General features: G+C 71.0%; 49 protein-coding genes and 1 pseudogene (1 of these 50 running past the window's edge). 33 read left to right on the forward strand and 17 right to left on the reverse strand.

Going from position 1 to position 56941, the window contains the following annotated elements:
- Positions 1–55 precede the first annotated feature (55 nt).
- The 7 genes from asnB to MD221_RS12740 all read right to left on the reverse strand — a co-directional run bounded on the left by asnB (position 56) and on the right by MD221_RS12740 (position 7684).
- A complete protein-coding gene (gene asnB / locus MD221_RS12710; protein ID WP_242112169.1) occupies positions 56–1777 on the reverse strand; it encodes an asparagine synthase B in 1722 nt (573 codons plus the stop codon).
- 571 nt (positions 1778–2348) lie between these two features.
- Positions 2349–3209 carry a pirin family protein gene (locus tag MD221_RS12715; protein WP_242112171.1) on the reverse strand — a complete coding sequence of 287 codons (861 nt, stop codon included), beginning with the start codon at positions 3207–3209 and terminating at the stop codon, positions 2349–2351.
- 81 nt (positions 3210–3290) lie between these two features.
- The gene (locus MD221_RS12720; protein WP_242112172.1) at positions 3291–3941 is read right to left on the reverse strand and encodes a class I SAM-dependent methyltransferase; all 651 of its coding nucleotides are present in this window, start codon (positions 3939–3941) and stop codon (positions 3291–3293) included.
- A gap of 140 nt (positions 3942–4081) precedes the next feature.
- Positions 4082–6280, reverse strand: a complete 2199-nt coding sequence (gene rlmKL, locus MD221_RS12725; RefSeq protein ID WP_242112173.1) for a bifunctional 23S rRNA (guanine(2069)-N(7))-methyltransferase RlmK/23S rRNA (guanine(2445)-N(2))-methyltransferase RlmL — start codon at positions 6278–6280, stop codon at positions 4082–4084.
- Positions 6277–6588 carry a hypothetical protein gene (locus MD221_RS12730; protein WP_242112174.1) on the reverse strand — a complete coding sequence of 104 codons (312 nt, stop codon included), beginning with the start codon at positions 6586–6588 and terminating at the stop codon, positions 6277–6279. The genes rlmKL and MD221_RS12730 overlap by 4 nt, the downstream gene beginning before the upstream one ends.
- A gap of 38 nt (positions 6589–6626) precedes the next feature.
- On the reverse strand, positions 6627–7181 hold the full coding sequence (locus MD221_RS12735) for an alpha/beta hydrolase (protein WP_242112176.1): 555 nt from the start codon (positions 7179–7181) through the stop codon (positions 6627–6629).
- Between the two features lie 2 nt (positions 7182–7183).
- Positions 7184–7684, reverse strand: coding sequence for an MOSC domain-containing protein (locus MD221_RS12740; protein WP_242112178.1), 501 nt, complete (start codon positions 7682–7684; stop codon positions 7184–7186).
- Positions 7685–7707: 23 nt separating this feature from the next.
- Between MD221_RS12740 and MD221_RS12745 the strand changes: the two genes are divergently transcribed.
- The 3 genes from MD221_RS12745 (at position 7708) to MD221_RS12755 (ending at position 10048) form a co-directional block, all read left to right on the forward strand.
- Positions 7708–8268 (forward strand): N-acetylmuramoyl-L-alanine amidase, encoded by a 561-nt coding sequence (locus MD221_RS12745; protein ID WP_242112180.1) that lies wholly within the window; start codon positions 7708–7710, stop codon positions 8266–8268.
- 66 nt (positions 8269–8334) lie between these two features.
- Complete coding sequence (gene tesB / locus MD221_RS12750) at positions 8335–9231, forward strand: acyl-CoA thioesterase II (RefSeq protein ID WP_242112182.1); 897 nt, start codon at positions 8335–8337, stop codon at positions 9229–9231.
- A gap of 1 nt (position 9232) precedes the next feature.
- The gene (locus MD221_RS12755) at positions 9233–10048 is read left to right on the forward strand and encodes a hypothetical protein (protein ID WP_242112183.1); all 816 of its coding nucleotides are present in this window, start codon (positions 9233–9235) and stop codon (positions 10046–10048) included.
- Between the two features lie 51 nt (positions 10049–10099).
- On the opposite strand, the gene MD221_RS12760 is transcribed toward MD221_RS12755, so the two are convergent.
- Positions 10100–10654, reverse strand: a complete 555-nt coding sequence (locus MD221_RS12760) for an EF-hand domain-containing protein (RefSeq protein ID WP_242112184.1) — start codon at positions 10652–10654, stop codon at positions 10100–10102.
- A gap of 148 nt (positions 10655–10802) precedes the next feature.
- Between MD221_RS12760 and MD221_RS12765 the strand changes: the two genes are divergently transcribed.
- The 3 genes from MD221_RS12765 (at position 10803) to MD221_RS12775 (ending at position 13132) form a co-directional block, all read left to right on the forward strand.
- Positions 10803–11387, forward strand: a complete 585-nt coding sequence (locus MD221_RS12765) for a hypothetical protein (protein ID WP_242112185.1) — start codon at positions 10803–10805, stop codon at positions 11385–11387.
- Positions 11388–11397: 10 nt separating this feature from the next.
- Positions 11398–12108: an arginyltransferase gene (locus tag MD221_RS12770; protein WP_242112186.1), complete on the forward strand. Its 711-nt coding sequence runs from the start codon at positions 11398–11400 to the stop codon at positions 12106–12108.
- Positions 12109–12559: 451 nt separating this feature from the next.
- Positions 12560–13132: a TlpA family protein disulfide reductase gene (locus MD221_RS12775; RefSeq protein ID WP_242112187.1), complete on the forward strand. Its 573-nt coding sequence runs from the start codon at positions 12560–12562 to the stop codon at positions 13130–13132.
- Positions 13133–13192: 60 nt separating this feature from the next.
- Here the strand turns inward: MD221_RS12775 and MD221_RS12780 are convergent, their stop codons facing one another.
- A complete protein-coding gene (locus MD221_RS12780) occupies positions 13193–14287 on the reverse strand; it encodes an AraC family transcriptional regulator (protein WP_242112188.1) in 1095 nt (364 codons plus the stop codon).
- A gap of 186 nt (positions 14288–14473) precedes the next feature.
- On the opposite strand from MD221_RS12780, the gene MD221_RS12785 reads away from it, so the two are divergent.
- The 5 genes from MD221_RS12785 to MD221_RS12805 all read left to right on the forward strand — a co-directional run bounded on the left by MD221_RS12785 (position 14474) and on the right by MD221_RS12805 (position 23755).
- A complete protein-coding gene (locus MD221_RS12785) occupies positions 14474–15724 on the forward strand; it encodes a CaiB/BaiF CoA transferase family protein (RefSeq protein WP_242112189.1) in 1251 nt (416 codons plus the stop codon).
- Between the two features lie 212 nt (positions 15725–15936).
- The gene (locus MD221_RS12790) at positions 15937–17085 is read left to right on the forward strand and encodes an acyl-CoA dehydrogenase family protein (protein WP_242112190.1); all 1149 of its coding nucleotides are present in this window, start codon (positions 15937–15939) and stop codon (positions 17083–17085) included.
- A 65-nt stretch (positions 17086–17150) separates the two neighbouring features.
- Positions 17151–20654 (forward strand): peroxisomal multifunctional enzyme type 2, encoded by a 3504-nt coding sequence (locus tag MD221_RS12795; RefSeq protein ID WP_242112191.1) that lies wholly within the window; start codon positions 17151–17153, stop codon positions 20652–20654.
- A 212-nt stretch (positions 20655–20866) separates the two neighbouring features.
- Entirely contained in the window at positions 20867–22048 is a 1182-nt protein-coding gene (locus MD221_RS12800; protein ID WP_242112192.1) for a lipid-transfer protein, read from the forward strand.
- 18 nt (positions 22049–22066) lie between these two features.
- The gene (locus tag MD221_RS12805; protein ID WP_242112193.1) at positions 22067–23755 is read left to right on the forward strand and encodes an AMP-binding protein; all 1689 of its coding nucleotides are present in this window, start codon (positions 22067–22069) and stop codon (positions 23753–23755) included.
- A gap of 49 nt (positions 23756–23804) precedes the next feature.
- Here MD221_RS12805 and MD221_RS12810 read toward each other — a convergent pair whose 3' ends face one another.
- Both MD221_RS12810 and purT read right to left on the reverse strand, forming a co-directional pair.
- Positions 23805–24158, reverse strand: a complete 354-nt coding sequence (locus tag MD221_RS12810) for a hypothetical protein (RefSeq protein WP_242112194.1) — start codon at positions 24156–24158, stop codon at positions 23805–23807.
- A gap of 34 nt (positions 24159–24192) precedes the next feature.
- A complete protein-coding gene (purT, locus tag MD221_RS12815; RefSeq protein WP_242112195.1) occupies positions 24193–25416 on the reverse strand; it encodes a formate-dependent phosphoribosylglycinamide formyltransferase in 1224 nt (407 codons plus the stop codon).
- Between the two features lie 163 nt (positions 25417–25579).
- Here purT and MD221_RS12820 point away from each other — a divergent pair, with 163 nt between their 5' ends.
- From MD221_RS12820 to MD221_RS12840, 5 genes are all read left to right on the forward strand, one after another.
- Positions 25580–26512 (forward strand): hypothetical protein, encoded by a 933-nt coding sequence (locus MD221_RS12820; protein ID WP_242112196.1) that lies wholly within the window; start codon positions 25580–25582, stop codon positions 26510–26512.
- A gap of 133 nt (positions 26513–26645) precedes the next feature.
- Positions 26646–27506, forward strand: coding sequence for an SPFH domain-containing protein (locus MD221_RS12825; RefSeq protein WP_242112197.1), 861 nt, complete (start codon positions 26646–26648; stop codon positions 27504–27506).
- 18 nt (positions 27507–27524) lie between these two features.
- Entirely contained in the window at positions 27525–27713 is a 189-nt protein-coding gene (locus MD221_RS12830; protein WP_242112199.1) for a type II toxin-antitoxin system antitoxin, read from the forward strand.
- Positions 27714–27861: 148 nt separating this feature from the next.
- A complete protein-coding gene (locus MD221_RS12835) occupies positions 27862–28416 on the forward strand; it encodes a PH domain-containing protein (protein WP_242112200.1) in 555 nt (184 codons plus the stop codon).
- A gap of 81 nt (positions 28417–28497) precedes the next feature.
- Positions 28498–29301, forward strand: coding sequence for a M15 family metallopeptidase (locus tag MD221_RS12840; protein WP_242112202.1), 804 nt, complete (start codon positions 28498–28500; stop codon positions 29299–29301).
- Positions 29302–29360: 59 nt separating this feature from the next.
- Here MD221_RS12840 and MD221_RS12845 read toward each other — a convergent pair whose 3' ends face one another.
- From MD221_RS12845 to MD221_RS12860, 4 genes are all read right to left on the reverse strand, one after another.
- A complete protein-coding gene (locus MD221_RS12845) occupies positions 29361–30056 on the reverse strand; it encodes an AIM24 family protein (protein ID WP_242112203.1) in 696 nt (231 codons plus the stop codon).
- A gap of 104 nt (positions 30057–30160) precedes the next feature.
- Positions 30161–33022: a TonB-dependent receptor gene (locus tag MD221_RS12850; protein WP_242112204.1), complete on the reverse strand. Its 2862-nt coding sequence runs from the start codon at positions 33020–33022 to the stop codon at positions 30161–30163.
- A gap of 182 nt (positions 33023–33204) precedes the next feature.
- On the reverse strand, positions 33205–34203 hold the full coding sequence (locus MD221_RS12855) for a FecR family protein (protein ID WP_242112206.1): 999 nt from the start codon (positions 34201–34203) through the stop codon (positions 33205–33207).
- Positions 34200–34814, reverse strand: coding sequence for an RNA polymerase sigma factor (locus MD221_RS12860; RefSeq protein WP_242112207.1), 615 nt, complete (start codon positions 34812–34814; stop codon positions 34200–34202). Before MD221_RS12860 ends, MD221_RS12855 begins: the two co-directional genes overlap by 4 nt.
- 321 nt (positions 34815–35135) lie before the next feature.
- On the opposite strand from MD221_RS12860, the gene pyrH reads away from it, so the two are divergent.
- From pyrH to MD221_RS12945, 17 genes are all read left to right on the forward strand, one after another.
- A complete protein-coding gene (gene pyrH / locus MD221_RS12865) occupies positions 35136–35858 on the forward strand; it encodes a UMP kinase (protein WP_242112208.1) in 723 nt (240 codons plus the stop codon).
- 115 nt (positions 35859–35973) lie between these two features.
- Positions 35974–36903 (forward strand): cation diffusion facilitator family transporter, encoded by a 930-nt coding sequence (locus tag MD221_RS12870; protein ID WP_242112209.1) that lies wholly within the window; start codon positions 35974–35976, stop codon positions 36901–36903.
- A gap of 113 nt (positions 36904–37016) precedes the next feature.
- On the forward strand, positions 37017–37577 hold the full coding sequence (frr, locus tag MD221_RS12875; RefSeq protein WP_242112210.1) for a ribosome recycling factor: 561 nt from the start codon (positions 37017–37019) through the stop codon (positions 37575–37577).
- Between the two features lie 12 nt (positions 37578–37589).
- On the forward strand, positions 37590–38354 hold the full coding sequence (uppS, locus tag MD221_RS12880) for a polyprenyl diphosphate synthase (RefSeq protein ID WP_242112211.1): 765 nt from the start codon (positions 37590–37592) through the stop codon (positions 38352–38354).
- Between the two features lie 82 nt (positions 38355–38436).
- On the forward strand, positions 38437–39261 hold the full coding sequence (locus tag MD221_RS12885) for a phosphatidate cytidylyltransferase (protein WP_242112212.1): 825 nt from the start codon (positions 38437–38439) through the stop codon (positions 39259–39261).
- Positions 39258–40487, forward strand: coding sequence for a 1-deoxy-D-xylulose-5-phosphate reductoisomerase (gene dxr / locus MD221_RS12890; RefSeq protein WP_242112213.1), 1230 nt, complete (start codon positions 39258–39260; stop codon positions 40485–40487). Before MD221_RS12885 ends, dxr begins: the two co-directional genes overlap by 4 nt.
- An 11-nt stretch (positions 40488–40498) precedes the next feature.
- On the forward strand, positions 40499–41863 hold the full coding sequence (gene rseP / locus MD221_RS12895; protein ID WP_242112214.1) for an RIP metalloprotease RseP: 1365 nt from the start codon (positions 40499–40501) through the stop codon (positions 41861–41863).
- Between the two features lie 69 nt (positions 41864–41932).
- Positions 41933–44503, forward strand: a complete 2571-nt coding sequence (gene bamA, locus MD221_RS12900; RefSeq protein WP_242112215.1) for an outer membrane protein assembly factor BamA — start codon at positions 41933–41935, stop codon at positions 44501–44503.
- Between the two features lie 106 nt (positions 44504–44609).
- A complete protein-coding gene (gene lpxD, locus MD221_RS12905) occupies positions 44610–45638 on the forward strand; it encodes a UDP-3-O-(3-hydroxymyristoyl)glucosamine N-acyltransferase (RefSeq protein WP_242112216.1) in 1029 nt (342 codons plus the stop codon).
- The gene (gene fabZ / locus MD221_RS12910) at positions 45638–46093 is read left to right on the forward strand and encodes a 3-hydroxyacyl-ACP dehydratase FabZ (protein ID WP_242112218.1); all 456 of its coding nucleotides are present in this window, start codon (positions 45638–45640) and stop codon (positions 46091–46093) included. The genes lpxD and fabZ overlap by 1 nt, the downstream gene beginning before the upstream one ends.
- Before the next feature lies 1 nt (position 46094).
- Positions 46095–46880: an acyl-ACP--UDP-N-acetylglucosamine O-acyltransferase gene (gene lpxA, locus MD221_RS12915; RefSeq protein ID WP_242112219.1), complete on the forward strand. Its 786-nt coding sequence runs from the start codon at positions 46095–46097 to the stop codon at positions 46878–46880.
- Positions 46881–46888: 8 nt separating this feature from the next.
- Positions 46889–47374, forward strand: a complete 486-nt coding sequence (locus MD221_RS12920; RefSeq protein ID WP_242112220.1) for a hypothetical protein — start codon at positions 46889–46891, stop codon at positions 47372–47374.
- Complete coding sequence (gene lpxB, locus MD221_RS12925) at positions 47371–48564, forward strand: lipid-A-disaccharide synthase (protein WP_242112221.1); 1194 nt, start codon at positions 47371–47373, stop codon at positions 48562–48564. Before MD221_RS12920 ends, lpxB begins: the two co-directional genes overlap by 4 nt.
- Entirely contained in the window at positions 48557–49162 is a 606-nt protein-coding gene (locus MD221_RS12930; protein WP_242112223.1) for a ribonuclease HII, read from the forward strand. Before lpxB ends, MD221_RS12930 begins: the two co-directional genes overlap by 8 nt.
- Before the next feature lie 226 nt (positions 49163–49388).
- A complete protein-coding gene (dnaE, locus tag MD221_RS12935; protein WP_242112224.1) occupies positions 49389–52943 on the forward strand; it encodes a DNA polymerase III subunit alpha in 3555 nt (1184 codons plus the stop codon).
- Positions 52944–53782: 839 nt separating this feature from the next.
- A complete protein-coding gene (locus tag MD221_RS12940; protein WP_242112225.1) occupies positions 53783–54742 on the forward strand; it encodes an acetyl-CoA carboxylase carboxyltransferase subunit alpha in 960 nt (319 codons plus the stop codon).
- Between the two features lie 46 nt (positions 54743–54788).
- Positions 54789–55529 carry a tetratricopeptide repeat protein gene (locus tag MD221_RS12945; protein WP_242112226.1) on the forward strand — a complete coding sequence of 247 codons (741 nt, stop codon included), beginning with the start codon at positions 54789–54791 and terminating at the stop codon, positions 55527–55529.
- A 33-nt stretch (positions 55530–55562) separates the two neighbouring features.
- Here MD221_RS12945 and lepB read toward each other — a convergent pair whose 3' ends face one another.
- Positions 55563–56243 (reverse strand): signal peptidase I, encoded by a 681-nt coding sequence (lepB, locus tag MD221_RS12950; protein ID WP_242112227.1) that lies wholly within the window; start codon positions 56241–56243, stop codon positions 55563–55565.
- 89 nt (positions 56244–56332) lie between these two features.
- Positions 56333–56941: pseudogene (locus tag MD221_RS12955) on the reverse strand (NADH:flavin oxidoreductase/NADH oxidase) (it continues 452 nt past the right edge of the window).

A 56941-nucleotide genomic window follows, 5' to 3' on the forward strand; every position in this document is an offset into this window, starting at 1 on the left:
CGGCGCGCGCGAAAGCCCGCGCGCGGCGCTTTGTGACGCCCGTCGCGCCCGGCCGTCAGCCGGCGAGCGCGGCCGCGTGCACGCCCGCCACCGCCCTGCCCGAGGGATCCGCGGCCCCCGCGAAGGCCGGATCCCAGGCGAGCGCGGCCGGCGAGGAGCAGGCGATCGACTTGCCGCCGGGCACCGTCTCGGCCGCGGCCGGCGACGGGAAGGCCTGCTCGAACAGGCTGCGGTAGTGATAAGCCTCCTTGGTCAGCGGCGGGTTGACCGGGAAGCGCTTGTCGGCGGCGGCAAGTTCGCGATCGCTGACCTGCTTCTCCGCGTGCGCCTTCAGCCCGTCGATCCAGCCGTAGCCGACGCCGTCGCTGAACTGCTCCTTCTGCCGCCAGAGGATTTCCCTGGGCAGGTAGCCGTCGAAGGCCTCGCGCAGCACCGCCTTCTCGATGCGCCCGCGCTCCTTCTCGACCATCTTGGCCTGCGCGTCCATCTTCATGGCCACGTCGAGGAACTCGACGTCGAGGAAGGGCACGCGCGGCTCCACGCCCCAGGCCATCATCGACTTGTTGGCGCGCAGGCAGTCGTAGTTGTGAAGCGCGTCGATCTTGCGCACCAGTTCCTCGTGGAACTCGCGCGCGTTGGGCGCCTTGTGGAAGTACAGGTAGCCGCCGAAGATCTCGTCGCTGCCCTCGCCCGAGAGCACCATCTTCACGCCCATGGCCTTGATGCGGCGCGCCAGCAGGTACATCGGCGTGGAGGCGCGGATCGTGGTGACGTCGTAGGTCTCGATGTGGCGGATCACTTCCGGCAGCGCGTCCAGTCCTTCCTCGAAGGTGTACTTGAAGCCGTGGTGCACGGTGCCGAGCGCATCGGCGGCGATCTGCGCGGCCGCCAGGTCGGGCGAGCCTTCCAGGCCGATGGCGAAGGAATGCAGGCGCGGCCACCAGGCCTCGGAGACGTCGTCGTCCTCGACGCGCTTGCGCGCGAAGCGTGCCGCGCAGGCGGCCACCAGCGAGGAATCCAGCCCGCCGGAGAGCAGCACGCCGTAGGGCACGTCGGTCATCAGCTGGCGGTGCACGGCGCGTTCGAAGGCCTCGCGCAGCTCCTGCGGCGAGACGCGCACGTCGCGGGTGGCGGCATAGTCGCGCCACGGCTTGTCATAATACCGGTGCAGCGTGCCGGCGCCGCCTGCGCCGGCGGCGAAGGAGACGCTGTAGTAGTGGCCGGGCGGGAACTGCGCCACGTCCGCGCACAGCCCGGCGATCGCCTTCATCTCCGAGGCCACGCACAGCCGGCCGGCGCGGTCGTGGCCCCAGTACAGCGGGCACACGCCGATGGGATCGCGCGCGATCAGCACGCGCTGGCGTTCGCGGTCCCACAGGGCGAAGGCGAAGATGCCGTTGAGGCGGTTGAGGAAGCCGTCGGGTTCGCCGCCCTCGGCCAGGCTTTCGCGGTACAGCGCGTTGACGACCTCGCAATCGGAGCCGGTCTGGAAGTCGTAGTCCCGGTGCAGCTCCTTCTTCAGCTCGCGATGGTTGTAGATCTCGCCGTTGACGGCCAGCACCAGTTGCCCGTCGGCGGACTTCAGCGGCTGCGAGCCGCCGGCCGGATCGACGATGGCCAGGCGCTCGTGCACCAGGATCGCGCCCTCGTCCACGTGCACCCCGCTCCAGTCCGGGCCGCGGTGGCGCTGGCGTTGCGAGAGGTCCAGCGCCTGCCGCCGCAGCGCGACGAGGTTGTCGCCGCCCTGCAGGCCGAACATTCCGAGGATCGAGCACATCGCGTTTTTCTCCGAGAGAGGGGGCGGGTTGGAAAATCCGGGGATTGAAGATCGAGATTCGAGAAACCGTGCTTGGGAATCGTGTTTGGGAAATCGTGCTTGGAAAATCGGGGGCCGAAAAACAAGAAACCCGCGCCAGGCGCGGGTTTCGGGATATCGGATGCTCGCTCGCACCTAATCGCCGACCCGCCTTTTGGGCGCGCGGTTATTGGAACGGTTATTGATGACGTTCCGCGGGGCGTTGGCGATGGCGGCGGTCGAGCGCATGGGTCAGACGCTAACCGGTCGGGGTGGGGTTTGGCAAGCGGTCCGGGGGCGGGCGAAGAGCGCCCTCATCCGCCCTTCGGGCACCTTCTCCCGCGAGCGGGAGAAGGGATGGCGGGGTCTTTCGACTCCGACCCGCGTTTCACTTCGGGCCCCTTCTCCCGCGAGCGGTAGAAGGGACGGCGGGGGCTTTCGACTCCGCCCCGCGTTTCAGCCCCGCTTCCGCGTGCGGGAACCGGGCCGCCCGTCGGGCGGCGAAGGCCGGGAGGAGGGGCATTTTTCGCAACGCCCCATGCCCGGCGAGTCGCTAGAACTTGCCTTCCTGGAAATCGACGAAGGCCTGCATCACTTCCTGCTTGGTGTTCATCACGAACGGGCCGTAGCGCGCCACCGGCTCGCGCAGCGGATGGCCGCCGACCAGGATCAGCCGGGCGCCCGCCTCGCCGGCGCGCAGCTTGAGCAGGTCGCCGCCGCCGAGGATCCCGAGCTCGTGGGTGGCGAGCGCGCGCACGTCCTCGCCCTCGCCCAGCTGCGCCTCGCCCTCGAACACGTAGGCGAACGCGTTGTGCCCCTCGGGCAGCGCATATTCCCAGCCCGCGCCGGCCTCGAGCGCGATGTCGAGATAGACCGGGTCGGTGGCCGGCTGCGCGATCGGCCCGCGCACCTCGCCCACGGCGCCGGCGATCACCTTCACCGTGACGCCGGCCGCGGGCGTCGCCACCGGGATGCGCTCGGCGGCGAATTCCTGGTAGCGCGGCGCGGTCATCTTGTCCTTCGCCGGCAGGTTGACCCAGAGCTGGAAGCCGCGCATGCGGCCGGCCTGCTGCTCGGGCATCTCCGAATGCACCAGGCCGCGCCCGGCGGTCATCCACTGCACGCTGCCGGGGCCCAGCAGGCCCTCGTTGCCGTGGTTGTCGCGGTGGCGCATGCGGCCGTCGAGCATGTAGGTGACGGTCTCGAAGCCGCGGTGCGGATGCTCGGGGAAGCCGGCCAGGTAGTCCTCGGGACGGTCGGTGCCGAATTCGTCCAGCAGCAGGAACGGGTCGAGGTCGGGCAGCTCGGCGCCGCCGATCACGCGGGTCAGCTTGACGCCGGCGCCGTCGGACGCGGCGGTGCCGCGAATCTTGCGCGTCACGCGGGCGGCATGGAATCGGGTGGTGGCGTTCATGGCGATGGCTCGTGGTGGGTGAATATCCCAACTGTGCGGCCAGGCTCGCGCCGCCAACAGGGCGGCCCGTGGAACGGAAGGTTACATCGGCACCGAAGTGGCGCCGGCGCCCTGGTTCCCGGCGGGCTGCCCGTCGTCGGCCCGCCGGTAGACGTACACCGTCGCCGGCGGGATGTTGCGCAGCACAAACGCCCCGCGCGCGGCTTCCAGGCCCAGATCCGCGGCGACCTCGTCGGCCAGCGGCGCCTGCGGCCCGTAGGTGAACTGCACCAGCCGTCCGCCCTCGCGCAGGCAGGCGAACGCCGCGGCATAGATGTCGTGCTGCAGGCGCCTGGGCATGGCCAGCACGCCCAGGCCGGAGATCACCGCGTCGGCTTTGGCGCCGTCCGCGAAGCCCTGTGCGGCGGCGATCGCGGCCAGGTCGCGGGCGTCGCCGCGCACGAGGCGTACCTGCGGAAATCTGCGTTGCAGGCGCCCGAACATGGCCTCGTTCAACTCCACCGAGAGCAGATCGCGCGGCGCGATGCCGTGCGCCAGCAGGCGTTCGGTGAACACGCCGGTGCCGGCGCCGAGCTCGATCACGCGCCGCGCGCCCGGCGGCAGTTCGGCCAGCATCGCCTCGGCCAGCTCCGGCCCGGACGGCATGATGGCGGCGGTGCGGCGGGGGTGTCGCAGCCATTGCCGCAGCATCAGCATCCAGTGCGGCATGGCGTTGTCGAGCGCGTTGGTCATGGCCGCATGATGGCGGCGCGGGGGTTCCGACTTCGTTAAAGCGGTCTCGCCGCCGGCATGCCCGCCGGTGGTCCATCGCCGTCCACGGCGCGATACCGGAAGCCCGGGCGCGTCCGGGCCTGCTCCGCGGCCGGCAGCGGCTATGCGCGGCGCAGCGCCCAGGTGCGGTGGATGCGCGGATTGCGGGCGAAATCCTGCGCGATGGTCTGCGCGCTGATGTCCTCGCACGCGGCGAATCCGGCGACCGCCTCGGCGTCGAGGCGGAAGCGGCGGAAGTTGTTGGAGAAATACAGCACGCCCTGCGGCGCCAGCCGCGCCACCGCCGCGCGCAGCAGGCGCACGTGCTCGCGCTGCACGTCGAAGTCGTCGGCGCGCGCCGAGTTGGAGAAGGTCGGCGGGTCGCAGAAGATCAGGTCGTAGCGCTCGCGGTCGGCCTCCAGCCAGGCCAGGGCGTCGGCCTGCACCAGACGATGGCCGGCGCCGCCGATGGCGTTCTCGCGCAGGTTCTCGGCCAGCCATTCCAGGTACGTCGCCGACAGGTCGACGCTGGTGGTGGACGCGGCGCCGCCGGCCGCGGCCTGTACCGTCGCCGCGCCGGTGTAGCAGAACAGGTTGAGGAAGCGCTTGCCGCGCGCCTGCTCGAACAGGCGGCGGCGCAGCGGCCGGTGATCGAGGAACAGGCCGGTGTCGAGATAGTCGAACAGGTTCACGCGCAGCCGCGCCGCGCCCTCGCGCACCGTGAGCAGCTCGCCGCGCCGGTCGAGATTGCCGTACTTGCTGCCGCCCTTGCCGCGGGCGCGGGTCTTGGTGGCGATGCGCTCGCGCGGCAGCTCGAACACCTCGCGCGCGGCCGCCAGCACCTCGCCGAAGCGGCGGCGCGTGTCGGCTTCCGGGATCGTGGCCGGCGCGGCGTATTCCTGCACGTGCAGCCAGCGCGCCTGCGGATCGTCGGCCTCGGTATAGACGTCGATGGCCGCCGCGTACTCGGGCAGGTCGGCGTCGTAGACGCGGAAGCAGTCGATCCCCTCGCGCGCGCGCCACGCCTTGAGCGCGCGCAGGTTCTTGCGCAGGCGGTTGGCGAGCATCTGCGCGCCGTCCGAGAGCGGGCGCGGCGCGGCGGCGGCGCGCGGCGCCGGCCTGACCGGGTCGCAGACGATCAGGCTGCACTCGAGCGCGCCGTTGAACAGCTGGTATTTCTTCTGCGCGTACAGGCCGGTGGCGCGGGCGAGATTCTCGTCGCCGCACAGCAGGCTGGCGCGCCAGCCCAGCACGGCCTGCTTCAGGCCCTCGCCGAGCGCGCGGTACAGGGCGGGATCGGCCTGCAGGCGCGCGTCGTAGGGCGGATTGCAGACCACCAGTCCGCGCGGCGTCGACTGCACCGGCCACACGGCCGCGTCGCGCACGTCGAAGCGGATGGCATCGCGCAGTCCCGCCGCGGTGGCGTTGGCGCGCGCCGCGGCGATGGCGTGCGGGTCCAGGTCGCCGCCGTCGAAGACGTCGCGCAGGGCGCCGCGTCCGGCGCGCTCGCGCTCCTGCGCCTGTTCGACCAGCCGCTTCCAGGCGGCGAGATCGAAGCCCAGCCAGCGGGTCGGCGGATGGGAAAGTCCGTACAGGGACGTGCGGGCCTGCGCGAAAGGATCCGCGTGCGAATCCGCATGCCGATCCATGTACCGCAGCAGGCCAGGCGCGACGTCGGCCGCCATCAGCGCCCCCTCGATCAGCAGCGTGCCGCTGCCGCACATCGGATCGAGCAGCGCGCCGCCCTCGGCGTACAGCCGCGGCCAGCCGCCGCGCAGCAGCACCGCGGCGGCGAGGTTTTCCTTCAGCGGCGCCTCGCCCTGCGTGCGGCGCCAGCCGCGCCGGTGCAGCGGGCCGCCGCCCAGGTCGACCGAGACGATCGCCCTGCCCTTGCGCACGACCAGGTTAAGGCGCAGGTCGGGCGCGTCCACGTCCACGCTCGGGCGCTCGCCGCCGTGCGCGCGCAGCGCGTCGACCACGCCGTCCTTGACCCGCTGCGCAGCGTAGCGCGCATGCGTGATCGTCTCGCCGGAGACATGCGCGTCCACCGCCAGCGTCATCATCGCGTCCAGATGCTCGTGCCAGGGCAGCGCGGCCACGCCCTGGTACAGCGCCTGTTCGTCGGGACAGTCGAATTCGGCCAGCGGCCACAGCACGCGGCTGGCCAGGCGCGACCACAGCACCGCGCGCTGCGCGTCGGCCGCCTCGCCCTCGGCGTTGGCGCCGGCGGTGGTCGCGGTTGCCCGCGCGCAGCCGAGCGCCAGCAGCTCGTCGACGAGCAGGTATTCCAGGCCCTTGGCGCAGGAAACGAAGAACTTCACGGCATGCGCCGCGGGTTGAGCCCGAGGAATTCGCCGATCCGGCGTTTCCAGCCGGCTCCGCGCGAGGCCGCGTCGCCGACGTAGCGCGGCTCGCCGGCGAACAGGGCCTTCAGCGCGGCGACGGCATCGTCCACGGGCAACGCCGCCCTCTCCCGCGCCGCGGCCAGGTGCAGGGCGCAGACATAGAGTTCGCCGTGGTCGGCGCCGAGCACGGGATGTTCCGCGTCCGGCGCCTGCGCCAGCGGCCGATAGTCGGCGAAACGCACCCAGGCGCCGCCTTCTCCGGCCGCGTCCGTGCGCGTGGGCATCCGGCCGCATACCGGGCAGACCGGCGGGATCGCCATGCTCAGGCCCGCGCCAGCGCGTCGGCCGGGACGGCGATGCGCTGCAGCAGTTCCGCGAACGCCTCCGCCGAGGCGGCCACGTGCGCGGAGAGGCGATGGCTGTCGTCGACCATCAGCACCCGCGCGCGGCGCGGATGGGCCCAGTCGATCACCTGCTGGGCCGGAATCAATTCGTCGTCCCAGCCATGGATGAGCGAGATCGGGACGCGCGCGGCATCCAGCTTCGGCGCCGGCCCCATGGCCACCGGCGGCGCCATCAGGAACAGCGCCACCGTCGGCACCTGCAGCGAGACCTGACCGGAGATCCAGGCGCCCAGGCTCGATCCGGCCAGCACCAGCGGGCCGCGCGCCGCGGCGTCGCGCGCCAGGCCGAGCAGGCGCTGCAGGCGCGCCGGCACGTCGCCGAGCTCGCTGACCTCGCGCCTGGCGTCGAGATCGGAATAGTCGGGGCGCTCGTGGGTCCAGCCCAGCCGCTCGGCCACGTCCGCCAGCGCGGTGACCTTGGTGGCGTCGGGGCCGCTCTCGAAGCCGTGCGAGAGGATGCAATGGCCGCGCATGCTCACGCCTCCACCCAGTGCACGGCGTCGCCGATGCGCAGGGTGCCGCCTTCGAGGATGCGCGCGCACAGGCCGCCGTGCCCGCGCATCGCGTTGTAGCCGCCCGCGCCGAGCGCGGTCTCCATGCGCGAGCACGGATCGCAGCTGTCGGTGCCTTCCAGCAGCAGCTCGCCGACGCGGAAACGGCGATCGCGCAGCGCGGCCAGCGGGATGCCCGAGACCACCAGATTGCGGCGCAGCAGCGCCGGCGGCACCGCGGCATGGCCGCTGAGCGCGGCGATGGCCGGCAGGTGCTCGGCCTGGATCAGGGTGATGCCGCGCTTGCCGCTGCCGCCGGCATAGCGGTCGCCGGCCAGCCCGCCGCCGGCCGAGGCCTGCACGGAGGCGACCTCGCGCATCGGCACGTCGCGCGCCGGGCGCAGGCCGATCCACTCGACGCGGCCGCCGCGCGGGAATCGCGACATCAAACGAAACAGTTCGGAATCGGGGGACGGGAGGGCCATGTACGAATGCTAGCATCGCCGTCATGGCTGCCGTCCGTTTCGACCCCCTGCCCTACGTCGACAAGCTCGCCGCCCGGCCGCTCTCGCAGATCGATCTGGTGGTGATCCACTGCACCGAGCTCCCGGACCTGGCGATCGCGCGCGAGTACGGCGAGCGCGTGCTGTATCCGGCCAGCGGCACCGGCAACAGCGGCCACTGGTACCTCGACCGCGACGGTGCCGCCGTGCAGTACGTGCCGCACGAGCGCGTCGCCCACCACGTGCGCGGCCACAACCCGCGCTCGGTCGGCATCGAGCTGGTCAACCGCGGCCGCTATCCGCACTGGCTGGACTCGCGCCGCCAGGCCATGGACGAGCCCTACCCGCCGGCGCAGATCGAAGCGCTGTCGCGGCTGCTGGCGCAGCTGCGCGAGACGCTGCCGGCGCTGGCCTGGATCGCCGGCCACGAGGACCTCGACACCGGCACCGAGGCCGCCAGCGACGACCCGGCCGCGCGCGTGCGGCGCAAGCTCGACCCCGGCCCGCTGTTCCCGTGGCCGCAGGTGCTGGCGGCCACGCCACTGCAACGGCTGGCGGCGCCCTAGGGCCGCCCGGCGCGGGGCGTCGGCGCGCCCGCCTATAATTCCCGCTTCCCCGGCCGCGGCCCCGCCATGACCTCTCCCGTCTCCGAACTGATCGAACTGCTCTCGCTGGAACGGCTGGAGGACAACCTGTTCCGCGGCCAGAGCCGCGACATCGGCACCAAGTACGTGTTCGGCGGCCAGGTGCTGGGACAGGCGCTGTCGGCGGCGCAGGCGACGCTGACCGAGCCGCGCGACGCGCACTCACTGCACGCCTACTTCCTGCGCGCCGGCGACATCGAGCACCCGATCGTCTACGACGTGGACCGCACCCGCGACGGCGGCTCGTTCTCGGTGCGGCGCGTGACCGCGATCCAGCACGGCAAGGTGATCTTCTTCTGCGCGGCCTCCTTCCAGGCGCACGAGCAGGGCGTGGAGCACCAGCTGTCGATGCCGGAAGTGCCCAAGCCCGAGGACATCGATCCCGCGCACGCGGTGCCGCCGGAAGTGCTGGCCAAGCTGCCGATCAAGATCCAGCGCTGGCTCGACCGCACCGGCCCGTTCGAATTCCGCCACGTCTACCCGCGCGACGAGCTCAAGCCGCCCAAGCGCCCGCCGTTCCAGCAGGTCTGGTTCCGCCTCAACCGCCCGGTCGGCGACGCGGTGGAGCTGCATCGCGCCCTGCTCGCCTACGCCTCCGACTTCCAGCTGCTCGGCACCGCCACCTTCCCGCACGGCATCAGCTACTACCAGCCGAACGTGCAGATGGCCTCGCTCGATCACGCGCTGTGGTTCCACCGCCCGTTCCGCGCCGACCAGTGGCTGCTGTATTCGATCGACAGCCCCAGCGCGCAGGGCGCGCGCGGACTGGCGCGCGGCCAGATCTTCGACTACGACGGCCACCTGGTGGCCAGCACCGCGCAGGAAGGCATGATCCGCGTCACCGACGCGGCCGACGCGACCGCGCACGTGCCGGCGAAGAACTGACATGCGGCAGGTCTTCGCCAGCCCGCGCCTGGAGAACGTCGAAGCGGTGTCCAGGCTGCTCGAGGACGCCGGCATCGAGACGCGCGTGACCAACGGACGCTCCTACAAGAGCGCCATCCGCGGCAACTTCAGCTATCGCGACGACGGCAAGCAGCAGCTGCCGGCGGTGTGGATCGTCAAGTCCGAGGACCAGCCGCGCGCGCGGCAGATGCTGCGCGAGGCCGGGCTGATGGACTCCACGCGCAACGCCGCCGACAGCTATCTGTCGGTAAGTTTCCGCAACGAGCTTCCCGGCGGCGGCAAGGACGCGGGCCAGCGCCGCGCCTTCCGCATCAAGCTCGGCCTGCTGCTGGTGATCGCCGTGATCATCGCGCTGACCTTCATGGCCTGGCGCTCCGATCGGGCGCCCGCCCCGGCCGCGCCGAGGCCGGTGGCGATGATGAGCACCGCCGAGCTGCCCGCGCGCGGCACCGCGCCGGTGCCCGAGGCCCTGGCGCTGGCCGTGCTGCGCGGCGACGTGCCGCGCGAGGGCGGCGGCCTGGTCTGCATCGCGGTCGACGGGCGCGATCCCACGCCCGCCCTGCTGGCCGCCCTGCCGCCGACACCGGCCACGGTGGTGCCGGTGTCGCGCTGTCCGGCGCAGGCCAGCGGCCAGACGCTGCCGCTGGTGCTGGCGGTGGGGCGCTACGAGAGCACTTCGGCTTCCGGTGCCGGCATCGTCTATTTCGTCAGGCGCCGCGGCAGCGGGCCGGTGGTGCCGCGTTGGTTCGAAGTCCGGCCGCAGGACGGCGGCTGGCGCGTGATCCAGCCGCTGTGAACCGCGACCGGCCGGCGCCCGCGAACCCGCGACGCGCCGGCCGGTCCCCGATCAGGACTTGCCCGCCCCGCCCTGCGCCCTGCCGCGCGGCCCGTGGCAGGCCTCGCGCGCGCCGGCGAACTCTTCCGGACTCAGCTTGCCGTCCTTGTCGGCGTCGGCCTTGACGAAGCATTCGGCCTGGCGCTTGGCCATGCGCGCGCGGAAGTCCTCGCGGTCGAGATAGCCGTTCCTGTCGGTGTCCAGTTCCGCGAAGCGCTCGGCGAGCCTGGGGTTGGCGGCGGCCTCGGCCTGGCTGATGCGGCCGTCCTTGTCGGTGTCGAGCGCCTCGCGCCATTTGCCGGCACCGCCGCGGCGCATGCCGCGATGGGCCTGCGCGCGCTCCTGGGCGCTGAGCTTGCCGTCCTTGTCGGCGTCGATCTGGTCGAAGTGCTCGGCCAGCCGCGGCACCGCGGCGGCCTCGGCGCGGTCGATCTGGCCGTCACCATTCTTGTCCAGCTGCGCCATGCGGGCCTGGCGGGAGGTCGCGGCATCGTCCGACGGCGCGGCCGCCGCGGCGCCGGAGGCAAGGGCAAGCAACGCAGCGGCGAGTAGGGTCTTGCGGATCATGTCTTGGATCTCCTGTGGCGGCACGAGCGTGCCGTGCCTGGAACAACGCGCCGGCATCGCGGCGGTTGACCGCGACCGGCGCGCCGCTCAGCCGGCGCACCGCCCGGGAATCGCAACGGCTGCGAAACGTCGGCGGTATGCTGCCGGCATGGCCGCCCCCGTCGCCCGCACCGTCTCCATCCTCGGACACCCGCTGCTGCTGCTCTCGCTGGCCCTGCTGGCCACGCAGGCCGGGCGCGGCTCGGCCGCGCAGGGCTGGCAGCTGGCACTGGGCCTGGGCGCCGCCGCCGCGCTGGTGATGGGCTATTCCTGGTGGCAGGTGCGGCGCAAGCGCTGGGGGCACGTCGATGCCAGCCATCGCGACGAGCGCGCGCGCCTGAACCGTTTCCTGCTGGTGGTGCTGGGCGCCGGCGCGGCGGTCGCCTGGTGGGCGGGCGCACCGCGCGGGGTGCCGATCGCGCTGGCGCTGTCGGCGGCGATGATCCTCGCCGCCCTGCTCGCCGCGCCCTGGTGCAAGCTGTCCCTGCACCTGGCCTTCGCGGTGTTCGCCGCCTGCCTGCTGGCGCCGCTGTCGGGGTGGGCGACGCTGGCCGGCCTGGCGTTCGCGGCCTGCATCGCCTGGTCGCGGCTGGCGCTGTCGCGGCACGTCCCGCGCGACCTGGTGGCCGGCACCGCCGCAGGCGCGGCGGCCGGCGCCTGCTTCCTGCTGCTCACGTGCGCCGGATCGGCCTGAGGGACGGCCGATGCGCGACGTCGACGACCTGCGGCTGTTCCACACCGGCGAGCACATCTGCGGCTACTGGCCGGAGCGCATCGCCCGCGACCTGGTGCTCGATCCGCGCGATCCGCGCCTGCCGCAGGTGTATCCGCATGCGCTCGGCTGGGGCTTCCGCCGCTCCGGCGACATCGTCTACCGGCCGCACTGCTCCAACTGCCGCGCCTGCGTGGCGGTGCGCATTCCCGTCGACGAGTTCGTGCCCAACCGCAGCCAGCGCCGCTGCCTGGCGCGCAACGCCGAGGTCGAGGAGCGCGTGCTGCCGGCCGAGCGCAACGACGAGCGTTTCGCGCTGTACCGCCGCTATCTCGGCCTGCGCCATCCCGGCGGCGGCATGGACGACCACGGCGCCAGCGAGTTCGACCAGTTCCTGATCGGCAGCTGGTCGCAGGGCCGCTTCCTCGAATTGCGCCTGCGCGGCCGGCTGATCGCCGTGGCGGTGACCGACCTGACCGACGACGCCCTCTCGGCGGTGTACACGTTCTACGATCCGGACGATTCGGCGCGCGGCCTCGGCACGCTGGCGATCCTGCGCCAGATCGAATGGGCGCGCCGCGACGGCCGCCGCCATCTCTACCTCGGCTACTGGATCGACGGCCACGCCAAGATGGACTACAAGCGCAACTTCCACCCCCTCGAATCCTTCGACGGCAGAACATGGGTGAGGGACCGCGCTTAGTCGATGCCCTATCGGCATCGACTGCGGTCCCGAACGCCCGGCCATGGATTTGGAGCCGGGCCGTCAGCACGGCGCCAGGCCGGACGTTCCGAAGCCTCGAGGCCGCGCCATGGATGGCCACGACACGCATCCAAGCATGATCGATGCCCTATCGGCATCGCCTGCGGTCCCGAACGCCCGGCCAAGGATTTGGAGCCGTGCCGTCAGCACGGCGACCGGCCGGACGTTCCGAAGCCTCGATGCCGCGCCATGGATGGCCACGACACGCATCCAAGCATGATCGATGCCCGATCGGCATCGACTGCGATCAAAACATCCCGCCGCGGGATCGCAGCATCACCTCACATCAATCTCCGCCCACGCGCACGATTCCGCGCATCCGCCCACGCATCGCTTGACGCGCCGCGCCCGCCCCAGCAGAGTGCGGCCACCCCCTTTCCCGGCACCCGGCATGCTGCGCAAGATCCCCTGGCTCGTCCTCGCCCTGCTGGCCGCCGCCGCGCTCGTGGTCGTGCTCGCCTCGCAGAATCGCGACCTGCGCGAGCAGCGCGACATGCTGGAGAAGCGCGCCTTCGAACCCTATCCCGGCATGTGGCTGCCGAAGGTCCCCGCCACGACGCTCGACGGCGCCAAGGTCGAGCTCGGCACCGCGCCGCGCGAGTTCCAGCTGCTGTATTTTTTCACGCCGACCTGCCCCTACTGCAAGCAGTCCGCGCCGATGGTGCGGCAGCTGGCCGAGCGCCTGGCCGGCGATGCCGACCGCGTGCAGCTGCTCGGCGTAGCCGACGGCAGGCTCGACCCGGTGCAGCGCTACGTCGCCGAGCACGATTTCGATTTTCCCGTCGTGCTGCTGTCGGACCGGCGCACGCTGGCCCTGTTCAAGGCGCAGTCGGTGCCGCTGCTGGTGGTGGTCGACGCGCGCGGGCGCGTCCGGCATTCGCACCTGGGCGTGTTCGACCGGCCGGAGGAGCTGGACGCGATGCTGAAGGCGGTCGCGCCCGGACAGGCCAGGCCCGCCGATTGAGCGTGGTGAGCGCGTTGCGTTGAGCGTGTTGAGCGCGGCGCCGGCCGCGCCCCGCGGCCCTCAATCCGGCGATCGCCCCAGCAGCTGCCTGCGCGCGTCGCTGGGCGTGATGCCGCTCCAGCGGCGGAAGGCGCGCGTGAACGAGGGCGGATCCCGGTAGCCGAGCGCGCCGGCGACGCGCTGGATGCTGATGTCCGGATCGGCCAGCATGCGCATGGCGTCGCGGCGCCGCGCCTCGTCGAGCAGTTCCTGGAAGCCGGTGCCCAGCTCGCTGAGCCTGCGCTTGAGCGTGCGGCTGGACATGTACATCTGCGAGGCCACCTCGGCCAGCGGCGGGTAGCTGCCGCGCTCGCCGAGCCGGATCTTGGCGCGGACGCGCTCCAGCAGGGCCAGCGACGGCGCGCTCGACAGCGCCGCCTCGCGTTCGATCTGCTGCAGCGCATGCTGCGCGGCGCTGCGGTCGGCAGTGATCAGCCTGCGTTCCAGGTAATGGCGCGGAAAGCGGATCTGCGTCGCCGGCATGGAGAAGCGCACCTCGGGCAGGCGCATGCGGTACTGGGCGAAATAGGCCGGTTCCGGCCAGTCGAAGCGGAGTTCGCAGCGCGGCTGCGCCTCGCCGACCAGGAACCCCAGCATGCGGTAGAAACTGACCAGGATCGCCTCGTGGAACAGCTGGCGCCACAGCCCGAGGCCGTGCGTCTCGTGCGCCTCCAGGATGGCCTGCTCGCCCTCGAACTGCAGGCTCAGGCTGACGTCGCGCTGGCGCAGGTGCTCGTAGCGCAGCATCAGGCCGATCGCCTCGCCCATGTCGCGCGCGCTCATCGCCGCGTAGCCGAGATAGCCGTGCGCGGTCGGCATCGAGCGCAGGCCGAATTCGATGCCGAAACCGATGCCGCCCCCGCCCAGCGCCACCACCTTGCGCAGGACGTCCGAGGCCTCGCGCGCGGTGACGCGCATGTCGGGCCTGTCGAGCATCTCCAGGGTCAGGCGGCCGCCGGCCAGGGCCTGGTCGACGCGGATGCCGCGCTCGGCGGCCACGTCCAGCATGGTGCGCAGATAGGCCGCGGGCAGCGAATTGCGCAGCGCCGGGCGACGGCGGCCGGCATCGGGCGTCGCGGCGTCATGCGAACGGCGGATTGCGGTGGACGTCGGCATGCAGCGGAACGAATCGGCCGGCCTCAAATGCTAATCATGTTGACACGATGGCCCCTGCTTGCAAACGGCGGCCGGCACCGACACTGCACGGGCGCGGCCGGAGCGTGCTTGCGTCGCCGGCGATTTCGCGCGACAAGTCGGCAACGCCCGGCCGTTCCCTCCCGCCATCGCCATCCGCGAGTCGAAATGAGCAATCCCCTGCTGTCCGGCATCCGCATCCTGGACCTGACCCGCCTGCTGCCCGGGCCGTTCTGCACGCTGTACCTGGCGCAACTCGGCGCCGAGGTGGTGAAGATCGAGCACACCGGCGGCGGCGACTACACGCGCACGCTCGCGCCGGAGCTGTTCGCGCTGCTCAACCGCGGCAAGGAATCGGTGGCGCTGGACATGGACAGCGCGGCCGGCGTGGCCGCCTTCCATCGCCTGGCGGCGCAGGCCGACGTGGTCGTCGAATCCTTCCGGCCCGGCGTGATGGACCGGCTCGGCTGCGGGTACGAGACACTCAAGGCGATCAACCCGCGGCTGGTCTACGCCGCCATCACCGGCTACGGCCAGACCGGGCCCTACCGCGACCGTGCCGGGCACGACATGAACTACTGCGGCTATGCCGGCGTGCTCGACCAGACCGGCCGCGCCGGCGACGCGCCCGCCCAGGCCAACGTGCAGATCGCCGACATCGCCGGCGGCTCGCTGACCGGGGCGATCGGCATCCTGGCGGCGGTGCTGGGCGCGCGCGCGTCCGGGCAGGGCTGCCTGGTCGATGTGAGCATGCTCGACGGCACGCTGGCGCTGCAGCAGGTCGCCCTGGGCACGCTGCGCAGCCAGGGTGCCGTGCCGCCGCGCGGCCGCGACGTGCTCACCGGCGCCCTGCCCAACTACCGCCTGTACCGCTGCCGCGACGGCCGCTATCTCGCCGTGGGCGCGCTGGAGGCGAAATTCTTCCTGCGCCTGCTGCGCGCCCTTAAGCGCTCGCTGCCCGCGCCGCTGCGCTGGCTGTTCGCCTGGGTCGGCGACGGCGGCACACCGGACAAGTCCGCGCCCGGCGACGCTTCGCGCGATGGCGGGCCGGACCGCTGGACCGCCCTGCAGCGCGAGCCGGAGAAGCTGAAGAAGCGCCTGGCGCCGCTGCACTGGCTGCTGGCGCCGGTCTTCCTGCTGCGCACGCGCGCGCACTGGCAGCGTATCTTCGATGCGGCCGACTGTTGCGCAACGCCGGTGCTGACGCTGGAGGAAGCGCTGCGCGACGAGCAGGTGCGCGCGCGCGGGCTGGTCGAGGAATTCCGCGGCAAGCCGGCGCTGGCCTGCCCGATCCGCTTCGAGGGCGCGTCCGGGAACGCGGCCGCAAGCAAGAGCGACACGCCCGAGCTGGGTGCGGATACCCGCGCCGTGCTGCGTCGTTACGGAATGAGCGGGCCCGAGATCGAGGCGCTCGGCTAGCGCCGCCAGGGGCGCTCCGGGCGCCCGGCACGCGGCCGGTCCCTCCTCCCGTCCCGCGTGGCCCGAAATGCTAAGCATTCTGGCGCGATGCCTGCTCACCCGAAGGATTCATGCAAACGCATGATTGAATCCAGCGTCACCGAGCGCCGCGCCGCCGACGGTCGCAGCCGGCCTGTCCACGAAAGCGCGCTTGTCCGCGGAAACGAGAGCCCATGCTGCCCAGAACCCTGTTCGATGCCGGCCACGACGAATTCAGACGCACCGCCAGACGCTTCTTCGCCGAGGAAGTGACGCCCCGCCATGAGGCCTGGGAGGAACAGGGACAGGTCGATCGCGCGATCTGGAACCGCGCCGGCGAACTGGGCCTGCTGTGCTGCGCGATCCCGGAGGAATACGGCGGCCAGGGCGGCGACCGCCTGCACAGCGTGGTGATGATGGAAGAGCAGGTGCTGGCCGGCGCCAGCGGCATCGGCTTCGCCCTGCATTCGGACATCGTCGCCAACTACCTGCTGCACTACGGCACCGAGGAGCAGAAGCGCGCCTGGCTGCCGCGCATGGCCACCGGCGAGGTCGTCACCGCCATCGCCATGACCGAGCCGGGCACCGGTTCGGACCTGCAGAGCATCAAGGCCACCGCCACCGAGGACGGCGGCGACTACCTGATCAACGGCTCGAAGATGTTCATCACCAACGGCCTGCAGTGCGACCTGGCGATCGTCGCGGTGCGCATGGACGGCGGAGAAGGCGGCGCGAAGAGCATCAGCCTGGTGCTGGTCGAGGCCGACCGCCCGGGCTTCGGCAAGGGCAAGCAGCTGAAGAAGGTGGGCATGAAGGCGCAGGACACCGCGCCGCTGTTCTTCGACAACGTGCGCATCCCCAAGGCGAACGTGCTCGGCGGCGACGACGGCCTCAACATGGGCTTCATGATGCTGATGCAGGAACTGGCCTGGGAACGGCTGATCATCGCCATCACCTCGGTCACCGGCGCCGAGGCCGCTTACGGGATCACCAGGGACTACGTGCAGGAACGCAAGGCCTTCGGCAAGCCGGTGGCCAGTTTCCAGAACACGCGCTTCAAGCTGGCGGAGATGAAGTCCGAGGTCGCCATGGCCCGCGCGTTCGTCGACCGCTGCACCGAGCTGGTGCTGAAAAACGAATTGCCGATCGACGCCGCCGCCGCGGCCAAGTACCTGTGCTCGGACCTGCTGTGCAAGGTGGTGGACGAGTGCGTGCAGCTGCACGGCGGCTACGGCTACATGCTCGAATACCCGATCGCGCGCGCCTTCGTCGACGCGCGCGCCCAGCGCATCTACGGCGGCACCAACGAGATCATGAAGGAAATCATCGCGCGGGCGCTGTAGCCCGCCGACGCGCTTTTCCGGCTCCCGAGCGACGGGACGCCCATCACCACCAGGAATCCGGACACATGACCGAACAGTTTCGCTACGACGGCAGGGTCGCCATCGTCACCGGCGCCGGCGCCGGCCTCGGCCGCTCGCATGCCCTGGCCTTCGCCGCGCGCGGCGCGCGCGTGGTGGTCAACGACCTGGGCGGCAGCGCGCACGGCGACGGCAAGTCGAGTTCGGCGGCCGACGCGGTGGTCGCCGAGATCAAGGCCGCCGGCGGCGAGGCGGTGGCCAGCTACGACTCGGTGGAGGACGGCGCCAGGATCGTGCAGACCGCGCTGGACGCCTTCGGCACCGTCGACATCGTGATCAACAACGCCGGCATCCTGCGCGACGTCAGCTTCCAGAAGATGACCGAGCAGGACTGGGACCTGATCTACCGCGTGCACCTGCTCGGCTCGATGCGCGTGACCCAGGCCGCCTGGCCGATCCTGCGCGAGAAGCAGTACGGCCGCATCGTCATGACCAGCTCGGCCGCCGGCCTGTACGGCAACTTCGGCCAGGCCAACTACGCCGCTGCCAAGCTGGCCCTGGTCGGCTTCGCGCAGACGCTGGCCGAGGAAGGCCGCAGCAAGAACATCCACGTCAACACCATCGCCCCGGCCGCGGCCTCGCGCCTGCTCTCCACGGTGCTGCCGCAGGACGTGATGGCCCTGCTTAAACCTGAGTACGTCAGCCCGCTGGTGGCCTGGCTGTGCCACGAGCGGTGCGAGGAGACCAAGGGCGTGTTCGAGGTCGGCGCCGGCTACATCGGCAAGCTGCGTTGGGAACGCAGCGAGGGCGCCTTCCTCGGCGGCCGGCAGGGCGTGAGCGTGGAGGAGATCGCCGCCAAGTGGGACAAGATCACTGACTTCGGCAGCAGCACCCATCCCAGCTCGCCGACCGAGTCGTTCACCTCGATCCTGGAGCGCGCCAGCAAGCCGCGCCTGGGCGGCAATGCCTTCATCGACCTGGATGAGGCGTCCGGGGATTCGATCGAGGCCGAGTCGGCCTACGACGAGCGCGACCTGTCGCTGTACGCGCTCGGCGTGGGCGCCGCGCGCGACGCGCTGGACCCGAAGGAGCTGCCCTACGTCTACGAGCTGGGCGACGGCTTCCAGGCGCTGCCGACCTATGCGGTGATGCCGGCGCTGAACACCTTCCTCAACCTCGCCCGCGACGGGCGCGGGCTGAAGGGGTTGAACTACGGGCTGGACCGCGTGCTGCATGGCGAGCAGTACACCGAGCTGCTGCGTCCCCTGCCCCTGCACGCCAGGCTCAGGCACGTGTTCCGCTTCAAGACCGCCTACGACAAGGATCCCCACGCGCTGGTGGTCCTGGCCGTGGACACGCTGGACGAGAGCGGCGAGAAGCTCGCCTACAACGAGATCACCGTCTTCGTGCGCGGCGCCGGCGGCTGGGGCGGCGAGCGCGGCCCCGCCGGCGAGGCCGACGCCCCGCCCGCGCGCGCGCCCGACGCGGTGATCGAGGAAAGGACCGATCCCAACCAGGCGCTGCTCTACCGCCTGTCCGGCGACTGGAACCCGATGCATGCCGATCCGGCCTTCGCCCAGGCCTTCGGCTTCGACAAACCCATCCTGCACGGCCTGTGCACCTTCGGCTTCGTCGGCCGCCACGTGATCAAGGCCTTCGCCGGCAACGACGGCCGCCGCTTCAAGAGCATCAAGGTGCGCTTCGCCAAGTCGGTGTTCCCGGGCGAAACGCTGGTGACGCGGATGTGGAAGGAATCCGACCGGCGCATCGTGTTCGAAACCCGCGTCAAGGAGCGCGACGAGGTCGCGATCAGCCACGCGGCCGTGGAATTCCACGCCGAGATCCCGCAGGCCCGGCCGCGGGCCGACGCCCTGCCCGCGCCGGCGCAGCCGGCCGCGCCGCAAGCCGGCGCCGGCCAGGCGCGCCTGACCGCCGCCGACGCCTTCGAGGTGATCGCCGCCCATGTCGCCGCGCACCCCGAGCTGGCCGCGCAGGTGCAGACGGTGTTCCAGTTCAAGGTGCGCAACCCGGAATCGGACTGGGTGCTGGACCTGAAGAACGGCGGCGGCGAATGCCGCCCGGGCAGCATCGACAAGCCCGACTGCACGCTGGAGCTGGACGAGGAACACATCGAGATCGTGGTGACCAAGCCGCTGGCCGACGTGCAGAAGCTGTACTTCGCCAACAAGCTGAAGATCGGCGGCAATTTGATGGCCTCGCAAAAGCTCGCCGCGCTGCAGGCCATCGGCGCCGAGCCCTACGCACAGGCGAAGGCGCGGCGCATGGGCACGGCGGCCCCCGCGCCGCCCGAGGCGACGGCCGTGACGGCTCCCGCCGCCGCGCCGCCCGCGCCGACCACCGCCGACATCTTCAAGGTGATCGAGAAGCATCTCGCGCTGCACAAGGGCCTGGGCGAGCAGATCAAGACGCTGTTCCAGTTCAAGCTCAAGGACCCCGACGCCGACTGGGTGGTCGACCTGAAGGCCGGCGATGGCGCGGTCCGCGCCGGCGTCGCCGACAAGCCCGATGCCACGCTGGAACTGAGCGATGCGGATTTCCTGGCGATGAGCACCGGACAGGCCGATCCGACCAAGCTCTACTTCGGCGGCAGGATGAAGATCGGCGGCAACATCATGGCGTCGCAGAAACTCTCCTTCCTGCAGAAGATCGATCCCCGGTTGCTGGAGGACGTGCTCAAGGCACGCACCGGCGCCGCGCCAGCGGTGGCGACGCCGGCATCGTCGCCGCCCGCCGCGGCGCCGAGCGGCCCCACGTCCGCCGATCTGTTCGAAACCATCCGCCGCCACCTGGCGCAGCACCGGGGCCTGGGCGACCAGACCAGGACGCTGTTCCAGTTCAAGCTCCGCGATCCGGCCTCGAACTGGGTGCTGGACCTGAAGGCGGGCGACGGCGAGGTGCGCGGCGGCAGCGCGGACAAGCCCGACGTGACGCTGGAGCTGAGCGATGCCGACTTCGTGGCGATGAGCACCGGCCAGGCCGATGCGCAGAAGCTCTACTTCGGCGGCAAGCTCAAGCTGGTCGGCAACATCATGGCCTCGCAGAAACTGATGTTCCTGCAGAAGATCGATCCCAAGCTGCTGCAGGCCGTACTGGCCGAGCGCGCGGCCGCGGCGCCGCCCGCCACACCGGCCGCTTCGGCCAAGGCGACGATGGCGCCCGCGGCGGCGAGCGGCCGCGCCAAGGCGATCTTCGCCGCGCTGGACGAGCGCCTGGCCAGCGATGCCAGGGCGGCCGGCGCGCTCGCCGGCGAAGTGGTGCAGTTCCATCTGCGCGAACCCGCCTCCGACTGGGTGCTCGACCTGAGCGGCGCCAAGCCACGCGTGGAGGCTGCGCGCGCGCCCGAGGCCACGGCGACCTTCACGCTCGACGACGCCGATCTCGGCGCGCTCGCCGACGGCAAGGCGCAGGCGCGCGACCTGTACCAGCGCGGGCGCCTGCGCGTCGACGGCGCGGCCCGCCTCGCGCACGAACTCGACCGACTCGCCGGCCTGCTCCGCGCCGCCGGCGCCGCCGTGGCCGAGACCGCCTGATGCCGCGCCTCGCGCCACGGGTAATGCCCCCTCCCTCCCCGGCGCGCCGGCACGGCGCNCGCACGAACTCGACCGACTCGCCGGCCTGCTCCGCGCCGCCGGCGCCGCCGTGGCCGAGACCGCCTGATGCCGCGCCTCGCGCCACGGGTAATGCCCCCTCCCTCCCCTGCGCGCCGGCACGGCGCGCGGCACGCCCCCCACAGGAGCCCCGCATGAGCACCCGCGTCAACGTCATCGGCGTCGGCATGACCAAGTTCACCAAACCCGGCGCCAGCCCCGAGTACTACGAGATGGCGCGCGAGGCCGGGCAGCTGGCGCTCAAGGACGCCGGCATTCCCTTCGAGCAGGTCCGTCAGGCCTACGTGGGCTACGTCTACGGCGATTCCACCTGCGGCCAGCGCGCGGTGTACGAGCTCGGCCTGACCGGCATTCCGGTGATCAACGTCAACAACAACTGCTCCACCGGCTCGACCGCGCTGTGGCTGGCGCGGCAGGCGGTGGAAAGCGGCGCGGCCGAGTGCGTGCTCGCGCTGGGCTTCGAGAAGATGGAAAAGGGCGCGCTCGGCTCCAAGTTCGACGACCGCGAGACGCCGCTCGGCCAGCATGCGCAGGTGATGGCCGACCTGCAGGGCATGAGCGCGGCGCCGATCGCCGCGCAGATGTTCGGCGGCGCCGGCCGCGAATACCGCTGGCAGCACGGCACCCGCAAGGAGACCTTCGCCAAGATCTCCGAGAAGGCGCGCGCGCACGCCAGCAACAACCCCTATGCGCTGTTCAACGAGAAGCTGAGCCTGGAGCAGATCCTCGCCTCGGACGAGGTGTTCGACCCGCTCACGCGCTTCCAGTGCTGCCCGCCCACCTGCGGCGCCGGCGCGGCGGTGCTGTGCTCGGACGCGTTCGCCAGGAAGCACGGCATCGCCAACGCGGTGCAGATCGCCGGCCAGAGCATGACCACCGACTACGCCTCCAGCTTCGAGCCCAGGAGCATGATCAAGATGGTCGGCTACGACATGAGCCGGGAGGCGGCGCGGCAGGTCTACGAGCAGACCGGCATCGGCCCGGAGGACGTCGACGTGGTGGAGCTGCACGACTGCTTCACCGCCAACGAGCTGCTGACCTACGAAGCGCTCGGCCTGTGCGCCGAGGGCGGCGCCGAAGGCTTCATCTGGGACGGCGACAACACCTATGGCGGCAAGTACGTGACCAATCCCTCCGGCGGCCTGCTGTCCAAGGGCCATCCGCTCGGCGCGACCGGCCTGGCGCAATGCACCGAACTGGTCTGGCAGCTGCGCGGCAGCGCCGACAAGCGCCAGGTGGAGGGCGCGCGCATCGCCCTGCAGCACAATCTCGGACTGGGCGGCGCCTGCATCGTGACCATGTACCAGCGCGGCTGACGCGGAGGCGCGGGGGCGATGCGCGAGGCGGCGGACACCACGACGAAGGCACCGGAAGAGCTGCCGGTGGAGATCCTGCTGCGGCTGGCGCGCGAAAAGGCGGGCCAGCCATGGCTGTTCCAGCCGGTCGAAGGCAAGGTGCTGAGCCATACCTGGGACGAGGCCGCCGCGCAGGTCGGGCGCATGGCGGCCGCGTTGCGCGCGCAGGGCTGGCCGCCGGGCAGCCGCATCGCGATCTCCGGCTTCAACACCGCGCACTGGCTGCTCGCCGACCTGGCGATCACGATGGCCGGCCACGTGCCGGTCGGCCTGTATCCGAAGCAGGCGCAGAAGATCACCCGCTACGTCCTCGAGCACAGCCAGGCCCGCGCGCTGTTCCTCGGCCCGATGCTCGACGGCCCGCAGTTCCTGGAGGCGATCCCCGAAGGCGTGCTGAAGATCCGCATGCCCTATCCCGCCGCGCCGCCGGGCGACGTCGAATGGGAAGCCTTCAGCGGCGGCTTCGAACCGCTGCGCGACTACCCGCTGCCGGCCGCCGACGCGCTGTACGTGCTGATCTACACCTCGGGCACCACCGGCAATCCGAAAGGAGTGATGCTCACCGCCGACAACCTGCGCTTCCTGCGCCGCGCCTTCAACAACGTCGCGCCGCGGTTGTGCGAGAACGAGCGCCTGTTCTCCTACCTGCCCCTGGCGCACTTCCTGGAACGGCTGACGGTGGCGAACGGCAGCCTGATGTGGGGCGCGCAGGTGCACTTCCTGGAATCGCTGGACAAGCTGGCGCAGCAGCTGCCGCAGGTGGCGCCGACCCGCTTCTTCGCGGTGCCGCTGGTGTGGATGCGCCTGCAGGCGGGCATCCTGCAGAAGATCCCGCAAAAGCGCCTGGACCTGCTGCTGTCGCTGCCGCTGGCGGGGAGGCTGGTGCGGCGCAGGCTGCGGCGCGCCATCGGCCTGGACAACGCGCTCTTCTGCCTGAGCGGCGCGGCGCCGATCCCGGTGAGCACGCTGCAGTGGTTCCGCGACAAGCTCGGCATCCTGATCCAGGAGGGCTGCGGCCCCACCGAGTCCGGCGCGTACTGCTCGCTCAACCTGCCGCACGACTACCGCTTCGGATCGATCGGCAAGCCGATGGCCGATGCCGGCTTCAAGCTGTCCGAGGAGGGCGAGATCCTGCTTAAGCATCCCGGCGTCATGCCGGGCTACTACCTCGACCCGGAGCGCACCCGCGAGAGCTTCACCGACGACGGCTGGCTCCGAACCGGCGACAAGGGCCGCGTCGACGAGGACGGCTTCCTCTACATCGTCGGCCGCATCAAGGACATCTTCAAGACCCTGAAAGGCAAGTACGTCGCGCCCGCGCCGATCGAGGGCGCGATGGCGCGCAACACCGGCATCGACCAGCTCTGCCTGATGGGAACGCAGCTGAGCCAGCCGGTCATGATCATCACCCTGACCCCGCACGCGCGCGGGCGGGCGCGCGAGGCGCTGGAACGCGAGCTGCTGGCCGACATGGACGCGGTCAACGGCACGCTGGAGGCGCACGAGAAGATCGCCAAGCTCTACGTCGCCCGCGAGACCTGGAGCATCGACAACGGCATCATGACGCCGACCATGAAGGTCAAGCGCGACGTCGTCGAGCAGCGCTACGGCGACTGGGCCCGCGCCCATGCGCACGAGCGCGAGCAGCCGATCGTCTGGGGCGAGTGAGCGCGCGGACACCCGGGCGCGCCGCGCCCGGGTGCGGATCGCCAGTGCGCTATTGCTTCTTCCCGTCCGCCGGTGCCGCGCCCTGCCCGCCGGTCGGCAAGGCCGCCGCCGGCGCAGCCGCCGCCTCCGTGCCGCGCGGGGTGAAGCCGAACAGGCCGTCGCTGTGCGTGGACACCACCATCCGCACCATGCCGCTGGGCACCATCAGCTCCAGCGACACCTCGCGCCCCTCCGGCGAGCGGCCGCGCAGGGTCATCTCGATCAAGGCGCCGCCGGTGTCGATCTCATGGCACAGCACGTGCGGCCCGGCCGGGCTGTCCTGCAGATAGGGCTTGATCGCCTCGCCCAGGGCTTCGAGCGCCTGCGGGAAGAAGAACACGGCGTAGCCGTTGCTGTCGTTCATGCCTGTCTGCTCCGGAACGGTTCGGGGGAAGGAATCAGCGCAACTCGACGACCAGCGCGGACGCCGCCTCGCGCGCGAGCGCGCGCGCCTGCTCGGCGTCCTCGCCGCGCGCCAGGGTCACGGCCACCCGGCGCTGCCCTTCCACGCGCGGCTTGCCGAACAGCCGCAGCGCGGTGCGCGGCGCGCGCAGCGCCGCGTCCACGGCACCGAACACCGGCACGCCGTGCCCCTGCGCCAGTACCGCGCACGAAGCCGAAGGCCCGATCAGGTCGATCCAGCCCGCTTCGTCGGCGGGAATGGGCAGGCCGAGGATCGCGCGCGCATGCAGCGCGAACTGGCTCAGCTCCTGCGAGATCAGCGTCACCAGGCCGGTGTCGTGCGGCCGCGGCGAGACCTCGCTGAACCAGACCTCGTCGCCCTTGACGAACAGCTCCACGCCGAACAGGCCCCAGCCGCCCAGGTCGTCGGTGACCGCCTTGGCGATCGCGCAGGCGCCGGCCAGCGCCTGCGCCGACATCGGCTGCGGCTGCCAGCTCTCGCGGTAGTCGCCGTCGCGCTGCAGGTGGCCGACCGGCGGGCAGAACGCCGTGCCGGCGGCGTGGCGCACGGTCAGCAGGGTGATCTCGTAGTCGAAATCGACGAAGCCCTCGACGATTACCCGTCCGGCGCCGGCGCGTCCGCCGGTCTGCGCGTAATCCCAGGCGGCGTCGATGTCCGCGTCGGAGCGCACCAGGCTCTGGCCCTTGCCCGAGGAGGACATCACCGGCTTGACCACGCACGGCAGTCCCAGCGCCCGCACCGCCTGGTGGTAGTCCTCGCGCGTGTCCACGAAGCGATAGGGCGAGGTCGGCAGCCCCAGCGTCTCGGCCGCGAGCCGGCGGATGCCTTCGCGGTCCATGGTCAGGCGCGCCGCGCGCGCCGTGGGCACGATGCGCGTCGCGGTGCCGGCCTGCGCGAACTCGCGCTCCAGCTCCACCAGGGTCTCGGTATGGATGGCCTCGATCTCGGGCACCACCAGATGCGGCTTTTCCAGTTCGATCAGCGCGCGGATCGCGGCGCCCTCGAGCATGTCCAGCACGTGGCAGCGGTGCGCGACCTGCATCGCGGGCGCGTCGGCGTAGCGGTCCGCCGCGATCACCTCCACGCCGAAGCGCTGCAGCTCGATGGCCACTTCCTTGCCGAGCTCGCCCGATCCCAGCAGCAGCACGCGCAGCGCGTGCTCCGAATGCGGCGTACCGATGACGACGGGCTTGGTCATGCGCGGCCTGCTGTGCGGAAAGCGCCATTGTAGAACGCGCGGCGGCGATCCCGGCGCGCCGGGCCGAAACGCTGCTTTTCGGCGATCAGGCGCCGCGCGCCGCGCAAGTGCCGCGAGCCCGCTTCCGCCGCCATCGCCGCGATGCCATGCTGCGGGCATGCCGATGCCGTCCGCTCACGCGCCGCCCCGCCTTGCTGCGCTGCCCGTCCTGCTGGGGCTGCCGCTGCTGCTCGCCGCCTGCAGCGTGCAGAAGCCGCCGTTCGCGCAGCTCTCCGGCATGCTGATGGACGATCGGCTGAACGAGGTCAGCGGGCTGGCGGCCTCGCGCGCGCACGAGGACGTGCTGTGGATGCTCGACGACGGCGGACATGCGCCGCGACTGTTCGCGGTGGGCACGCGCGGGCAGCTGCTGGCGACGTTCCGCGTCGACGGCATCGCCAATACCGACTGGGAAGACCTCTCCGCCTTCGAGCTCGACGGGCGCCGCTACCTGCTGGTCGCCGATACCGGCGACAACGGCGGCCTGCGGCGCAGCCTGCAGCTGCACGTGTTCGAGGAGCCGGCCGCGCTGGACGCGCAGGCCACCGGCCGCGCGCTGCGGCCAGACTGGTCGATCGCGTTCCGCTGGCCGGACGGCGCGCGCGACTGCGAAGCGGTCGCGGTCGATCCGATCCTCGGTCAGGTGCTGCTGATCTCGAAGAAGCGCACCCCGCCGGAACTGTTCGCAGTGCCGCTGCGGCCGCGCGACGAGGAAGTGCAGGTGGCGCAGCGCCTGGGGACGCTCACGGGCGTGCCGCCGCCCAGCGCCGAGGAACTGCGCGCCAACGCACGCATGGCGCGCATCCGCCACCAGGTCACCGCCGCCGACATCGCCCCGGACCGCGGCCGCATCGCGGTGATGACCTACAACGAGGTGCTGCTGTACCGGCGCGGCGCGCGCCAGAACTGGGCGCAGGCGCTGGCGGGCAAGCCGGCGGTGCACGAGCTGCCCTGGCTGCCGCAGGCCGAGGCCCTCGGCTGGGCCCAGGGCGGGCGCGGCCTGTTCGCCACCGGCGAATTCGCGCCGGCGCCGCTGCTCTATCTCAATACCGACTGAGCCGCAGCCGGCATGGCACTTATAAATCAATCACTTGTGAAGCCCCGACCGACTCCGGCATCACCTTCTTGACGTTGATATCATTTTGATATCAAATTCTCCGCAACTAGGGGAAAGGCCAAGGAGACACGCTGTGAAAGAGAACCCGATCCGCTCGCTGCCCGGCATTCCGATGCTGCTCGGGCTGCTGCTTGCCGCGGTGGCATCCGTATTCCTGTTCATCGTCGGCCTGGCGGTCGCCTGGCCGCTGTGCGTGCTCGCCGTGCTGATGGGCGCCGCCGCCCTGCTCAGCCTGTGCGGCGTGTACATGGTCGAGCCCAACCAGGCCGCGGTGCTGAGCCTGTTCGGCAAGTACGTGGGCACGGTGAAGGACAACGGCCTGCGCTGGAACAACCCCTTCTTCACCAAGAAGAAGGTCAGCCAGCGCGTGCGCAACTTCGAGAGCGGCAAGCTCAAGGTCAACGAGCTCGACGGCAGCCCGATCGAGATCGCCGCCGTGATCGTATGGCAGGTGGTGGACTCGGCCGAGGCGGTCTACAACGTCGACGACTACGAGAGCTTCGTGCACATCCAGTCCGAATCCGCGCTGCGGGCGATGGCCACCAGCTATCCCTACGACCAGCACGAGGAAGGCCAACTGGCGCTGCGCAGCCATGCCGCGGAAATCTCCCTGCACCTGAAGAACGAGCTGGTCGAGCGCCTCGCCGACGCCGGCGTGCAGGTGCTCGACGCCCGCATCAGCCACCTCGCCTACGCGCCGGAGATCGCCCAGGCAATGCTGCAGCGCCAGCAGGCCAACGCGATCATCTCCGCGCGCACGCGCATCGTCGCCGGCGCGGTCGGCATGGTCGAGATGGCGCTGGCCGAACTGCAGAAGAACGGCGTGGTGCAGCTGGACGAGGAGCGCAAGGCCAACATGGTCAGCAACCTGCTGGTGGTGCTGTGCGGCGACCGCGCCACGCAGCCGATCGTCAACGCCGGCACGCTCTACTGACGGCCGCCCGCCTTGCCGATGACGGACAAGAAGGCCTACCCGCTGCGCATCAACGCCGAAGTCCTGGCCGCGGCGCAGCGCTGGGCGGACGACGAGTTGCGCAGTCTCAACGCGCAGATCGAGTACGTGCTGCGCGAGGCCCTGCGCAGGTCCGGCAGGCTGCCGACGCCGAGGACGCCGTCCGAGGAAGAGCAGCCGGCGGAATGAGCGGCGGCCGGTGCCGGCGCCCTGTTCTTCGTTCCGCCGGCCGTGCCGCCCTGCGGCCGGCGATCCTCGAGGCAACCATGCGGACCAACGCGACATCCTTCTCCGGGCCGACACCGGCCATGAACGTCATTCCCGCCGGGACATGCGCATGAACACGAGCAAAGCCGTCCAGGATTTTCCGGTCGCGGCGCCGAGCCGCCTCTCGTGGGGGATCCTGCTGGCGCTGTGGGTGGCGCTGCTGGTGATCGCCTACGCGCAGCCGCACCAGCAGCCGCCGCACAATCCCGTGCCGTGGTGGCTGGTCGTGCCGTTCGGCCTCGCGCTGGTAGTGATCGGTCCCTACATCCTGCTGCTGCATCGACGCATCCGCCTGAAGGGCCGCATGCTCGTCGCCGAGGCCGCGCTGCATACGCGGCGCGTGCCGGTGGAGGAGCTGTCGCTCGACCAGGCGCGGATCGTCTCGCTCGACGAACACATCGAGTTCAAGCCGATGCTGCGCCTGTTCGGCTTCGGCCTGCCCGGCTTCAAGGCCGGCCATTACCTGCTGCGCAACCGCCGCCGCGCCTTCTGCGTGCTGACCGACCGGCGGCGCGTGCTGGTGCTGCCGCACGGCAAGGGCAAGCTGCTCCTGCTCAGCCCGGAGAAGCCGCAGGCCCTGCTCGACGAACTGCGCCGGATGGCGCAGACGCCGCCGCAGGATTAGCCGTCGCCGACGGCGGCGGGATCGCGCCGCCCGGGCGGCCGCGGCGTGACGCGGGCGGCGCGATGCGCCTATGCTGCGGCCATGCGAGACCGCCCCACGCAACTGATCAATACCGCCGACATCGAGCTGTGGCCGGCGCATCTGCTGCGCGCGCGCAGCAACCACGATGCGCGCGCGCTGGCGCGGGCGCGCCGCGTGCTGCGCCGCAAGCGCGACGGCCGCTACCTCGCCGCCGAGCTGCCCGAGGGCCTGCTGCCGCTGGTGCAGCGCTGGACGCGCGAGCCCGGCATCGACGAGGCGGTCGACGCCCTGGACCGCGTCGCCGCGCATCGGCGCGCCGGCGTCGAGACGGTGGCGCACCTGCCCCTGCACCGGCTGCAGGAACGCCTGGACATGCTCGGCCTCGACGCGGAGGACTATGCCGATCGCACCGGCCTGCCGCTGGTCGCCGAGCCCGACCGGCTCGCCTTCGCCGGCCTCGACCGCTACCGGCGGCCGTTGTGGCTGCACGCGGACGCCGCGCGCGCCTGGCACAGCCTGCGCTGGTCCGCCCTGCACGAAGGCGTGGTGCTGGAGGCGATCTCAGGCTACCGCAGCCACGACTACCAGCTGGGCATCTTCGAGCGCAAGCGCGCGCGCGGACAATCGCTCGAGCAGATCCTGGCGGTGAACGCCGCGCCCGGCTATTCGGAGCACCACTCCGGCCTGGCGCTGGACATCGGCGCCCCCGGCGAGCCGCCGGCCGAGGAGTCCTTCGAGAACACGCCGGCGTTCGACTGGTTGCGGCGCAACGCCGGCGCCTACGGCTTCGTGATGACCTATCCGCGCGACAACCCCCACGGCATCATCTACGAACCCTGGCATTGGGCATTGGCCCGCGCCTAGTCGATGCCCTATCGGCATCGACTGCGGGCCAATGCGCCCAGGTCATCGCTTTCGCGTTCTCATTCCTTGGCCTGCAGCACCACTTCCTCGTAAGGCTGCACCACCACCCAGCCCTCGCCGGCGAACCTGAGCTGGATGCTCTCCCCCGAGCCGCGCCCGAACAGGGTACCGAACGAGATGTCGGTGACGATCTCCGGCGTCAGCCCGCCCGACCAGGCGACGGTGGCGTTGGGATCGGTGAACACCGGGCCGGTCTGCGCGCTCACCGGCAGGGTCAGCGGCTCGTAGTGCGAGGTGATGGCGACGATGCCGTGCCCGCTCAGGCGCACGTTGAACAGGCCGCCCGACAGCATGCCCGCCACCCTGCGCATCATCGTGATCTGGTTCTCGACGGTCGACTCGATGGCCAGCACGTCATTGCCGTTGACGAAGATCGCCTCGCCCGCCAGCCGCAGCAGAGTGATCTTCTTGCCGCCGTCGGCGAGATAGACGCGGCCGCTGCCCTCCATCTTCATCAGCTGCATGCCCTCGCCGCTCACCGCCTTCTTCAGCAGGTTGCCCAGCCCCTGCTCCAACAGCCCCTGGCGGGTGAACTTCACCTCGCCCTTGCGCGCGACCATCGCCCCGGCCTTGGCCCAGACCAGGCCGTTGAGCCGCACCTCCAGCAGGTGGGGGCTTTCCAGTTCGAAGGCATCGCCGCTGGCGTCCTTTTCCTTCGAATGCGAGAGAAATTCCTGCAGGGTCTGCACGGCCATGATCGGGTTCCTTGCCTATGGGAGGCGCGATGCTAGCGCAGTCGGGCGTCAGGCGTTCGCGCGTCCCCCAGACCGCGTCCCGGACAATGCCGCGGTCGCACGCGTCAGAACCGGTACGTCGCGCTCAGCATGTAGTAGCGGCCGCGCGGGTCGTCGTAGTTGGCAGAATAGCCGCCGCTGCCGATCTCGTAGTTGACCGGCTCGCGGTCGGTGAGGTTCTGCACGTTCGCGGCGAAGCGCCAGCGCGGAATCCCCGACCAGGCCACATCCAGGTCCACCATGGTCACGCTCGGGTCGGTGCAGCGCCCCGCCGCCAGGTTCGGCGCCGGGCAGCCCTCCTGCGGCGTTCCGATCTTGCGCGTGCCCAGCCAGCGCACCCAGAGCGTGCTGCTCCAGTGATCGATGTTCCATTGCAGCGACGCCAGCACGCTCTGCCTGGGCGCGCCGTAGCCCGCGTAGTCCAGGCTCGGCGCGTTGACGTGCGTGCGGCGGCGCAGGGTCTGCAGGGCATCGCCGGAAACGTGCCAGACGAACTGGCCGTAGCGCCCGGCGTCGTTGCGGTATTGCGCGTCGAACTGCCAGCCGCTGGACTCGGTCCTGCCGATGTTGCCGTAGTACTCGTAGATGTCGACGACCTGCCCGAACTCGTTGCGCCCCACGCGCGTCTTGAACAGCGCGGGATCGTCGTCGGCCTGCACGCGCAGGATCTCGTTCCTGCGCACGATCCGGTAGTGGTCGACGCTCAGGCTCAGCCGCGGCGTCGGCGACCAGATGAAGCCGAGCAGGCCGCTGCGCGAGGTCTCCGGGCGCAGGTCGCGGTTCTCGATGGATTTGCGTATGAGGTAGCATCGCTGCTGACCGTCCCCGGAAGGGAAGGCGCAAGGCTTGAGCGTGTCGCTTTCGGGCAGGTCGATGAAGGTTTCCGGGACGTTGGGACGCCGCAGCTCGAACATGCTCGGCGCGCGGTAGCCGGTGGCGAAGGTGCCGCGCAGGGTGAAACTGTCGCTGACGCTCCATTTCAGGCCGAGCTTCGGCGACAGCCGGTGGCCGTAGCCTTGCCGGTAGTCCGCGCGCGCGGCGAGATCGGCCTGCAGGCTCGGCCAGAACGGCAGGTTCAACTCGGCGTACAGCGCGGCGTTGTCGCGGCTGTCGTCGATGGCGATGCGCTGCTCGGCCAGCGTCACCTCGTTGTTGAGCAGCAGCGCATCGGGCCGGTGGCGCAGCGATTCGTGCCCGTATTCGATGCCTGCCGCGACGCGGGCGACGCCCCCCGGCAAGGGAAACCAGGGGCCGCCGACATTGAAGGAGACCTGTTGCAGCGTCGCCTTGCCGCGCGTGGTGATGCGCGGCGAGATCGTGGCCAGCAGCGCGGGATCATTCGGGCCCGCAAAACGGTAGTCGGGGAGTGCGGCCTCGAACGCGCTCCCGCGCAGCAGGCCGTCGGTGCGGCTGACCACGCGGTTCTGGTGATGGCCCACGGCCAGGTCCCAGCTCCAGTCGCCCCACATGCCGCGCGCGCCGGCGGTGGCGTCGAGCGTGTCCTCCTCGGTGCGGTTGCGGATCGGACCCAGGTCGTCGAAGGCGTAGTTCAGCGACGGCAGGTGGTCCGGATTGTCGGGATGGTCGGGGCGCAGCTGCACGTTCAGATAGAAGGGCGCATTGCGCAGGCGTTGGGTCAGGCTGGCCGCGCGGATCTCGGCATGCAGTTCGCCGCGCTCGCCGAAGGGCCGATGCGCATGCACGTAGAGGGAGGAGCGCTGCGTCTCGGGCTGCAGGCTGGCGCCGCGCGGCGGATCGAACAGGCAGCCGTCCACCGTGGACGGCGCGGCGCCGCGGCAATAGCCGCGCGTGACCGCGGGCTGGTCGAACACGCGCATCAGGTCGTAGTAGGAATAGCCGAGCCGGATGCGCTCGTCGCCGAGGCCGTCGCGGCGGCGATCGGCGGTGCGCCAGCCGCGGTCGGCGCCGAGCAGCTCGTCGCGCCGCAGCACTTCGCCGCCGACGAAGACCGCGCCGCCGCCACGGGTATCGTGCCCGATGCCGAAGGACAGGCGCCGCTCGGCGGCGTCGCCGCGCTCGGACAGGCCGTAGCGCATCGTCACCTCGCCGCCCTGCTGCGCGGTGCGCAGGATGATGTTGACCACGCCGGCCATGGCGTCGGCGCCATAGATCGCCGAGGCGCCGCCGCGCAGGATCTCGATGCGCTCGACGATGCTCAGCGGAATGCTGTCCAGATCGACCAGGCCGCCGAGGTCGGAGGAGACCAGGCCGTAGTTGGCCACGCGCTGGCCGTCCACCAGGAACAACGTTGCGCGCGGACCGAGCGTATTGAGGCTGGTGGTGGCGGCGACGGCGAAAGGCTGCTGCGCATTGTTGGCGCCGTCGGTGGAGACCGAGATCGGATGGTGCGCGGCCATGCCGGGCTGCGCCCGCAGCAGCTCGAACAGGGTCTGCTTGCCGCTGGACTCGATGTCGTCGCGGGTGATCACGGTCAGCGGGAACGCCGAGACCATGTCGATGTCGCTGCGCGGGATGCGGCTGCCGGTCACCTGCACCGTGGTCAGCTCGGTCGTCAGCGTGGGCAGCTCCGACGGTCCGGCGGCGACGGCGCGCGGCCGCGGCGGCGCGACGGGCGCGGCCTTGAGCAGGTACGTGTCGGCGTTGACCGGCACCGCCTGCAGCCCGCTGCCGCGCAGCAGCCGCGCGAGCGCATCGGCCGGCGCGGATTCCAGGCGCAGCCCGGCGCTGCGGCGCCCGGCCACCAGCGTCGGGGCGTACAGCAGTTGCACCCGCCCCTGGCGCGCCAGCGCCTCGAGCGCGTCCTCGAGCGTGCCCGGCGCGATCTCGAAGCGGACCTCCGCCGGCCCGGCCGCCCACGCCGAGGCCGGCAGGCCGGGAAGACCTGCCGCCAGGGCCGCGCACAGCCAGAGCGTGCATCGGAGCGAGCTGTGACGAAATCGGACCATGCAGTCCCGAGGCTTTGGGGCGGCATCGGCCGCAGCGTCCCCCGGACGTCGCGCGCCGCGGGCGGGCTATTCTGCCATGCACCTTCGCGCCCGCGGGGCCACCGGCGGAACGCGGCAAGCCGCCCGTCCGGCCAGTCCCCGCCGCGTCAGGCCCGGTGCCCGTTCAGCTGTTTGGAACCAGGTTATCTGGAGCCGGCCTGACGCTGCAGCACGATCTCGTGCGTGCCGGTCCGCTCGGCCCGCAGCCCCCAGCCCTGCTCCAGGGCCTTGCTCAGCGCATCCTGATCGCCGGCATGGAATACCCCGCTCACGCGGATGCCGCCAAGCGCCGGGTCGCCCAGCCGCAGCTGGGTGGTCGAGTAGCGGTTGGCCTCCTCGAGCAACTGGTCGAGCGGGCGTTCGCGGAAGACCAGGTCGCCGCGCGGCCAGGCGCGTGCGGTCTCCAGGTCCAGGCCGCGCTTGCGGCCCAGCGTGCCGTCGGCCTCGACCGCCACCTGCTCGCCCGGGGCCAGCATCTGGCGCGTCGCGTCCGGGGCGTCGGCCAGCGACACCTGCACCGCGCCTTCGATCAGGCCGATGCGCGCGCCCGCGCCGCGCTCGCGGCTGACCTGGAACAGCGTGCCGATGTCGTGCACCAGCGCCCCGCCCGCGCGCACCGCGAAAGGACGCGGGTCGCGGCCGACATCGATCTGCACGCGACCGCGACGCACCTCCAGCAGGCGCTCGCCCGCGCCCAGGCGCACGTCCACGGCCGAGTCGGTGTCCAGCAGCAGGCGCGTGCCGTCGGCAAGCGTGAGCTGGCGCTGCTCGCCGACCGCGGTCGCGTGCGCGATCGGCGCGACCGCCTCGCCCGCCGGCCACATGCGCCAGGCCACCGCGCCGACCGCGATGGCCAGGGTGGCGGCGACCGAGACCGCCGGCAGCCAGCGCCAGCCTTGCCGCGGCGGACGGCGCCGTGCGCCGCGCGCGGCCGCGCGCACGAACGGGTCCTCGCGCAGGCTCGCCGCCAGCGCGTGCGCCTGCTCGGCTTCCACGTAGGCCTCGACGTTGCCGGGCGCTTCGGCCAGCCAGTCCTCGAAGGCGGCGTGCTCGGCCGCGGTGCAGTCCGGCGCCATCAGGCGCGCCGCCCAGGCCTCGGCGCGCCCGTCGCGCGGGCCCTGGCGGGATGCGGCGGCGTTCACGAGCGGCCTCCGCTGCGGCCCGCGTCCGGCGGCAGGCAGTCGCGCAGCGCCTGCAGCGCCTTGCCGATGTGCTTTTCCACGGCCTTGACCGAGATGCCGCAATGCCGCGCCACCTCGGCGTAGCGCATGCCCTCGATCCGGTTGAGCAGGTAGACCTGCCGGCAGCGCGGCGGCAGGCGCAGGATGGCGTCGCGCACCCGCGCCAGCGTCTGTTCGTTGTCGATGCGCTCGTCGTGGGTCAGTTCCGCCGACGGCAGGGCCAGCGTGTCGTCGTCGAAACTGACGTGGACCGCGCCGTGGTGCGACTGCTCTCGGCGTCCGCGATCGTTGAAGACGTTCAGCGCGATCCGGTACATCAGGGCGCGCAACTGGGCGTGCGGCTGGTGGCGATAGCGCATCAGCCGGACCATCGCCTCCTGGGCCATGTCCCGCGCGTCCTCCTCGGCGGCGCGTTTGCGCAGGAAGGCCACCAGCGCCTCCTGGTGGTCGCGCACGAAGGCCACGAACCCCGGAGCCGCGTCGTCGCGCTCGACGGGCGCGTCCTCCCCCGGTTGGCGGTCGAGATCGGAATGCGGCGCGGGGTCGCGCGCGTTCGGTGCCGCCGAACTCATGCGCCGGCGCCAGGCATCCGGCCACGCGCCCATCGTCCGCAGCCGGGCGACGGGCGCTCGGAAGGCGACGGTTGGCGGCGGCGGCAGGTCGGCATGGTTACAGTTGTAACATGCCGCCCGGCGCGATTGCGCCGCCCGACAGCGCGTCTTCGCCCGCAAGCGCAGTCTTCCGTTTCGCAGCAGGACGCGTCTGTTCATGCCTACGAAAACGCGGATCGCGGCGTTCGCCCTACCTGCTCCGTGCGCGGCGGCGCGATGCTGCGGATGCGCAAAAGACCAAGAACCCCTAAAATCGCCGCGCTCATCGCCCCGAGACCGCTCATGACCCAACTCGCCTATCGCCGCGTCCTGTTGAAGCTTTCCGGCGAGGCCTTGATGGGCGAGGAGGACTACGGCATCGATCCCAAGGTGATCGGGCGCCTGGCGCGCGAGATCATCGAAGCGCAGCAGGCCGGGGCCGAGGTCGGGGTGGTGATCGGCGGCGGCAACATCTTCCGCGGCGCGGGCCTGGCGGCCGGCGGCATGGACCGCGTCACCGGCGACCAGATGGGCATGCTGGCCACCGTCATCAACGCCCTGGCGATGCAGGACGCGCTGGAGAAGCTCGGCGCCCGCGTGCGCGTGATGAGCGCGATCAAGATCAACGACGTGTGCGAGGACTACATCCGGCGCCGCGCCATCCGCCACCTGGAAAAGGGCCGCATCGCGATCTTCGCCGCCGGCACCGGCAATCCGTTCTTCACCACCGATTCCGGCGCCGCGCTGCGCGCGATCGAGATCGGCGCCGACCTGCTGCTCAAGGCCACCAAGGTCGACGGCGTCTACGACGCCGACCCGAAGAAGAACCCGGACGCCAAGCGCTTCGACAGCCTCACCTACGACGAGGTGATCGCGCGCAACCTCAACGTGATGGACACCGCCGCCTTCGCCCTGTGCCGCGACAGCGACCTGCCGCTGCGCATCTTCGACATGGCGCAACCCGGCCAGCTGCTGCGCATCCTGCGCGGGGAACCGATCGGCACGCTGGTGCGCAGCCGCGCCTGACGCGCCGGCCTCGGCCGGCGGCGCCCGGCGGGTGGGCGCGCCGAAGGCATGGCCGGCCCGGTCACGCGGCCGCATTGAAATAGTGTCCGCGCCGGCGGCGTGACAGCATCCCGCCATGCACAGCCACGCCCACTCCCACGGCCATGCGCACGGCCACGCGCATGGCGCCAGCACGCGCGCCTTCGCCACGATCACGCTGATCAACCTGGCCTATACCGTGCTCGAGGCCGCCTACGGCTTCCTCACCGACTCGCTGGCGCTGCTCTCCGACGCCGTCCACAACCTCGGCGACGTGCTCGGCCTCGGCCTGGCCTGGGCGGCGGCGGTGCTGGCGAGGCGGCCGCCCACCGACCGGCACACCTACGGCTGGCGCCGCGCCACCCTGCTTTCGCCGCTGGCCAACGTCCTGCTGGTGGTGGCCTTCTCCGGGGCGCTGGCCTGGGAGGCGGTCGGCCGGCTCGGCACGCCGCCGCAGATCCCGGCCGTTCCGGTGATCGTGGTCGCCGCCCTGGGCATCGGCGTCAATCTGGTCGCGGCCTGGTTCGTGCGCGACGGCCATGCCCACGACCTCAACCGCCGCGGCGCCTTCCTGCACCTGATGGCCGATGCCGCCGTGTCCCTGGCCGCGGTCCTGGCCGGCGTCGGCATGCTCACCCTCGGCTGGTCCTGGCTCGACCCGGTGACCGCCCTGCTGATCAGCCTGGCGATCGCGGTGGGCGCGTTCGGCCTGCTGCGCGACAGTTTCAACGCCGCCATGGACGCGGTGCCCGCCAGCATCGATCGGACGCAGGTGCTGGACTTCCTGGGCGCCCAGCCCGGGGTTGTCGCGGTGCACCATCTGCACATCTGGTCGCTGGGCGCGGGCGAAATCGCCATGACCGCGCACCTGGTGCGGCCCGCCGGCGACGACCAGGACGCCTTCATCGATCGCCTCGCGCACGCGCTCGACCACCGCTTCGGCATCAATCACCCGACCCTGCAGATCGAGCACGGCGGCGCCTGCGAGCACGACCGCCACGACCGCGCGCCGCATCACGGCCACTGACCCGCCCGCGGCCGCGCACGCGCCGCGGCGGCGCCCGGCGGGCGGGCCGCGGCCGTAGCCGCGGTCCGGATGGCTATAATCCTCCGGTTACGTATTCGATTCCGGAGCCAGCGATGACGCCCAACGACATCAAGAAGGACGCGCAGACGCGCATGCACAAGAGCGTGGAAGCCCTGCGCCACGACCTTGGCAAGATTCGCACCGGCCGCGCCTCCGCCTCGCTGGTCGACCACCTGAAGGTGAACTACTACGGCTCGGACATGCCGCTGTCGCAGGTCGCCAGCGTCGCCATTTCCGACGCCCGCTCGCTGACCATCACCCCGTGGGAGAAGCAGATGGTCGGCCCCGTGGAGAAGGCGATCCTGGCCTCCGACCTCGGCCTGACCCCGACCACCGCCGGAACCGTGATCCGCATCAACCTTCCCGCCCTCACCGAGGAGCGCCGCAAGGAACTCTCGAAGGTCGTCCACGGCGAGGGCGAAGGCGCCAAGGTGGCGATCCGCAACATCCGCCGCGACGCCAACCAGCAGGTCAAGGACCTGCTCAAGGACAAGGCCATCACCGAGGACGACGAGCGCCGCAGCGAGGACGAGATCCAGAAGCTGACCGACAAGGCGATCAAGGACGTCGACGAGGTGGTCAAGGCCAAGGAACAGGAGCTGATGGCCGTCTGAGGCCCAGGCCCCATGAGCGAGTCTCCGCCCGCGCTGGCCGCCGCCCGCGTTCCGCGCCATCTCGCCGTCATCATGGACGGCAACGGGCGCTGGGCCGCGCAGCGCAAGCGCCCGCGGGTGATCGGCCATCGCGCCGGCGCGCGCGCGGTCAACCTGTGCATCGAGTTCTGCCTGGAGCGCGGCATCCAGGCGCTGACCCTGTTCGCCTTCTCCAGCGAGAACTGGGGCCGTCCGGAGGAAGAGGTCGGCGCGCTGATGAAGCTGTTCCTGGGCGCGCTCGAGCGCGAGGTGGCCGAACTCGACCGCCGCCAGGTGCGCATCCGCTTCATCGGCGAACGCGAGCGCTTCAGCGCGCCGATCCTCGAACGCATGGCCGCCGCCGAGGCCCAGACCCGCGGCAACACCCGCCTGACGCTGACCATCGCCGCCAGCTACGGCGGCCGCCAGGACATCGCGCAGGCGGCGCGGTCGCTGGCCGAAGACGTCGCCGCCGGCCGCCTGCGCCCGGAACAGATCGACGAATCGGCGCTGGCCGCGCGCATGGCCCTGGCCGACCTGCCGCCGCCGGACCTGTTCATCCGCACCGGCGGGGACCTGCGCATCAGCAACTTCCTGCTCTGGCAGCTGGCCTATACCGAACTGTGGTTCACCCCGACGCTGTGGCCGGAGCTCGACGCCGCCCTGCTGCAGCGTGCCCTCGACGACTACGCCGGGCGCGAACGCCGCTTCGGCCTGACCGGCGCGCAGGTCGCCGCCATGGAAGAATCCGCGCCATGATCCCGACTCATCCGGCCGTCCCGTCAGGCGGCGCGCTGCGCGCACCGTCCCGGCCCGTCCCGCCGCCGGCGGGGTCCGACGCATGACCCGCACCCGCGTCCTCGCGGCGCTGCTGATGGCGCCGGTGGCCATCCTGGCGATCCTGTTCCTGCCCACGCCGTGGATGGCGGCGCTGGCGGCGATCGTGTTCCTGCTCGGCCTGTGGGAATGGCTGAAGCTGGCCGAGATCGGCGACACGCTGCAGCGCACCGTGCTGCTGGTGCTCAACCTGATGCTGATGGTGCTGCTGCTGTGGGCCTCCGGCAGCCCGCTGGTGCTGCTGCAGATCGCCACGCTGGTGGGCGTGGGCTGGTGGGTGCTGTCGCTGCTGTGGCTGCGCTTCTATGACTTCGCCTCCGACCACGACACCCACGCGCGCGTGTTCAAGCTGGCCGCCGGCACCCTGGCGACGCTGCCGGCCTGGTGCGCGCTGGTGCTGATCCACAGCGGCGAGCCGTTCGGCCATCGCTGGCTGCTGACCGCGCTGATGGTGGTGTGGGCGGCCGATTCGGGCGCCTATTTCGCCGGACGGCAGTTCGGCACGCTCAAGCTGGCGCCGCGGATCAGCCCCAACAAGACCATCGAAGGCCTGCTCGGCGGCCTGGTGGCCGGCGTCGGCGTCGGCCTGGCCGCAGGCTGGTACGCCGGGGCGACGGTCGCGCAATTGCCGCAGCTGGCGCTGCTGTGCGCGGTGACGGTGCTGTTCTCGGTGCTCGGCGACCTGTTCGAGAGCCTGCTCAAGCGCCATGTCGGCGCCAAGGATTCCGGCACCCTGATCCCCGGGCACGGCGGCATCCTCGACCGCATCGACGGTGTACTGGCGGCCTTGCCGGTGTTCCTGGTCGGCAAGGAAATCCTGGGGCTTTGACCGTGCAGACCGTTGCCGTCCTGGGGGCCACCGGCTCGATCGGCGCGTCCGCGCTGGACGTGATCGCCCGCCATCCGCAAACGCTGCGCGCCGGCGTGCTCGCCGCCGGCAGCAACGTCGAGGCCTTGCTGGCGCTGTGCCTACGGCACCGCCCGGAGCATGCGGTGATCGCCGACGAGGGCGGATTCCCCGCCTTGCGCGAGGGGCTGCGCGCGGCCGGCCTGCCGACCCGGGCCCATGCCGGCGCCGCCGCGCTCACCGCGCTGGCCGCCGGCCCCGAGTGCCAGACCGTGGTCGCCGCGATCGTGGGCGCCGCCGGGCTGGACTCCACCCTGGCCGCCGCCGGCGCGGGCAAGCGCCTGCTGCTGGCCAACAAGGAATCCCTGGTCCTGGCCGGCGAACTGCTGATGGCCACGGCCGACGCCAACGGCGCGCGCATCGTCCCCATCGACAGCGAGCACAACGCCATCTTCCAGTGCCTGCCGGCCCCGCGGCCGGCCGATCGCGACGGCGCCCCCGCCGACCGCGCGCGCTGCCTGCCGGCCGCGCGCGAGGACGTGCGCCGGATCGTGCTCACCGCCTCGGGCGGCCCCTTCCGCGGCTGGACGCGCGAACGGCTGGCCGGCGTCACGCCGGCGCAGGCGGTGGCGCATCCGAAGTGGTCGATGGGGCCGAAGATCTCGGTCGACTCGGCCACCCTGATGAACAAGGGCCTGGAGGTGATCGAGGCCCATCACTTGTTCGGCCTGCCCGGGGCCCGCATCGACGTGCTGGTGCACCCGCAGAGCCTGGTGCACTCGCTGGTGGAATTCGTCGACGGCTCCACCCTGGCCCAGCTCGGCCTGCCGGACATGCGCACCGCCCTGGCCATCGGCTTCGCCTGGCCGCGGCGCATCGAATCCGGGGTCGGCGGGCTCGACCTGCTCGCCCACGGTCGCCTCGATTTCGAGCCCCCCGACCTTGCCGCCTTCCCCTGCCTGCGCCTGGCCTATGCGGCCCTGGAGGCCGGCGGCACCGCCCCCGCGGTGCTGAACGCGGCCAACGAAATCGCGGTTTCAGCCTTTCTTCAGGGCCGGATCGGTTTCCTGTCCATTCCGGCCCTGGTCGAGGACGCATTGGCGGCGCTGCCGCCCGCGCGCGCCGATTCGCTGGACGTCCTGCGCGAGGCCGACCTGCGCGCGCGACGGCATGCCTCCGCCGCCCTCTCCCGCCACGCCCCGCACTGAGTCACCTTCGCATGCTCGAAATCATCGGCTCCGTGTGGTGGTACATCGTCGGTCTCGGCCTGCTGATCACCTTCCACGAATTCGGCCACTTCTGGGTGGCGCGGCGCAACGGCGTCAAGGTGCTGCGCTTCTCGATCGGCTTCGGCAGGCCGCTGTGGAAACGCCTGGGCAAGGACGGCACCGAATACGTGATCGCGGCGATCCCGCTCGGCGGCTACGTCAAGATGCTGGACGAGCGCGAGACCGACGTCGCCCCGGCCGAGGCCGAGCAGGCCTTCAACCGCAAGTCGGTCTGGCGGCGCATCGCGATCGTTGCCGCCGGCCCGATCGCCAACCTCATCCTGTGCGTGGCGCTGCTGTGGGCCATGTTCGTGGTCGGCCGCCCCGACTACGCGCCGGTGATCGGCCAGGTCCAGGGCATCGCCGCGCAGTCGGGCCTGCAGCGCGGCGACACCGTGCTCGCCGTGGACGGGCGCGCCACGCCGATCTGGAGCGAGGTGCAGATGGCGCTGCTGCCGCACGCGCTCGACCGCGAGGACGCCTCGGTGCTGGTGCGCGACGCGCAGGGCAACGAGCACGAGCGCCTGCTGCGGCTCTCGCGCATCCCCGCCGAACGCGACGAGCGCGCCGTGTTCGGCGACATCGGCCTGTGGGGACGCCAGCAGATCGTCCCGCCGCTGGTCGGTCATGTCCGCCCCCGGACGGCCGCCTGGGGCGTCTTGGCCGAAGGCGACCGCATCACCGCCATCGACGGCACGCCGGTGGCCGGGTTCGGCGACATCGGGCCGCTCCTGCAGAGCCTGGGGCCGCGCGAGGCCGAGATCATGGTGGAGGTGCAGCGCGACGGCGAACGGCTGGCGCTGCCGCTCAAGCCGCGGTTCCAGGCCGGCGAGAACGGCGCGCCCGGCGCCTGGATCATGGGGATCGAGCCGATCAAGTCCTTCGACCCGCCCAAGGACGCCGTCCAGCGCTACGGACCCCTGGAAGCCGTCCCCGCCGCCCTGCGCGAAATGCGCTACCAGACCGTGCAGCTGTTCCAGATGGTCGGCCGGGTCTTCGACGGACGCGTCTCGGTGCAGAACAGCGTCGCCGGCCCGATCACCATCGCCCGTGTCGCCAATGCGTCGGCGCAACGGGGATTGGCGTGGTATTTGACCATTCTCGCGCTGCTGTCGCTGAGCCTGGGCATTCTCAACCTGCTGCCGATCCCGCTCTTGGACGGTGGTCACCTCTTGTATTACCTTATTGAGTTGGTCAAAGGCAGCCCGTTAAGCGAGCGTGCGATGGCCGCCGGGCAATATGTCGGTCTCGTTCTGCTGGCGGGGCTCATGGGTCTGGCGTTCTTCAACGACATACTGAACAACTTCGTGCGTTGACTGTCTGACCCCCGCAATCCCGCCCTCGCCCCCGCGCTGGCGCTGCATTCCATCTGTGGACCTGTATTGATGACGCGTACTCCAACCCGCCGCCTGCTCGTCCTCGCCCTCGCATCGGCCACCGCGCCCGCCTGGGCCCAGCAGGCGACCGATCCGCAGGCCGCCTTCGGCATCGCGCCATCCTCCGCTCCCGCCGCGCCCGCGCTGGCGCCGGCCCCGGTCGACAACAGCGGCTTCGTGGTCAGCGACATCCGCATCGACGGCCTGCAGCGCATCGGCGCCGGCACCGTATTCACCTACCTGCCGATCGAGCGCGGCGACGTCGCCGACCATGCCCGCATCGCGCAGGCCGTGCGCGCCCTGTACAAGACCGGCTTCTTCGAGGACATCAAGGTCGACCGCCAGGGCGACATCCTGGTCGTCACCGTCACCGAGCGGCCGGCGATCAACAAGCTCACGCTGACCGGCAACAAGGACATCAAGACCGAGGACCTGACCAAGGGCCTGAAGGACATCGGCCTGGCCGAAGGCGAGACCTTCGACCGCCTGGCCCTGGACAAGGTCACCCAGGAGCTGATCCGCCAGTACAACAACCGCGGCAAGTACAACGTCGAGATCACCCCGACGGTGACCAAGCTCGACCGCAACCGCGTCGACATCACCATCGCCGTCAAGGAAGGCAAGGCGGCCAAGATCCGCCACATCAACCTGGTCGGCAACGACACCTTCGAGCAGAAGCAGATCACCGACTCCTGGGAGTCGGGCGAAAGCAACTGGCTCAGCTGGTACCGCCGCGACGACCAGTACTCGCGCGAGAAGCTCTCCGGCGACCTGGAAAAGCTCAACAACTTCTACCTCGACCGCGGCTACATCGACTTCAACGTCGACAGCACGCAAGTGGCCATCAGCCCCGACAAGCGCGACATGTTCCTCACCATGGGCATGACCGAGGGCGAGATCTACAAGGTCTCGAAGGTGGAGGTCAGCGGCGACACGATCCTGCCCAAGGAGCAGATCGAGCGCCAGGTGCTGGCCCGCGCCGACCAGACCTTCTCGCGCGCGCTGCTGGAAATCAGCTCCGACTCGATCACCTCCACGCTCGGCAACATCGGCTACGCCTTCGCGCAGGTCAATCCCGACCTCGACGTGAACCGCGAGAACCGCACCGTCGCCATCAACATGCAGGTGGTGCCCGGACCGCGCGTGATGGTCCGGCACATCGACTTCAAGGGCAACACGCGCACCTCCGACGAGGTGATGCGCCGCGAGATGCGCCAGTTCGAGGGCAGCTGGTTCTCGCAGGTGGCCGTCGACCGCTCCAAGCTGCGCCTGCAGCGCCTGGGCTACTTCGAGCCCGGCAGCGTCGACGTCGAGACCAAGCCGGTGGCCGGCAGCAGCGACCAGGTCGACCTGGTCTTCAACGTCAAGGAAACCACCTCCGGCAGCTTCGTGTTCGGCCTGGGCTACTCGCAGCTCAGCGGCCTGACCACCTCCGTGCAGCTGTCGCAGAACAACTTCCTCGGCAGCGGCAACCAGGTCTCGGTGGAGGCGCAGCGCAACGTCTACCTGAAGCGCTATTCGTTCTCCTTCCTCAACCCCTATTTCACCGACAACGGCCTGACGCTGGGCTACAACGTGTGGTGGCGCGAGTTCGACAACTCCGAGTTCAACACCGCGCAGTACTCCTCCACCAGCGCCGCCGGCCAGGTCGTGCTCGGCATCCCGCTGACCGAGAACGACACCATCCGCGCCACCTTCGGCATCGACCGCAACGAGATCTTCACCTATCGCGGCGCGACGCCGGAGAGCATCGTCCGCTACATCGACGCGCTCGGCGAACGCACCTTCCACTCCTGGCGCACCGAGCTGGCCTGGGCCCGCGACACGCGCAACGACTACCTGCAGCCCACGCGCGGCACCCTGAACCGCGTCTCGCTGGAAACCACCCTGCCCGGCTCCACGGTCGAGTACTACAAGCTCAACTACGAGTTCTCCAAGTATTGGCCGATCTCCAGCGCGCTGGTGCTCAACACGCGCTTCGAACTCGGCTACGGCGACAGCTACGGCTCCGACAAGACGCTGATCAGCTGCCAGATGCTGCCGGGCCAGCCGCAGATCCCCGGCGGCGGCGCCACCGCCGCCAACGCCGCCGCCTCGGGCGGCTGCGCGCCGGGCAGCGTGCAGACCTCCAGCTATACCGCCACCGGCCTGCCGTTCTTCGAGAACTTCTACGCCGGCGGCGCGCGCTCGGTGCGCGGCTACCGCGACAACACCCTCGGCCCGCAGGAAGCGCCTTACAGCAACGGCGCCAGCACCTACCTGCAGCCGATCGGCGGCGCGCTCAAGACCGTCGGCTCGCTGGAAATGTTCTTCCCGAAGCTGTTCGACAGCCCGGCCGCGCGCATCTCCGCGTTCATCGACTTCGGCAACGTCTACAAGGACTACGACGCCTTCGACGCCGGCGAGCTGCGCGCCTCGGCGGGCGTGGCGCTGATGTGGCGCGCTCCGGTCGGCCCGATCTCGATCAGCTACGCGTTCCCGATCCGCAACAAGGGCGACGTGTACGACAACAACGGCACCCGCATCCGCGAGGCCGACGAGATCGAGCGCCTGCAGTTCACCTTCGGCGGCGCGTTCTAAAGGCGAGGCGAGTGGAGAGGCGAGAGACACGAGCGAAGGGCCGGGCAGGCTTCCGGCGTCGTTCCCTCCCGCTGCCCGCCCCTCGCCGCCTGCGCCTGCTCCGCTCATGACGTCCTACACCGCGAGCGAACTCGCCGAGCGTTTCGCGCTGTCCCTGCACGGCGATGGCGCGGTCCGGGTCGAGTCGGTGGCGACGCTGGCCAAGGCCGGTCCCGGGCAGCTCGCCTTCCTCTCCAATCCGCGCTACCGCGCCCAGCTCGCCGACTCGGCGGCCGCGGTCGTGGTGATGCGCGCGGCCGACGCCGACGGATATCCCGGCACCGCGCTGGTCGCCGCCGATCCGTATGTCGCCTTCGCCAGGATCGCGGCGCTGTTCGATCCGCCGGCGCCGGTGCGTCCCGGCATCCACGCCAGCGCGGTCGTCGATCCGTCCGCCGAGATCGATCCCGGCGCGCAGATCGGCCCCTTCGTGAGCGTCGGCGCCCGCTCGCGGGTGGGAGCCGGCGCCGTCGTCGGCGCGGGCTGCGTGATCGGCGAGGACTGCGAGATCGGCGCCGGCAGCGAACTGGTCGCGCGCGTGACCCTGGTGCGCCGCGTGCGCCTGGGGCAGCGCGTGCTGATCCATCCCGGCGCCGTGCTCGGCGCCGACGGCTTCGGCCTGGCCATGGACACGTCTTCGGACGGCGTGGCCCGCTGGATCAAGGTGCCGCAACAAGGCGGCGTGGCGGTCGGCGACGACTGCGAGATCGGCGCCAACACCACCATCGACCGCGGCGCCATCGAGGACACCGTGCTGGAAGAGGACGTCCGCCTCGACAACCAGATCCAGATCGGCCACAACGTGCGCATCGGTGCGCATACCGCCATGGCCGGCTGCTCCGCGGTCGCCGGCAGCGCGGTGATCGGCCGCTACTGCCTGATCGGCGGCGCCGCCGGCGTGCTCGGCCACCTGGAGATCTGCGACCGCGTGATGGTCACGGCGATGAGCCTGGTCACCCATTCGATCCGCGAGCCGGGGGAGTATTCTTCCGGCACCCCGCTCATGAGCAACCGCGACTGGCGCAAGAGCGCCGCGCGCTTCAAGCAACTCGACGCACTGGCGCGCAAGCTCGGCGCGCGCGACAAGGAATCCTGATGTCCAGCGAAGTCTCCCTGCCGATCGACGTCGTTTCGATCCAGCAGCAATTGCCGCACCGCTACCCCTTCCTGCTGGTCGACCGCGTGGTCGAGCTGGACCCGGGCAAGCGCATCCTCGCCTACAAGAACGTGACCATCAACGAGCACTTCTTCCAGGGGCATTTCCCCAACCACCCGGTCATGCCGGGCGTGCTGGTGATCGAGGCGCTGGCGCAGGCCGGCGGCGTGCTCAGCCAGGTCACCCACGGCGGCGGCCTCGAGGGGCGCCTGTCCTACCTGGTCAAGGTCGACAACGCCAAGTTCTCGCGCATGGTCGTCCCCGGCGACCGCCTCGAACTCGAGGTGACCATCAAGCGCACCATCCGCAACATGACCCAGTACTGCGGCGTAGCGCGCGTGGACGGCCACCAGGTCGCCAGCGCCGACATCCTCTGCGCCGAGGTGAAGACCTGACATGGCCGACGCGGTCATCCATCCCTCGGCCGCCGTCGACCCGGCGGCGCGACTGGGCGCCGGCGTTTCGGTCGGCGCCTTCACCGTGATCGGCGCCGAGGTGGAGATCGGCGAAGGCACGCGGATCGGCGCGCACTGCAGCATCACCGGCCCCACGCGCATCGGCCGCGACAACCACATCCACGGCCACGCCGCGATCGGCGGCGACCCGCAGGACAAGAAATACCGGGGCGAGCGCGTCGAACTGGTGATCGGCGACCGCAACGTCATCCGCGAATTCGTCACCGTCAACCGTGGCACCGGCAGCGGCGGCGGCGTCACCCGCATCGGCGACGACAACTGGCTGCTGGCCTACACCCACGTCGCCCACGACTGCGCGATCGGCAACCACTGCGTATTCTCCAACAACTCGACGCTCGCCGGGCATGTCAGCGTCGGCGACTGGGTGATCATGAGCGGCTTCGCCGGCGCGCACCAGTTCTGCCGCATCGGCGCCCACGCCTTCATCGGCATGGGCGCGCTGGTCTCCGGCGACGTGCCGCCGTTCCTGATGGTGGCGCAGAGCGAGCAGCCGCGTCCGCGCGGCATCAACAGCGAAGGCCTCAAGCGCCGCGGCTTCGACGCCGAGCGCATCGCCGCGATCAAGCGCGCCTACCGCGCGCTCTACCTCTCCGGCGACACGCTGGAACAGGCGCGCGCCAAGCTCGCCGAACTGGCGCAGGACAGCGAGGACGTGCGCCAGTTCCTGGAATTCGTCGACAGCGCCGAGCGCCCCCTGCAGCGCTGAGCGGCGCGATGACCGACGTGCAGCGCCTGCGCATCGGCTCGGCCCAGGCCTGCGACCGGATCGACGGCGCGCCCCGGCAGTGGGACGTCACCGAATTCCTCGTCGACGAACGCCCCCTCGCCGAGCGGCTCGGCATCGCGCGCGACCTGCTGTTCTGCGGCACCGACCTCGATGCGGGACTGCCGCCGGCGCTGCGCGAGCGCGGCCGCGACATGTTCCTGGGCCGCACCGGCGCGATGAACCAGTTCGGCTCCGGGCGCCTGGTCCTGTACCGCTGCCACTGCGGCTGCGACTATTGCGGCGTGGCGTCGTGCCGGCTGGAAGTCGCCGCCGATCGCGTGTACTGGCACGATGTGACCTTCGAGGATGACGACGGGCCCGCGATGGGGCAGGATGCTCGCACCCCTTCGCTGCCCCGACTCACGCCCGTCGCGCGCATCGTCTTCGACCGCGCGCAGTACGAGCAGCAGATACGACACCATCTCGCTCGATGAATGCCGTCCCTTCCCGTTCCCCCGCGCGGCCGCCGCGTTTCGCCCTGGTCGCCGGCGAGGCCTCCGGCGACATGCTCGGCGCCGGCCTGATCGCCGAACTGCGCAGGCGCCATCCCGATGCCGAGTTCGCCGGCGTGGGCGGCGATGCCATGCGCGCGGCAGGTTTCGAGGCCTGGTACGACGCCCAGGAGCTGGCGGTCATGGGCCTGGCGGAAGTGCTCACGCACCTGCCGCGGCTGCTGCGGCTGCGCCGTGGGCTGCGCGAGCGCGTGCTGGCGTGGCGGCCGGACGTGTTCGTCGGCATCGACGCGCCCGACTTCAACCTCGGCGTGGAACGCTGGCTGAAGGCGCGCGGCGTGCGCACCGTGCACTACGTCAGCCCCTCGGTCTGGGCCTGGCGGGAAAAGCGCGCCGAGAAGATCGGCTTGTCCGCCTCGCGCGTGCTGTGCCTGTTCCCGATGGAACCGCCGATCTATGCCCGCCACGGGGTGGACGCGCGCTTCGTCGGCCATCCGCTCGCCGACGAGATGCCGCTCGATCCCGATCGTGCCCAGGCGCGCGCCAGGCTCGGCCTGCCGCAGGACGCGCCGGTGCTGGCGCTGCTGCCCGGCTCGCGGCTGGGCGAGATCGCGCGCCTCGGTGCGCCCTTCCTCGACGCGGCCGCGCGCGTGGCCACGCAGCAGCCCGGGCTGCAGGTCGTGGTGCCGGCCGCCAATGCCGCCTGCCGCGCCGCGATCGAGCGCCTGCTGCCCCGCGACGGACTGGCCCCCGGCGATCTGCGCCTGATCGACGGCGATGCGCGCACGGCGATGATCGCCGCCGACGTGGTGCTGCTGGCCTCCGGCACCGCCACCCTGGAGGCGATGCTGGCCAAGCGGCCGATGGTGGTGGGCTACAGGATCGCGCCGCTCACCTACGCGATCGTGAAGGGCTTCGGCATGCTGAAGGTCGATCGCTACGCCCTGCCCAACGTGCTGGCCGGCGCCGACCTGGCGCCGGAACTGATGCAGGAGGACTGCACGCCCGACAAGCTCGCCGAAGCCACGCTGGCCTGGTTCCGCAATCCGCATGCGGTGGAGTCGCTCCAGGCGCGCTACCGCGAACTGCACCTGGCCCTGCGCCAGGACGCCTCGGCGCGCGCCGCGGACGCCATCGCGCAGCTGGTCGATTCCGGCGTGGCGCATGGCTGAATTCCTGTTGATCGCGGGCGTCGACGAAGCCGGCCGCGGCCCCCTGGCCGGCCCCGTGGCCGTGGCCGCGGTGATCCTGCATCCGGATCGGGCCATCGAGGGGCTGGACGACTCGAAGAAGCTCTCGGAGGCGCGGCGCGAGGCGCTGTACCCGCTGATCCTCGAGCGCGCCCTGGCCTGGCGCGTGGAGTTCGTCGACGCCGGCGAAATCGACGCGATGAACATCCTGCAAGCCACGCTCGCCGGCATGCGCCGCGCGCTGTGCGCGTTGGCGCCGGCCGCGCAGTTCGCGCGCATCGACGGCAACCGCATGCCGCGCGACCTGCCCTGCCCGGCGGAGACGCTGATCGGCGGCGACGGGCTCGACCCGTCGATCATGGCGGCCTCGATCCTGGCCAAGGTCGCGCGCGACCGCAGGATGCGCGAGCTGCACGCGCACTACCCGCAGTACGGCTTCGACAGCCACAAGGGGTATCCGACCCCGGTGCATCTGCGCGCGCTGGCCCTGCATGGCCCCTGTCCGCAGCACCGCCGCAGCTTCGCGCCCGTGCGTGAATGCGGGTGGGCGCCGGACGCGGCCGCCAGCGTCGCCGGATAGGAGCGCCGGGCGGGCGCATCGTGCCGCGGCGACGCCCGCCAGGACCCGCGGCCAAGGCCATCGGCACGGAGGGCGCTTCCGTCCCCTCGCCCGCCCGCGACGCCGGGCGGGGTCGTCATCGCCGCGCCGGGGGCGGGCGCGATGTCAAGCCTTGTTCCCGCCCCCTCCACGCCCTAACCTGCGGGTCGACTCCCGTTCGCCAGACGGCCCATTCCGGGCGGTCTCGTTGATGCCCGCACGTTTCGTCCATCTCCATCTGCGCAGCGAGTATTCGCTGGCCGACTCGACGATCCGCATTCCGGATCTCGTCAAGCGCTGCGTCGCGCTCGGCCAGCCGGCGGTGGCGGTGACCGACCGCAACAACCTGTTCGCGCTGGTGAAGTTCTATCGCGCCGCCGAGGGCGCCGGCGTCAAGCCGATCGCCGGCGCCGACGTGATGGTGGCCGAGGGCGACGAGGCGCCCTCCAGGCTCACCCTGCTGTGCCGCGACCGCGACGGCTACCTGGCGCTCTCGCGCCTGCTCACGCGCGCCTGGATGGAGGGCCAGCGCCATGACGGCGTGGTGCTGCGCCCGCATTGGCTGCAGGAGATCAACCAAGGGTTGTTCGCGCTGGCCGGGCGGCAGGCGCAACCCGGCCAGCTCGCCGAGAGCGGACGCCACGACCTCGCCGAGGGCGCATTGGCCGATCTGCAGCGCGTCTTCGGCGAGCGGCTGCACCTGGAACTCACCCGCGTCGGCCTGGACGGCGAAACCGCCTTCAACGCCTTCGCCCTGCACGCGGCCGCCAAGCTCGGCATCCCGGTGGTGGCCAGCAACGACGTGCGCTTCATCGAGCCGACCGGCTTCGACGCCCACGAGGCGCGCGTATGCATCGCCTCCGGCCGCGTGCTCGACGATTCGCGCCGTCCGCGCGACTACAGCGCGCAGCAATATCTGAAATCGGCCGAGGAGATGGGCGAGATCTTCGCCGACGTCCCCGACGCCATCGACAACGCGGTGGCGCTGGCGCAGCGCTGCAATCTCGAACTGCGCCTGGGCACGTACTACCTGCCCGCCTTCCCGGTGCCCTCCGACCACACGCTCGACTCCTGGATCCGCAGCGAGGCCCGCGACGGCCTGGAAAAACGCCTGCAGAAGCTGCCGCTCGCGCCCGGCTACAGCCGCGCCGACTACGACGCGCGGCTGGAGCGCGAGCTCGACGTGATCGTCAAGATGGGCTTCCCCGGCTACTTCCTGATCGTGGCCGACTTCATCAACTGGGCCAAGGACCACGGCATCCCGGTCGGCCCGGGACGCGGCTCGGGCGCCGGCTCGCTGGTGGCCTGGGCGCTGGGCATCACCGACCTCGACCCGCTGCCCTACGACCTGCTGTTCGAGCGCTTCCTCAATCCCGAACGCGTGTCGATGCCGGACTTCGACATCGACTTCTGCATGGACCGCCGCGACGAGGTGATCGACTACGTCGCCGCCAAGTACGGCCGCGACCGCGTCAGCCAGATCATCACCTACGGCACCATGGCGGCCAAGGCGGTGGTACGCGACGCCGGCCGCGTGCTCGGCTTCCCCTACGGCTTCGTCGACGGCATCGCCAAGCTCATCCCGCTGACGCTGGGCATCTGCCTGGACGACGCGCTCGGCCGCTCCGAGGAGTCCAAGCGCAATCCCGAGCTGGCCAGCAGCGAGCTGATCCAGCGCTACAACGACGAGGACGACGTCCGCGACCTGATCGACCTCGCCCTGCAGCTGGAGGACCTGACCCGCAACGCCGGCAAGCACGCCGGCGGCGTGGTGATCGCGCCCAGCCCGCTGAGCGACTTCTGCCCGCTGTTCGCCGAACACGACGGCGAGGGGCGCGGCCGCAACCCGGTCACGCAGTTCGACAAGGACGACGTGGAAGCGATCGGACTGGTCAAGTTCGACTTCCTCGGCCTGCGCACGCTCACCATCATCGACTGGGCTGTGAAGGCGATCAACGCGCACCGCGAGCGCGCGAACCAGCCGCCGCTGGACATCGCCTCGCTGCCGCTGGACGACGCCAAATCCTACGAGCTGTTCGCGCGCGGCGACACGGTGGCGGTGTTCCAGTTCGAATCGCGCGGCATGCGCGAACTGCTCAAGCGCGCCAAGCCCGACCGCTTCGAGGACCTGATCGCGCTGAACTCGCTGTTCCGCCCGGGCCCGATGGACCTGATCCCGGACTTCATCGAGCGCAAGCACGGCCGCGCCGAGGTGAAGTATCCGCACCCGCTGCTGGAACCGGTGCTCGCGCCGACCTACGGCGTGTTCGTGTACCAGGAACAGGTGATGCAGACCGCGCAGGTGCTGGCCGGCTATTCGCTGGGCGGCGCCGACCTGCTGCGCCGCGCGATGGGCAAGAAGAAGCTCGAGGAGATGGCCAAGGAACGCGCCAAGTTCGAGGCCGGCGCGCTCGAGCACCACAAGATCGAGGCGCGCGTCGCCGGCCCGATCTTCGACCTGATGGAGAAGTTCGCCGGCTACGGCTTCAACAAGTCGCACGCCGCCGCCTACTCGCTGGTCGCCTACCAGACCGCCTGGCTGAAGGTGCACTACCCGGCCGAGTTCATGGCCGCGGTGCTGTCCTCGGACATGGACAGCACCGACAAGGTGGTGATGTTCCTGGAGGAGGCGCGCGCGCTCGGCCTCACCGTGCTGCCGCCCGACGTCAACGCCTCGGCCTACATGTTCGAGGCCATCGACGAGCGCACCATCCGCTACGGCCTGGGCGCGGTGAAGGGCGTGGGCCAGGGCGCCTGCGAGGCGATCGCCAACGAGCGGCTGCGCTCGGGGCAGTACGAGGACCTGCTGGATTTCTGCCGCCGCGTGGAATCCTCGAAATTGAACCGGCGCACGCTGGAGGCGCTGATCAACGCCGGCGCGCTCGATGCCCTGGGCAGGAACCGCGCCTCGCTGCAGCTGCAGTTGCCCGAGGTGCTCAAGGCCACCGACCAGATGGCGCGCGAGCGCGAGGCCGGGCAGAACTCGCTGTTCGGGGGCTTCGCCGAACCGACCTCGGCCACGCGCATCGAGCTGCCCGAATCGCAGGAATGGCCGCTGGCGCAGAAGCTCGCCGGCGAGCGCGAGACGCTCGGCCATTACCTCAGCGGCCACCCGATCGACCCCTATCGCGACGAACTCGCCATGCTGGTCGGCCACGACCTCGGCCAGCTCGACGGCATCTGGGAGCGCGCGCAGCAGGGCGGCCGCCCGCAGGAAGGCCGCAACAGCTGGCGCCAGGAGACCACCACCGTCATCGCCGGCCTGGTGATGGGCATGCGCAAGCGCGGCGACTCGCAGGCCTTCGTGCAGCTGGAGGACGGACGCGGGCGCATCGAGTGCGCGTTCTTCGCCGAGAGCTATTTCGAGTTCGCGCAGCTGCTCACCCGCGACCGCATCCTCATCGTCGAGGGCGGCCTGCGCGAGGACGAGTTCAGCGGCGGCTTCTCGCTGCGCGCGCGCCGCTGCTGGGATTACCGGCAGCTGTGCCCGCAGAGCGCGCAGCAGCTCGCCCTGCGCCTGGACCTGCGCGTGCCCGGCCTGCTCGACCGCGTCGAGCGCGTCCTCGCCCAGCACCGCCCCGGCACGACCTCGCTGCGCTACGACCTGCTGCTGCCCGCCGGCACCGCCGGCACGCTGGTCCTCAACGGCGGCAGCGGCGTGCGCGTCGACGCGGACCTCGCCGGCAGCCTGCGCGCCCAGCCTGGCGTGCGCACGGTACGCGTCTCGATGGGCCACCGCCCTTGGGTGAGCGACCGCGCTTAGCAGACGCCCTCAAGGCGTCTGCTGCGGTCGCGAACGCCCGACCATGGACGGCCGGGCCGGACGATCCGAAGCCGTTCATGTCGCGCCATGGAGGGCAACAAACCTCCTCCCGAACATCACCGATGCCCTATCGGCATGGGTTGCGGTCGCGAACGCCCGGCCATGGATTTAGGGCCGCGCCGTCAGCGCGGCGATAGGCCGGACGATCCGAGGCCGTTCATGTCGCGCCATGGATGGCACCAAACATCCTCCCGAACATCACCGAGGCCCTATCGGCATCGGTTGCGGTCGCGAACGCCCGGCCTGGGATTTAGGGCCGCGCCGTCAGCGCGGCGATAGGCCGGACGATCCGAGGCCGTTCATGTCGCGCCATGGATGGCACCAAACATCCTCCCGAACATCACCGAGGCCCTATCGGCATCGGTTGCGGTCGCGAACGCCCGGCCATGGATTTAGGGCCGCGCCGTCAGCGCGGCGATAGGCCGGACGATCCGAAGCCGTTCATGTCGCGCCATGGATGGCACCAAACATCCTCCCGAACATCACCGATGCCCTATCGGCATCGGTTGCGGTCGCGAACGCCCGGCCTGGGATTTAGGGCCGCGCCGTCAGCGCGGCGATAGGCCGGACGATCCGAAGCCGTTCATGTCGCGCCATGGATGGCGGCGGCAATCTCCCCAAGCATCGCCGATGCCCCATCGGGATCGACCGCAAAGGCTAGCCCCGAACGGCGCAGCTCGCTCGAACGCCCCCGCCGCCATACCCGACCGCATCCTCCCCCTTTACCCGCTCCGCCCTCCCCCCAGTTAGACTGTCGCCTTTCCAGCGGCCCTCCGTCGATGAATCCCAACTACCTCGACTTCGAACAGCCGATCGCCGACCTGGAGGCGAAGATCCAGGACCTGCGCCAGGCCAGCACTGGCCCGGCGGTGAACGTCGACGCCGAGGTGCACGCGCTGCAGGACAAGCTGCGCCTGCGCACCGCGCAGATCTTCCGCGACCTCACGCCCTGGCAGGTGTCCCAGCTCGCCCGCCACCCGGCGCGCCCCTACACCAACGACTACATCCGCGTGATCTGCGACGAGTTCCAGGAACTCGCCGGCGATCGCGCCTATGCCGACGACACCGCCATCGTCGGCGGCCTGGGCCGCATCGACGGCCGCAGCGTGATGATCATCGGCCACGAGAAGGGCCGCGACACCAAGTCCAAGGTCCGCCGCAACTTCGGCATGCCGCGCCCGGAGGGCTACCGCAAGGCGCTGCGCCTGATGAAGATGGCCGAGCGCTTCAAGCTGCCGCTGCTGACCTTCATCGACACGCCCGGCGCCTATCCCGGCATCGGCGCCGAGGAGCGCGGCCAGTCGGAGGCCATCGCCCGCAACCTGCTGGAGATGTCGGAGCTGAAGATCCCGATCATCTGCACCGTGATCGGCGAAGGCGGCTCCGGCGGCGCGCTGGCCATCGGCGTGGGCGACCGCACGCTGATGCTCGAGTACAGCACCTATTCGGTGATCACGCCCGAAGGCTGCGCCTCGATCCTGTGGAAGACCGCCGGCAAGGCCAAGGAAGCCGCCGAGCAGCTCGGCCTGACCGCCAAGCGCCTGCTCGAGCTCGGCCTGATCGACAAGATCGTGCGCGAGCCGATCGGCGGCGCGCACCGCAATCCCAAGCAGATGGCCACGCGCCTGAAGGCGGTGCTGCTCAACGAGCTCGACGCGCTGCAGGACATCCCCGCCGATGCGCTGATCGAGAAGCGCTACCGGCGCCTGCGCGGCTACGGCGCCTACGAAGCCGCCTGAAGCGGTATCGCCGCCTGCGCAGGGAACATCTCCACAAGGAACGTCGATGAGTCCGATCCTCATTCTGTCTGCGCTGCTGCAGATCGGCTGCGCGGTGCACGTCGTGCGCACCGGGCGGCCGATGTACTGGATCTTCATCCTGTTGATCGGCTCGTTCATCGCCGTGGCGATCTACTTCTTCGCCGAGGTCCTGCCGGGGATGCGCCATAGCCCCGGCGCGCGGCGCGCCATCCGCGGCGTCCACGACCGCATCGATCCCGAGCGCGGCAAGCGCCGGGCCACGCGCGCGCTCGACATCGCCGACACCCAGGACAACCGCCGCCGCCTCGCCGAGCAGAGCCTGCTCAGCGGCGACTACCAGCAGGCGGCCGAGCTGTACCGCTCGGCGCTGAAGGGACTCTACAAGACCGATCCGAACCTGCTGCTCGGCCTGGCCCAGGCGCAGTTCGCGCTGGACCAGCCGCAGCAGGCCAGGCAGACGCTGGACGAGCTGATCGCGGCCAATCCCGACTTCCGCTCCGCCGACGGCCACCTGCTGTATGCGCGCGCGGTGGAGGCCACCGGCGATGTGGCCGCCGCCCTGCACGAGTACGAGGCGATCGTCGCCGGCGGCCATCCCGGCGAGGAGGCGCGCGTGCGCTATGCCCTGCTGCTCAAGCGCCAGGGCGAGAGCGCGAAGGCCGATGCGCTGTTCGCCGAGACGCTCAAGCGCGTGAAGCTGTCCCCCGGCTATTACCAGCGCGAACAGCGCGAATGGGTGGAGATCGCCAAGCGCGAATCGCGCTGAGGCAACGCGTCGAATCGGCGCGCCGGGTTCTGGCTATCGCGCCTGTGCCGGCGGTGGAGTGTCCGTGCTGCCCGGCCGTTCGGATGCGGAAACCATTCTGCCCAGTAGCGCCTCGCGCGCGACGGCGCCCCAGAAGCGGCTGTCGTCGCTGCGATCACGATTGTCGCCCATCACGAAGTAGTGGCCCGCGGGCACGTCCCATTCGCCCTCGCCCTGATCGAAGACGCCCTCGCCTTCCTGTTCGAGCACGCTGTGCGAATGTCCGGGCAGGTTTTCGCGCAGCTCGACCGCACCGGACATCTCGGCGTCCCGGCCGCGCCCTTGGTATGGGCCGATCCGCGCATAGGAGACCGGCTTGCCGTTGATGCTGAGCCGATTGTCGCGATAACCGATACGCTCGCCCGGCAGGCCCACCACCCGCTTGATCCAGACCTGATCGGGCTGGTGCGGAGGCGAGAAAACCACGATGTCGCCACGCGCCGGCGCGTGGTCGCTGTAATAGCCTGCACTGCTGAAGAAAAGCGTGCCCGGTTTCAGCGTGGGCAGCATGCTGCTCGAAGGCATGCGATACAGGCCATAGCCGAGGATGCGCTGCCGCGGATCGTAGGAACGCACTCCGAACGGATTGACGGCATACATGCCGACGGCGAACGCCGGGAGCAGCACCATCAGCCCGACCATTCCCCGCACGATCCATTGCCTCGCGCTTGCCATGCCGCCTCCGTCTGTGACGGCGACTGTAGCAAACCGGCAACGGGCCGACGCCGATGCTTACCGGCGCGGAAAACGCGCCGGATCGAGGCTCACCAAGCGCGCAGGTATTGCGGCGGCGCCTGCAACTCGGTCCCGAGCGCCTGTGCCGCGCGGCGCGGGAAATACGGATCGCGCAGCAGCTCCCGCGCCATCACCACCACGTCCGCCCGCCTGCGGCGACGATGCGCTGCGCCTGCCCGGCCTCGGTGATCAGGCCCACCGCGCCGGTGGCGATGCCGGCCTCGCGGCGGATGCGCGCGGCGAACGGCACCTGGTAGCCCGGCGCGAGCGCGATCTCCTGCAGCGGCGAGAGGCCGCCGCTCGAGGTGTCGACCAGATCCACGCCGAGCCCGTGCGCGATGCGGGCCAGCTCCACGCTCTGCTCGAGGCCCCATCCGCCCGCGACCCAGTCGGTGGCGGAGATGCGCAGCCACAGCGGCAGCCGCTCCGGCCAGACCTCGCGTACCGCGGCGATCGTCTCGCGCACCAGGCGCGTGCGGCCGGCGAAATCCCCGCCCCAGCCGTCCTCGCGCCGATTGGACAGCGGCGAGAGGAACTGGTGCAGCAGGTAGCCATGCGCGGCATGGATCTCCACCAGCCGGAAACCGGCCTCCAGCGCACGCAGCGCCGCGGCGCGGAAATCGGCGACGACCTGGGCG

The organism is Luteimonas aquatica (assembly GCF_022662575.1).
GTDB lineage: Bacteria > Pseudomonadota > Gammaproteobacteria > Xanthomonadales > Xanthomonadaceae > Luteimonas > Luteimonas aquatica.

Bases quoted from the DNA above. Each gene is read 5' to 3' on its own strand.
- asnB (WP_242112169.1), bottom strand. From the start codon at position 1,777: ATGTGCTCGATCCTCGGAATGTTCGGCCTGCAGGGCGGCGACAACCTC.
- MD221_RS12715 (WP_242112171.1), bottom strand. From the start codon at position 3,209: ATGAACGCCACCACCCGATTCCATGCCGCCCGCGTGACGCGCAAGATT.
- MD221_RS12720 (WP_242112172.1), bottom strand. From the start codon at position 3,941: ATGACCAACGCGCTCGACAACGCCATGCCGCACTGGATGCTGATGCTG.
- MD221_RS12730 (WP_242112174.1), bottom strand. From the start codon at position 6,588: ATGCCCACGCGCACGGACGCGGCCGGAGAAGGCGGCGCCTGGGTGCGT.
- MD221_RS12735 (WP_242112176.1), bottom strand. From the start codon at position 7,181: ATGCGCGGCCATTGCATCCTCTCGCACGGCTTCGAGAGCGGCCCCGAC.
- MD221_RS12740 (WP_242112178.1), bottom strand. From the start codon at position 7,684: ATGGCCCTCCCGTCCCCCGATTCCGAACTGTTTCGTTTGATGTCGCGA.
- MD221_RS12745 (WP_242112180.1), top strand. From the start codon at position 7,708: ATGGCTGCCGTCCGTTTCGACCCCCTGCCCTACGTCGACAAGCTCGCC.
- tesB (WP_242112182.1), top strand. From the start codon at position 8,335: ATGACCTCTCCCGTCTCCGAACTGATCGAACTGCTCTCGCTGGAACGG.
- MD221_RS12755 (WP_242112183.1), top strand. From the start codon at position 9,233: ATGCGGCAGGTCTTCGCCAGCCCGCGCCTGGAGAACGTCGAAGCGGTG.
- MD221_RS12760 (WP_242112184.1), bottom strand. From the start codon at position 10,654: ATGATCCGCAAGACCCTACTCGCCGCTGCGTTGCTTGCCCTTGCCTCC.
- MD221_RS12765 (WP_242112185.1), top strand. From the start codon at position 10,803: ATGGCCGCCCCCGTCGCCCGCACCGTCTCCATCCTCGGACACCCGCTG.
- MD221_RS12770 (WP_242112186.1), top strand. From the start codon at position 11,398: ATGCGCGACGTCGACGACCTGCGGCTGTTCCACACCGGCGAGCACATC.
- MD221_RS12775 (WP_242112187.1), top strand. From the start codon at position 12,560: ATGCTGCGCAAGATCCCCTGGCTCGTCCTCGCCCTGCTGGCCGCCGCC.
- MD221_RS12780 (WP_242112188.1), bottom strand. From the start codon at position 14,287: ATGCCGACGTCCACCGCAATCCGCCGTTCGCATGACGCCGCGACGCCC.
- MD221_RS12785 (WP_242112189.1), top strand. From the start codon at position 14,474: ATGAGCAATCCCCTGCTGTCCGGCATCCGCATCCTGGACCTGACCCGC.
- MD221_RS12790 (WP_242112190.1), top strand. From the start codon at position 15,937: ATGCTGCCCAGAACCCTGTTCGATGCCGGCCACGACGAATTCAGACGC.
- MD221_RS12795 (WP_242112191.1), top strand. From the start codon at position 17,151: ATGACCGAACAGTTTCGCTACGACGGCAGGGTCGCCATCGTCACCGGC.
- MD221_RS12800 (WP_242112192.1), top strand. From the start codon at position 20,867: ATGAGCACCCGCGTCAACGTCATCGGCGTCGGCATGACCAAGTTCACC.
- MD221_RS12805 (WP_242112193.1), top strand. From the start codon at position 22,067: ATGCGCGAGGCGGCGGACACCACGACGAAGGCACCGGAAGAGCTGCCG.
- MD221_RS12810 (WP_242112194.1), bottom strand. From the start codon at position 24,158: ATGAACGACAGCAACGGCTACGCCGTGTTCTTCTTCCCGCAGGCGCTC.
- purT (WP_242112195.1), bottom strand. From the start codon at position 25,416: ATGACCAAGCCCGTCGTCATCGGTACGCCGCATTCGGAGCACGCGCTG.
- MD221_RS12820 (WP_242112196.1), top strand. From the start codon at position 25,580: ATGCCGTCCGCTCACGCGCCGCCCCGCCTTGCTGCGCTGCCCGTCCTG.
- MD221_RS12830 (WP_242112199.1), top strand. From the start codon at position 27,525: ATGACGGACAAGAAGGCCTACCCGCTGCGCATCAACGCCGAAGTCCTG.
- MD221_RS12835 (WP_242112200.1), top strand. From the start codon at position 27,862: ATGAACACGAGCAAAGCCGTCCAGGATTTTCCGGTCGCGGCGCCGAGC.
- MD221_RS12840 (WP_242112202.1), top strand. From the start codon at position 28,498: ATGCGAGACCGCCCCACGCAACTGATCAATACCGCCGACATCGAGCTG.
- MD221_RS12845 (WP_242112203.1), bottom strand. From the start codon at position 30,056: ATGGCCGTGCAGACCCTGCAGGAATTTCTCTCGCATTCGAAGGAAAAG.
- MD221_RS12850 (WP_242112204.1), bottom strand. From the start codon at position 33,022: ATGGTCCGATTTCGTCACAGCTCGCTCCGATGCACGCTCTGGCTGTGC.
- MD221_RS12860 (WP_242112207.1), bottom strand. From the start codon at position 34,814: ATGAGTTCGGCGGCACCGAACGCGCGCGACCCCGCGCCGCATTCCGAT.
- pyrH (WP_242112208.1), top strand. From the start codon at position 35,136: ATGACCCAACTCGCCTATCGCCGCGTCCTGTTGAAGCTTTCCGGCGAG.
- MD221_RS12870 (WP_242112209.1), top strand. From the start codon at position 35,974: ATGCACAGCCACGCCCACTCCCACGGCCATGCGCACGGCCACGCGCAT.
- frr (WP_242112210.1), top strand. From the start codon at position 37,017: ATGACGCCCAACGACATCAAGAAGGACGCGCAGACGCGCATGCACAAG.
- uppS (WP_242112211.1), top strand. From the start codon at position 37,590: ATGAGCGAGTCTCCGCCCGCGCTGGCCGCCGCCCGCGTTCCGCGCCAT.
- MD221_RS12885 (WP_242112212.1), top strand. From the start codon at position 38,437: ATGACCCGCACCCGCGTCCTCGCGGCGCTGCTGATGGCGCCGGTGGCC.
- rseP (WP_242112214.1), top strand. From the start codon at position 40,499: ATGCTCGAAATCATCGGCTCCGTGTGGTGGTACATCGTCGGTCTCGGC.
- bamA (WP_242112215.1), top strand. From the start codon at position 41,933: ATGACGCGTACTCCAACCCGCCGCCTGCTCGTCCTCGCCCTCGCATCG.
- lpxD (WP_242112216.1), top strand. From the start codon at position 44,610: ATGACGTCCTACACCGCGAGCGAACTCGCCGAGCGTTTCGCGCTGTCC.
- fabZ (WP_242112218.1), top strand. From the start codon at position 45,638: ATGTCCAGCGAAGTCTCCCTGCCGATCGACGTCGTTTCGATCCAGCAG.
- lpxA (WP_242112219.1), top strand. From the start codon at position 46,095: ATGGCCGACGCGGTCATCCATCCCTCGGCCGCCGTCGACCCGGCGGCG.
- MD221_RS12920 (WP_242112220.1), top strand. From the start codon at position 46,889: ATGACCGACGTGCAGCGCCTGCGCATCGGCTCGGCCCAGGCCTGCGAC.
- lpxB (WP_242112221.1), top strand. From the start codon at position 47,371: ATGAATGCCGTCCCTTCCCGTTCCCCCGCGCGGCCGCCGCGTTTCGCC.
- MD221_RS12930 (WP_242112223.1), top strand. From the start codon at position 48,557: ATGGCTGAATTCCTGTTGATCGCGGGCGTCGACGAAGCCGGCCGCGGC.
- MD221_RS12940 (WP_242112225.1), top strand. From the start codon at position 53,783: ATGAATCCCAACTACCTCGACTTCGAACAGCCGATCGCCGACCTGGAG.
- MD221_RS12945 (WP_242112226.1), top strand. From the start codon at position 54,789: ATGAGTCCGATCCTCATTCTGTCTGCGCTGCTGCAGATCGGCTGCGCG.
- lepB (WP_242112227.1), bottom strand. From the start codon at position 56,243: ATGGCAAGCGCGAGGCAATGGATCGTGCGGGGAATGGTCGGGCTGATG.